The organism is Paraburkholderia acidipaludis NBRC 101816, assembly GCF_000684975.1.
GTDB classification, from domain to species: domain Bacteria; phylum Pseudomonadota; class Gammaproteobacteria; order Burkholderiales; family Burkholderiaceae; genus Paraburkholderia; species Paraburkholderia acidipaludis.
Genome location: NZ_BAXZ01000023.1, coordinates 1 through 57671, shown reverse-complemented (window position 1 = coordinate 57671; position 57671 = coordinate 1). Strand labels below are relative to the sequence as shown.

Annotated in this window: 47 protein-coding genes (1 of these 47 running past the window's edge); 23 read left to right on the top strand and 24 right to left on the bottom strand. The window is 66.2% G+C overall.

The window, feature by feature from the left end; all coding sequences use genetic code 11:
• Window positions 1-631, top strand: partial view of a helix-turn-helix transcriptional regulator gene (locus BAC01S_RS23380; RefSeq protein ID WP_027796937.1) — the 3' portion only. It extends 218 nt beyond the left edge of the window; 631 of the gene's 849 nt are visible here — the last part of the coding sequence; its start codon lies beyond the left edge, outside the window; it ends in the stop codon at window positions 629-631.
• Between the two features lie 63 nt (window positions 632-694).
• On the opposite strand, the gene BAC01S_RS23375 is transcribed toward BAC01S_RS23380, so the two are convergent.
• Window positions 695-1201 (bottom strand): universal stress protein, encoded by a 507-nt coding sequence (locus BAC01S_RS23375; protein WP_027796936.1) that lies wholly within the window; start codon window positions 1199-1201, stop codon window positions 695-697.
• A gap of 163 nt (window positions 1202-1364) precedes the next feature.
• Here BAC01S_RS23375 and BAC01S_RS23370 point away from each other — a divergent pair, with 163 nt between their 5' ends.
• Window positions 1365-2225: a class I SAM-dependent methyltransferase gene (locus tag BAC01S_RS23370; protein ID WP_027796935.1), complete on the top strand. Its 861-nt coding sequence runs from the start codon at window positions 1365-1367 to the stop codon at window positions 2223-2225.
• Between the two features lie 315 nt (window positions 2226-2540).
• Here the strand turns inward: BAC01S_RS23370 and metE are convergent, their stop codons facing one another.
• Window positions 2541-4835: a 5-methyltetrahydropteroyltriglutamate--homocysteine S-methyltransferase gene (metE, locus tag BAC01S_RS23365; protein ID WP_027796934.1), complete on the bottom strand. Its 2295-nt coding sequence runs from the start codon at window positions 4833-4835 to the stop codon at window positions 2541-2543.
• Between the two features lie 131 nt (window positions 4836-4966).
• Here metE and BAC01S_RS23360 point away from each other — a divergent pair, with 131 nt between their 5' ends.
• The 6 genes from BAC01S_RS23360 to BAC01S_RS23335 all read left to right on the top strand — a co-directional run bounded on the left by BAC01S_RS23360 (window position 4967) and on the right by BAC01S_RS23335 (window position 10281).
• Entirely contained in the window at window positions 4967-5875 is a 909-nt protein-coding gene (locus tag BAC01S_RS23360) for a LysR family transcriptional regulator (protein WP_027796933.1), read from the top strand.
• A gap of 141 nt (window positions 5876-6016) precedes the next feature.
• Window positions 6017-6667, top strand: a complete 651-nt coding sequence (locus tag BAC01S_RS23355; RefSeq protein ID WP_027796932.1) for a VC0807 family protein — start codon at window positions 6017-6019, stop codon at window positions 6665-6667.
• Window positions 6668-6756: 89 nt separating this feature from the next.
• A complete protein-coding gene (locus tag BAC01S_RS23350; RefSeq protein ID WP_027796931.1) occupies window positions 6757-7284 on the top strand; it encodes a 2,4'-dihydroxyacetophenone dioxygenase family protein in 528 nt (175 codons plus the stop codon).
• 65 nt (window positions 7285-7349) lie between these two features.
• Complete coding sequence (locus tag BAC01S_RS23345) at window positions 7350-8663, top strand: MFS transporter (RefSeq protein ID WP_027796930.1); 1314 nt, start codon at window positions 7350-7352, stop codon at window positions 8661-8663.
• A gap of 14 nt (window positions 8664-8677) precedes the next feature.
• Window positions 8678-9409: an SDR family NAD(P)-dependent oxidoreductase gene (locus tag BAC01S_RS23340; RefSeq protein ID WP_027796929.1), complete on the top strand. Its 732-nt coding sequence runs from the start codon at window positions 8678-8680 to the stop codon at window positions 9407-9409.
• A gap of 62 nt (window positions 9410-9471) precedes the next feature.
• Complete coding sequence (locus tag BAC01S_RS23335; protein ID WP_027796928.1) at window positions 9472-10281, top strand: IclR family transcriptional regulator; 810 nt, start codon at window positions 9472-9474, stop codon at window positions 10279-10281.
• A 31-nt stretch (window positions 10282-10312) separates the two neighbouring features.
• On the opposite strand, the gene BAC01S_RS23330 is transcribed toward BAC01S_RS23335, so the two are convergent.
• From BAC01S_RS23330 to BAC01S_RS23295, 8 genes are all read right to left on the bottom strand, one after another.
• Window positions 10313-10711 (bottom strand): VOC family protein, encoded by a 399-nt coding sequence (locus BAC01S_RS23330; RefSeq protein WP_027796927.1) that lies wholly within the window; start codon window positions 10709-10711, stop codon window positions 10313-10315.
• Between the two features lie 141 nt (window positions 10712-10852).
• On the bottom strand, window positions 10853-11692 hold the full coding sequence (locus tag BAC01S_RS34055; RefSeq protein ID WP_245616660.1) for a type VI secretion system Vgr family protein: 840 nt from the start codon (window positions 11690-11692) through the stop codon (window positions 10853-10855).
• A gap of 177 nt (window positions 11693-11869) precedes the next feature.
• Window positions 11870-12610: a 3-ketoacyl-ACP reductase gene (locus BAC01S_RS23320; protein ID WP_027796925.1), complete on the bottom strand. Its 741-nt coding sequence runs from the start codon at window positions 12608-12610 to the stop codon at window positions 11870-11872.
• A 158-nt stretch (window positions 12611-12768) separates the two neighbouring features.
• Window positions 12769-13656 carry a transglutaminase family protein gene (locus BAC01S_RS23315; RefSeq protein WP_027796924.1) on the bottom strand — a complete coding sequence of 296 codons (888 nt, stop codon included), beginning with the start codon at window positions 13654-13656 and terminating at the stop codon, window positions 12769-12771.
• Complete coding sequence (locus BAC01S_RS23310) at window positions 13653-16256, bottom strand: circularly permuted type 2 ATP-grasp protein (RefSeq protein ID WP_027796923.1); 2604 nt, start codon at window positions 16254-16256, stop codon at window positions 13653-13655. The genes BAC01S_RS23315 and BAC01S_RS23310 overlap by 4 nt, the downstream gene beginning before the upstream one ends.
• 50 nt (window positions 16257-16306) lie before the next feature.
• A complete protein-coding gene (locus tag BAC01S_RS23305; protein WP_027796922.1) occupies window positions 16307-19744 on the bottom strand; it encodes a transglutaminase family protein in 3438 nt (1145 codons plus the stop codon).
• A 592-nt stretch (window positions 19745-20336) separates the two neighbouring features.
• Window positions 20337-21383, bottom strand: a complete 1047-nt coding sequence (locus tag BAC01S_RS23300; RefSeq protein WP_027796921.1) for a 2-dehydropantoate 2-reductase — start codon at window positions 21381-21383, stop codon at window positions 20337-20339.
• A 45-nt stretch (window positions 21384-21428) separates the two neighbouring features.
• Window positions 21429-22196, bottom strand: a complete 768-nt coding sequence (locus BAC01S_RS23295; RefSeq protein WP_027796920.1) for a class II aldolase/adducin family protein — start codon at window positions 22194-22196, stop codon at window positions 21429-21431.
• A gap of 359 nt (window positions 22197-22555) precedes the next feature.
• On the opposite strand from BAC01S_RS23295, the gene BAC01S_RS23290 reads away from it, so the two are divergent.
• A complete protein-coding gene (locus BAC01S_RS23290) occupies window positions 22556-23110 on the top strand; it encodes a DUF4142 domain-containing protein (protein ID WP_027796919.1) in 555 nt (184 codons plus the stop codon).
• Between the two features lie 52 nt (window positions 23111-23162).
• Here BAC01S_RS23290 and BAC01S_RS33390 read toward each other — a convergent pair whose 3' ends face one another.
• Together BAC01S_RS33390 and BAC01S_RS23280 are read right to left on the bottom strand one after the other, a co-directional pair.
• Complete coding sequence (locus BAC01S_RS33390; protein WP_052408825.1) at window positions 23163-23900, bottom strand: OmpA family protein; 738 nt, start codon at window positions 23898-23900, stop codon at window positions 23163-23165.
• Window positions 23901-24190: 290 nt separating this feature from the next.
• Entirely contained in the window at window positions 24191-24883 is a 693-nt protein-coding gene (locus BAC01S_RS23280; protein ID WP_027796918.1) for an aspartyl/asparaginyl beta-hydroxylase domain-containing protein, read from the bottom strand.
• Window positions 24884-25120: 237 nt separating this feature from the next.
• Here BAC01S_RS23280 and BAC01S_RS23275 point away from each other — a divergent pair, with 237 nt between their 5' ends.
• Window positions 25121-25387 carry a hypothetical protein gene (locus tag BAC01S_RS23275; protein WP_027796917.1) on the top strand — a complete coding sequence of 89 codons (267 nt, stop codon included), beginning with the start codon at window positions 25121-25123 and terminating at the stop codon, window positions 25385-25387.
• 20 nt (window positions 25388-25407) lie between these two features.
• Here BAC01S_RS23275 and BAC01S_RS23270 read toward each other — a convergent pair whose 3' ends face one another.
• Together BAC01S_RS23270 and BAC01S_RS23265 are read right to left on the bottom strand one after the other, a co-directional pair.
• The gene (locus BAC01S_RS23270; RefSeq protein ID WP_027796916.1) at window positions 25408-26760 is read right to left on the bottom strand and encodes a sigma-54-dependent transcriptional regulator; all 1353 of its coding nucleotides are present in this window, start codon (window positions 26758-26760) and stop codon (window positions 25408-25410) included.
• A complete protein-coding gene (locus tag BAC01S_RS23265; RefSeq protein ID WP_027796915.1) occupies window positions 26745-28214 on the bottom strand; it encodes a sensor histidine kinase in 1470 nt (489 codons plus the stop codon). Before BAC01S_RS23265 ends, BAC01S_RS23270 begins: the two co-directional genes overlap by 16 nt.
• A 383-nt stretch (window positions 28215-28597) precedes the next feature.
• On the opposite strand from BAC01S_RS23265, the gene BAC01S_RS32350 reads away from it, so the two are divergent.
• The 7 genes from BAC01S_RS32350 (at window position 28598) to BAC01S_RS23230 (ending at window position 40333) form a co-directional block, all read left to right on the top strand.
• Window positions 28598-29761, top strand: a complete 1164-nt coding sequence (locus tag BAC01S_RS32350) for an efflux RND transporter periplasmic adaptor subunit (RefSeq protein ID WP_043203404.1) — start codon at window positions 28598-28600, stop codon at window positions 29759-29761.
• Between the two features lie 13 nt (window positions 29762-29774).
• Window positions 29775-32882, top strand: a complete 3108-nt coding sequence (locus tag BAC01S_RS32345) for an efflux RND transporter permease subunit (RefSeq protein ID WP_043203401.1) — start codon at window positions 29775-29777, stop codon at window positions 32880-32882.
• Window positions 32883-32888: 6 nt separating this feature from the next.
• Window positions 32889-36116 carry an efflux RND transporter permease subunit gene (locus tag BAC01S_RS23250; protein WP_027796914.1) on the top strand — a complete coding sequence of 1076 codons (3228 nt, stop codon included), beginning with the start codon at window positions 32889-32891 and terminating at the stop codon, window positions 36114-36116.
• A 2-nt stretch (window positions 36117-36118) separates the two neighbouring features.
• A complete protein-coding gene (locus tag BAC01S_RS32340) occupies window positions 36119-37669 on the top strand; it encodes an efflux transporter outer membrane subunit (protein ID WP_245616659.1) in 1551 nt (516 codons plus the stop codon).
• Between the two features lie 185 nt (window positions 37670-37854).
• Window positions 37855-38301 (top strand): helix-turn-helix transcriptional regulator, encoded by a 447-nt coding sequence (locus BAC01S_RS23240; RefSeq protein ID WP_027796913.1) that lies wholly within the window; start codon window positions 37855-37857, stop codon window positions 38299-38301.
• Window positions 38298-39626, top strand: coding sequence for a type II toxin-antitoxin system HipA family toxin (locus BAC01S_RS23235; RefSeq protein WP_027796912.1), 1329 nt, complete (start codon window positions 38298-38300; stop codon window positions 39624-39626). Before BAC01S_RS23240 ends, BAC01S_RS23235 begins: the two co-directional genes overlap by 4 nt.
• Window positions 39623-40333: a Crp/Fnr family transcriptional regulator gene (locus BAC01S_RS23230; RefSeq protein WP_027796911.1), complete on the top strand. Its 711-nt coding sequence runs from the start codon at window positions 39623-39625 to the stop codon at window positions 40331-40333. The genes BAC01S_RS23235 and BAC01S_RS23230 overlap by 4 nt, the downstream gene beginning before the upstream one ends.
• A gap of 4 nt (window positions 40334-40337) precedes the next feature.
• On the opposite strand, the gene BAC01S_RS23225 is transcribed toward BAC01S_RS23230, so the two are convergent.
• From BAC01S_RS23225 to BAC01S_RS23195, 7 genes are all read right to left on the bottom strand, one after another.
• Window positions 40338-40592: a hypothetical protein gene (locus BAC01S_RS23225; RefSeq protein WP_027796910.1), complete on the bottom strand. Its 255-nt coding sequence runs from the start codon at window positions 40590-40592 to the stop codon at window positions 40338-40340.
• A gap of 131 nt (window positions 40593-40723) precedes the next feature.
• Complete coding sequence (locus BAC01S_RS23220; RefSeq protein WP_027796909.1) at window positions 40724-42118, bottom strand: DHA2 family efflux MFS transporter permease subunit; 1395 nt, start codon at window positions 42116-42118, stop codon at window positions 40724-40726.
• A complete protein-coding gene (locus BAC01S_RS23215) occupies window positions 42115-42543 on the bottom strand; it encodes a MarR family winged helix-turn-helix transcriptional regulator (protein ID WP_027796908.1) in 429 nt (142 codons plus the stop codon). The genes BAC01S_RS23220 and BAC01S_RS23215 overlap by 4 nt, the downstream gene beginning before the upstream one ends.
• 168 nt (window positions 42544-42711) lie before the next feature.
• Window positions 42712-44559 (bottom strand): AI-2E family transporter, encoded by a 1848-nt coding sequence (locus tag BAC01S_RS32335; RefSeq protein ID WP_043203440.1) that lies wholly within the window; start codon window positions 44557-44559, stop codon window positions 42712-42714.
• Between the two features lie 59 nt (window positions 44560-44618).
• Window positions 44619-45248 carry an MlaC/ttg2D family ABC transporter substrate-binding protein gene (locus tag BAC01S_RS23205; RefSeq protein ID WP_027796907.1) on the bottom strand — a complete coding sequence of 210 codons (630 nt, stop codon included), beginning with the start codon at window positions 45246-45248 and terminating at the stop codon, window positions 44619-44621.
• A gap of 268 nt (window positions 45249-45516) precedes the next feature.
• Window positions 45517-45924 carry a VOC family protein gene (locus BAC01S_RS23200; protein ID WP_027796906.1) on the bottom strand — a complete coding sequence of 136 codons (408 nt, stop codon included), beginning with the start codon at window positions 45922-45924 and terminating at the stop codon, window positions 45517-45519.
• Window positions 45925-46156: 232 nt separating this feature from the next.
• Complete coding sequence (locus BAC01S_RS23195; protein WP_027796905.1) at window positions 46157-47602, bottom strand: sigma-54 interaction domain-containing protein; 1446 nt, start codon at window positions 47600-47602, stop codon at window positions 46157-46159.
• A 369-nt stretch (window positions 47603-47971) separates the two neighbouring features.
• Here BAC01S_RS23195 and BAC01S_RS23190 point away from each other — a divergent pair, with 369 nt between their 5' ends.
• Window positions 47972-49372, top strand: a complete 1401-nt coding sequence (locus BAC01S_RS23190; protein WP_027796904.1) for a GntP family permease — start codon at window positions 47972-47974, stop codon at window positions 49370-49372.
• A 94-nt stretch (window positions 49373-49466) separates the two neighbouring features.
• On the opposite strand, the gene BAC01S_RS23185 is transcribed toward BAC01S_RS23190, so the two are convergent.
• The 3 genes from BAC01S_RS23185 to BAC01S_RS32330 all read right to left on the bottom strand — a co-directional run bounded on the left by BAC01S_RS23185 (window position 49467) and on the right by BAC01S_RS32330 (window position 52943).
• A complete protein-coding gene (locus tag BAC01S_RS23185; protein WP_043203396.1) occupies window positions 49467-50957 on the bottom strand; it encodes an aldehyde dehydrogenase family protein in 1491 nt (496 codons plus the stop codon).
• A gap of 11 nt (window positions 50958-50968) precedes the next feature.
• Entirely contained in the window at window positions 50969-51919 is a 951-nt protein-coding gene (gene speB, locus BAC01S_RS23180) for an agmatinase (RefSeq protein ID WP_027796902.1), read from the bottom strand.
• Window positions 51920-52055: 136 nt separating this feature from the next.
• Complete coding sequence (locus BAC01S_RS32330) at window positions 52056-52943, bottom strand: helix-turn-helix transcriptional regulator (RefSeq protein WP_084168797.1); 888 nt, start codon at window positions 52941-52943, stop codon at window positions 52056-52058.
• A gap of 185 nt (window positions 52944-53128) precedes the next feature.
• Between BAC01S_RS32330 and BAC01S_RS23170 the strand changes: the two genes are divergently transcribed.
• From BAC01S_RS23170 to BAC01S_RS23150, 5 genes are all read left to right on the top strand, one after another.
• The gene (locus tag BAC01S_RS23170) at window positions 53129-53473 is read left to right on the top strand and encodes a cupin domain-containing protein (RefSeq protein WP_027796901.1); all 345 of its coding nucleotides are present in this window, start codon (window positions 53129-53131) and stop codon (window positions 53471-53473) included.
• 70 nt (window positions 53474-53543) lie between these two features.
• Entirely contained in the window at window positions 53544-54962 is a 1419-nt protein-coding gene (locus BAC01S_RS23165; RefSeq protein WP_245616663.1) for an NAD(P)/FAD-dependent oxidoreductase, read from the top strand.
• A 66-nt stretch (window positions 54963-55028) separates the two neighbouring features.
• Window positions 55029-56018 carry a LysR family transcriptional regulator gene (locus tag BAC01S_RS32325; RefSeq protein WP_084168795.1) on the top strand — a complete coding sequence of 330 codons (990 nt, stop codon included), beginning with the start codon at window positions 55029-55031 and terminating at the stop codon, window positions 56016-56018.
• 6 nt (window positions 56019-56024) lie between these two features.
• Complete coding sequence (locus BAC01S_RS23155; RefSeq protein ID WP_156954517.1) at window positions 56025-56351, top strand: hypothetical protein; 327 nt, start codon at window positions 56025-56027, stop codon at window positions 56349-56351.
• Between the two features lie 90 nt (window positions 56352-56441).
• Complete coding sequence (locus BAC01S_RS23150; protein ID WP_027796898.1) at window positions 56442-57563, top strand: polyamine ABC transporter substrate-binding protein; 1122 nt, start codon at window positions 56442-56444, stop codon at window positions 57561-57563.
• The last annotated feature ends 108 nt before the right edge of the window (window positions 57564-57671 follow it).

Here is a 57671-nt window from a genome sequence, read left to right as displayed (position 1 = left end):
CATCGCGCACGCCTTGATGCTCACGAACGCCGAGCGCGAGCATCTCTTCCTGCTGGGCCTCGGCCACCCGCCCGAAGCCCGCTATCGCAGCAACGAAGGCGTGACGCCACGGCTGCAACGCGTGCTCGATACGCTGCACCCCTGCCCGGCGTTGATCCGCACGGCGATCTGGGACGTGGTGGCCTGGAACCGGGCCGCGACGGTGATGCTGATGGACTACGGCGCGGTCGCGCCCGCGCAGCGTAACGTGCTGCGCAACATGTTCCTCAATCCGCGCGCCCGCGCCATTCAATACGACTGGGAGAGCGTGGCGCGCTTCGTGGTGGGCGCGTTTCGCGTGGACGTGGCCCGTGCAGGCGCCGCGACGGCCGTGAGCGAGCTGGTCGGTGAACTCTGCCACGCCAGCCCCGAGTTCGAGGCCATGTGGCGCGAAACAACGGTCCCCACCCCTTACGAGGGTATCAAGCACATCCGCCATCCCGTGTTCGGCCCTTTCGCGTTCGAGCATTCGGCGTTTGCCGTGGATGGGCGGCCGGACCTCACGATGGTGGTGTACAACCCCGCCACGCCGGCCGACGCCGCCAGGATCGATGCCGTGATGAACGCGGAACCCGTTGCCGAGCAATCCTGAACGAAGGGCGGTGTGCCCGAAAGACATCGGCCGCATGACGCGGCGGCCGGCGTCGTGCGCCGCTTATCTGGCGCGCACGGAAGGCACCGTGCTCCAGCGCGAGCCCGCTCGATACAAAGAGCCTGCCGCGTGCGTTCCTGAGGCGATCTGAACCGGTATTTCCGCATGGCGTCGCACCGATGCAGCAACGTCTTCGCTCAGCCAGCGCCACCACCCCGCCTTGCGTTTGCCGAGCAGAATTAGATCGACGCCTTGCGCTTCGCCGAACGCCGCGATCTGCTGGCCGACCGTCGAACCCGCGAACGGGCGCGTGAGCATATGCACTTCGGCCTGCAGCGGCTGTTCGTACAGGGTCTGCGAGACCCGTGCGACGATATCGCGTCCGTGCGCCTGCATGGCCTCGACGATCAGGCCGTAGTCGCTATCGGCGGGGCCAAGGATGCAGGGGGTCGGGTCGACCACGTGCAGCGCATAGATTCGCGCATCGTATTTTCGGGCGGTTTCGATGGCCGAAGCCAGCAAGCTATCGTCCTGACTCGTGCTGACTGCAACCAGAATCTTCGTGTACATGGCGGGTGCCTCGCAAAGTGAGAGAGTGAATCGCGAGAGCCAGGCTTTCCGCTTCGTGATCCATGGTCGTATCATCGCGAAGCCGGATTAGAGGAAAATTAGGCCGGCCGCGCACGATCGTTCGCAGCCCATCTCTCCCACCCTCGTCTCCCACGGAGCACGCATGACCGACGCCCCCCGCACCGAACCGGACAGCACCGCCATTCGCGTCGCGCTGTGGCGCGCCCTGCATGTCGAAGCCGATCCGGCGCCGCACGTGCTCGACGACACGGTTGGCCTGCGGCTCGCCGCGCCGCCCGCGGGCTGGCGCGAGCGCCCCGACATGGACCTGAACGGCACGCGCGGCTATCGCGCGTCCATCGTCGCGCGAGCGCGCTTTATCGAAGACCTTGTCGCCGACGAAGCGGCGCGCGGCGTCACGCAATACGTGGTGCTCGGGGCGGGCCTCGATACGTTCGTCCAACGCCGGCCCGAAGTCGCCGCGCGCCTCACCGTGTTCGAAGTGGACCAGCCCGGCCCGCAAGCCTGGAAGCGCGAGCGGCTCCACGCGCTGGGCTACGGCGTGCCCGGCGGGCTGCGGCTCGTGCCCGTGGATTTCGAAGCGGGCGAATCGTGGTGGACGCGGATCGTCGACGAAGGCTTCGCGACGCGGAAGCCGGCCGTCATCGCCTCGACCGGAGTTTCGATGTACCTCACGCGAGAAGCCAATCTCGCGACGCTGCGCCAGATCGCGCAACTCGCGCCCGGATCGACGCTTGCAATGACCTTCCTGCTGCCGCTCGACCTGATCGAAGACGCCGCCGAACGCGCGCAGCACGAATTCGTTTATGCGCGCGCCCGCGCGGCCGGCACGCCGTTCATCAGCTTCTTCAGTCCCGACGAGATGGTGGCGCTCGCGCGCGAAGCCGGGTTTCGCGATGCACGGCACGTGGGTACGGGCGAGCTGACACGCCGCTACTTCCAGAGCCGCGGCGATGGCCTGAAACCGGCCAGCGGCGAATCGTTCCTGCTGGCCACGACCTGACCGGTGCCGAAGCCCCGGCCGCGTCCGGCAAGCAACACCTACCCGGGATTCTACGTACTCAACTTTGCGGTGCCGCGGCCGTTAAAGCAGTCATGGAACGAGGCAGCGGAGCGAACGACTTGCCGCCGCATACCACGGACCATACCCTGTCTCATGCAGTTGTAAGTGAGAAGCCACGCAAAGCCAACCTTCGGCGCCGGAGAGGTTTCGTCCGGCGCGTTTTCTTTTTCGCACCCCGGGAAGAGCGTGGAGGTTAACCGAAACGTCCCGAGACCGGCTCGGGACGCTGAGGGGTACGGATGAACCGTGCGCCGCTTACTTCGCCTCGGCGCGCAGCGCCTTCGCGGCGGCGACCATGTTGGTCAGCGCGGGAATCACTTCCGCCCATTGACGCGTCTTCAGGCCGCAGTCCGGGTTCACCCACAGACGCTCGGCCGGAATGCGTTCGGCCGCCTTCTGCATCAGCTGCACGATGTGCGCTTCGGTCGGGATGTTCGGCGAGTGGATGTCGTACACGCCCGGCCCTATTTCGTTCGGATACTTGAAGTTGTCGAATGCGTCGAGCAGCTCCATGTCCGAGCGCGAGGTCTCGATCGTGATGACGTCCGCGTCCATGTCGGCGATCGACGCGATGATGTCGTTGAACTCCGAATAGCACATATGCGTGTGGATCTGTGTCTCGTCCTGCACGCCGTTCGCCGTGATGCGGAACGATTCCACGGCCCAGCGCAGGTACTCGGCCCACTGCGCGCGGCGCAGCGGCAGACCTTCGCGCAGCGCGGCCTCGTCGATCTGGATCACGCGCACGCCGGCCTTTTCGAGGTCGATCACTTCTTCGCGGATCGCGAGCGCGAGCTGGTAGCACGACACCGAGCGCGGCTGGTCGTCACGCACGAAGGACCAGTTCAGGATCGTCACCGGGCCCGTGAGCATGCCCTTCATCAGCTTGTTCGTGAGCGACTGCGCGTAGGTGATCCACTCGACCGTCATCGCCTTCGGACGGCTGATGTCGCCGAACAGAATAGGCGGCTTCACGCAGCGCGAGCCGTACGACTGCACCCAGCCGAACTGGCTGAACGCGTAGCCGTCGAGCTGCTCGCCGAAGTATTCGACCATGTCGTTGCGCTCGGCTTCGCCGTGCACGAGCACGTCCAGACCCAGCGCTTCCTGTTCGCGCACGCTGCGCTCGATCTCGGCGCGCATGGCGGCCTGATAACCGGCGTCGTCGAGCGTGCCGGCCTTGTACTGGCTGCGCGCCTGGCGGATTTCGCCGGTCTGCGGGAACGAGCCGATCGTCGTGGTCGGGTACGCCGGCAGGTTCAGGATCGCGGCCTGCTTCGAAGCCCGCTCCGCGTAGGCATGCTGACGATTGCCGAGGTTCGCGTCGATACGGGCCAGCGCGGCCTTCACCGCCGGGTTGTTCACGCGCGGCGAGCTGCGGCGCGCGGCGATCGCGGCGGCGTTGGCGGCCAGTGCGTCGGCAACCTTGTCGCGGCCCTGATTCAGCGCGGCGGCAAGCAGTTGCACTTCGTCGAGCTTTTGCAGCGCGAAGGCGAGCCACGAGCGGATTTCCGCGTCGAGCTTCGTTTCGCTCGCGAGATCCACGGGCACGTGCAGCAGCGAGCACGACGGCGCGATCCACAGGCGATCGCCCAGCTGCTTCGCGAGCGGCTCGAGCCATTCGAGCGCGGCGCCCAGATCCGTCTTCCAGATGTTGCGGCCGTTGATCGCGCCCACGGAGAGCACGCTTTGCGCGGGCAGTTTCTGCGCGGCGAGCGCGACTTCCTCACGGGCGTTGATCGCGTCGATATGCAGGCCGTCCACCGGCAGGCTGCACGCGAGATCGAGGTTTTCCTTCAGTTGACCGAAGTACGTGGCCAACAGCAGCTTGACGCTGCGCTCTTCGAAACCTTCGTAGGCCGTAGCAAATGCTTCGCGCCATGCCGGTTCGAGTTCGGTCACGAGAATCGGCTCGTCGATCTGCACCCACTCCACGCCCAGCGCGTTGAAATGGCTCAGCAGCGCGCGGTACACGGCCATCAGGCGCGGCAGCAGCGCGAGCTTGTCCGAGTCGTCCTTGGCCTTGCCGAGCCACAGGTAGGTCAGCGGCCCGATGATGACCGGCTTGACTTTCACGCCTTGCGTGCTGGCTTCGCGCAGTTGTTCCGAGAGGCGCGAAGTGTCGAGGTGGAACTGGGTGTCGGCCGTGAATTCGGGGACGATGTAGTGGTAGTTCGTGTCGAACCACTTCGTCATTTCGCCGGCAGCCACACCGCCGCAGCACGCGGCGTGGTCTTCGGCGCCGGCGGCCGAGCGGCCACGCGCCACGCGGAAGTAGTTGTCGAGCTTGTCGCCATGGAAGCCCTGCATGCGTTCCGGCAGGTTGCCGAGCGTGAAGCTCATGTCGAGCACCTGGTCGTAGAACGCGAAGTCGCCCACGGGCACGAGATCCAGGCCCTTCTGATTGTCCCAGTGGCGCGCGCGCAGTTCGGCGCCGTGCGCCTTCAGTTCGTCGCGCGACGATTCACCCTTCCAGTAACGTTCGAGGGCAAACTTCAGCTCGCGTTTTGCGCCAATGCGGGGGAAGCCGAGATTGTGTGTCGTGACCATGTGGGCTGCCATCCAGAGTACAGAAGTTGGGGTAGTGGCAGCGATGATAGGTTTTCTCGCTCATGAAATAAAATGGATTTATTTCATCTTTCCATTAAAATTCTTCATTCATCCAGTTCAGGTCCGCCGCCATGCTCGAACGCATTCATCTCGTCATCGTCCGCGAAGTCGCGCGCCAGGGTTCGCTCACGGCGGCGGCCGGCGCGCTGTTTCTCACGCAATCCGCGCTGAGCCATACCGTGAAGAAGATCGAGCAGCAACTCGGCACGCCCATCTGGGACCGGGACGGCCGCAGCCTGCGGCTCACCCAGGCCGGTCAGTATCTCCTGTCGCTCGCCGAACGGCTCCTGCCTCAATTCGAACACGCCGAGGAACGCATGAAGCAGTACGCCGAGGGCGAGCGCGGCACGCTGCGCATCGGCATGGAATGCCACCCGTGCTACCAGTGGCTGCTGAAAGTGGTGTCGCCCTATCTCGAACGCTGGCCCGACGTGGACGTGGACGTGAAGCAGCGCTTTCAGTTCGGCGGAATCGGCGCGCTGTTCGGTTACGACATCGACGTGCTCGTGACGCCCGATCCGCTCAAGCGCCCCGGCCTGCGCTTCGACCCCGTATTCGACTACGAGCAGGTGCTCGTGGTGGCCGAAAGCCATGCGCTCGCGAACGCCCGCTACGTGAAGCCGGAACAGTTGATGGACGAAACGCTGATCACCTATCCCGTCGAAACCGACCGGCTCGACATCTACAACCACTTCCTGCGCCCCGCGGGCGTCGCGCCGCGCCGGCACAAGACGATCGAAACCACCGACATCATGCTGCAGATGGTGGCGAGCAATCGCGGCGTGGCGGCGCTGCCGCGCTGGCTCGCCGATGAATACGCCGAACGTATGCCGGTGGTGAGCGTGAAGCTCGGCAAAGACGGCATTGCCAAGCAGATCTTTCTGGGCACGCGCGAGGCGGACGCGCCAATCGACTATCTGAAGTCGTTCGTCGAGTTCGCGCGCGGGGCGGACTGGCGGGCTTCGAGGTTAAGCGCCTGAGCCGACGATAAGCTGACGAGCTGACTATCGGCCACCCCGCCGAAAAGTAGCCTATCCTTGGCTCTGGCTCCGCATGGCCCGGTACAAAAAGCCGGCATTCAGGACCCCGACGGATCCACGGTCAGACAGCACACGCTCATCATGAATCCCTCCGCCCGGTATGTCCTCGCATTCGTCGTCAACGTCGCACTGCCCGTCGCGGCCTACTGGGCCGCGATCGGCACTTACGGGCTGGTGGGTGCGCTGATCGCATCGAGCTTGCCCGTGCTGGTGTGGATGACGATCGATCTGCTGCGATTCCGGCACTTCGACGCGCTGAGCGCAATCGTGCTCGCGGGGATCGCCCTGTCGCTGCTCGTGCTGCTTTCAGGGCCGCCGCGCTGGCTGCGGGAAGCACGCGACCCGCTGGTGAACGGCATGATCGGGCTGCTCTTTCTGCTCTCGCTGGCCTTGAGGCGCCCCCTCGTTTTCTATCTCGGACGATCGACGCTGTCTCGCCAGCGTGCCGGGCGAGAAAATGAGTTCGACGAAATGTGGCGGACCCGCCCCGCCCTTGTGAAATCGATCCGACTCATGACCGCCGTCTGGGGCATCGGCCTCGTGGGCGAAAACGTGATCCGGCTCTGGATCGCCAGCTCCATGACGAATCCCCCTGCCGATCGCCTCTCCACGATCATCCGATATACGGCCTACACGGCGCTGACGGCCTGGACGATCTTCTATCGGCGCGTGTATCTCAAACGCCAGAATGCGCCTGCGCCGGCTGAAGCGGCTGGTACCGGTTCCGCTTGACACCTGTCTCGAAACGTCTGACTATCGGCGCATCGCGCATGTCCACAATGCGACGCACATGTCCACCATATGGACAGACAGGAGACGGAATGACAGCCCCATCGAACGGCGCCGATGCCATGACGCCCTATCAGCTCCCCAACCCGCCTGAAGCCTTGCGTGAGATCGTGGTCGAATCCGCGATACCCAAGGACGAGCGCGTGTGGGTGCCGCAGGCCGAAAACGTCTGGTTCCGGCCACTGTGCCTGAACGTATCCAGCGGCTACTGGATGAATCTGCTGCGCGTGCGCAAGTCCGGCGTGCTGAGCCGCCATCGTCATCCGCAAGCCGTGCATGGCATGGTGCTCAAAGGCCGCTGGCGCTATCTCGAGCACGACTGGGTGGCCACGGAAGGCAGCTATGTGTTCGAGCCGCCGGGGGAAACGCACACGCTTTACGTGCCTGAAGACGTGGAGGAAATGATCACGTATTTTCAGGTCAACGGCGTCATGTACTACTGCGATCCGTACGGCAATCACACGGGCTACGAGGACGTCTTCACGAAGCTCGAAATGTGCCGCGAGCACTACGAACGCGTTGGGCTGGGCGCCTGTTACGTCGACCAGTTCGTCAGGTGAGCCAACAGATTGCCTCATGCGGCAGCGTCACGCAAACATCACAAAAGCATTGGCGGAGACAAGACATGCAACCGAAGACACCGCGCCTGAAGCGCATACAGTGGATTGCGCTAACCTTCCTCACCCTGGCCGGCATCGTCAATTACCTGGACCGCAGCACGCTGTCCATCGCCAATCATTCGGTCAGCGGCGAACTGGGTCTTTCGGCTTCGCAAATGGGCTTGCTGCTCTCGGCCTTTTCGTTCGCCTACGCGTTTTCGCAACTGCCGGTGGGCGCGTTGCTCGACCGCTTCGGTGCGCGCGTCATGCTCGGTCTCGGCATGCTCGTGTGGTCCTGCGCGCAGTTGTGCGGAGGCTTCGTGCGCACGCTGCCGCAATTTCTCGCGGCGCGCATTGCACTGGGCATAGGCGAGGCGCCGCAGTTTCCGGCGGGCGCCAAGGTCGTCAGCGAATGGTACGCGTTGCGCGAGCGCGGCCGGCCCACGGGCATCTTCACCACCTCCTCGACAATCGGCCCCGCACTTGCTCCGCCCATTCTCACCGTCCTGCTGCTCGAGTTCGGCTGGCGCTGGATGTTCGTCGTGATGGGCGTGCTGGGCATTGCCGTTTCGATCGGCTGGTATCTCGTCTATCGCAATCGTGCCGAAGTGACGCTCGAGGCCGGTGAAATCCAGCATCTCACCGAAGACGAGCCGCACGCGCGCGCCGAACGCCGCATGACTTCGGCGGAATGGCGCGGACTCTTCAAGTCGGCCACCACGTGGGGCATGATCTTCGGCTTCATGGGCGTGATCTACATGGTGTGGCTGTACCTGACCTGGCTGCCCGCTTATCTGGAGCACGAACGGCACCTCACCATCGCGAAGACCGGCTGGGTCGTGGCGATCCCGTATGTGTTCGGCACGCTCGGCATGCTGTCGAGCGGCTTTGTCGCCGACGGCCTGATGGCGCGCGGCATGGCGCCGATCCGCAGCCGCAAGTGGCCGATCTGCTCCGGGCTGATCGGCGCAGCCGTGTTCACGGTGCCGGCCGCCTACACGCCGACGCTCACGCTCGCCATCGTCTACCTCTCGCTCGCGATGTACTTCGTCAACATGGCGAGCGGCGCCGCATGGGCGCTCGTGAGCGTCGCGGCGCCGCGGCATCTGGTGGCCTCGCTCGGCAGCATCCAGAATTTCGGCGGCTATTTCGGCGGCTCGTTCGCGCCGTTCGTCACGGGTCTCGTGGTCGATCAGACGCATTCGTTCGTCGACGCGTTTCTGATCAGCGCGGGCGTGGCGTTCGCGGCGGCGCTCGTCTACATGTTCGTCGTGCGCGTGCCGATCACGGAGATGGCGCCGCGCGACGCCGCGCCCGAAACCCGCATGACCCACTCCTGATTGCGCCTACCGTCATGACCTTCCAGCACGATCTCTTTGCAGGCAAGACGGCCGTGGTGACCGGCGGCACGCAGGGCATCGGCGCGGGCATCGCGCGCCATCTGGCCGCGCTCGGCGCGCGCGTGATCGCGGCGAGCCTCGCGCCCACCGACGCGCAGCGCCGCGCGCTGGCCGCCGACGGCATCGAAGCGGTTTCGCTCGATGTCGCCTCGAAAGCCGAGGTCGATGCGCTGTTCGCTTCGCTGTCGTCGCTCGACATGCTCGTGAACTGCGCGGGCGTGATCCGGCGCGGCGACGAACTCGATCCCGAGGTGTTCGCGCAAGTGCTGGACGTGAACCTGACCGGCACGATGCGCGCGTGCGCCGCGGCGAGGCCGCTGCTGGCCCAACGTGGCGGCGCGATCGTCAATACCGCTTCGATGCTGAGCTTTTTCGGCGGCGGGCTCGTGCCCGGCTATAGCGCGAGCAAGGGCGGCGTGGTGCAGTTGACCAAATCGCTCGCCATCGCCTACGCGCCGGAGCGTATTCGCGTGAACGCCGTGGCGCCGGGCTGGATCGCGACGCCCCTCACCCAGGCCTTGCAGGACAACGAAGAACGTTCACGGGCCATCCTCTCGCGCACGCCGCTCGGACGCTGGGGCTCGCCCGACGATATCGGCCCTGCCGTGGCGTTCCTCTGCTCGCCGGCAGCATCGTTCATCACGGGCACCGTGCTGCCCGTGGACGGCGGTTATCTGATCGCGTGACCCTGGCGAGGCGATGCGCCTCGCCGACGCCGTCACACCACTCCACAGCCACCCGCACCACCATGCCGATTTCCGCCGCCGCAACCCTGGAAGCCGCTCGCGCCACGGGCACTGCCGCCTTTTCGAAGTTCATGGCCGTACTGCAGTTGATTGCGGACGCAACGGAGGCGCCGGGCATGCCGCAGTTGGTCGCATCGAGCGGGTTTCCGCGTCCTACGGTCTACCGCATCGTCACTGCGCTGATCGCGGAAGGGCTCGTGGTCGAGAGTGCGCGCGGCGGCACGTTCGAACTGGGGCCAAGGCTCCTGACACTCGCCAGCCGCAGTTGGGAACATTCGGATATCCGCGTCGTCGCCGAGGAGGCGCTGCGAGCGCTGCGCGACGCGACGCAGGAAACCGTGCATCTCGCCGTGCGCAGCGGCAGTGAAATGGTCTACATCGAGAAACTGGAAAGCCCGCACGCGGTGCGCATGGCTTCGCGGATCGGCACGCGCGTGACGCTGTATTCGAGTTCGGTCGGTAAAGCCTGGCTGGCCGCACTCGACGAAGCCGCGCGCGGCGCGCTGCTGGAAGGCGTGGCGTTCGTGCCGCTCACGGCCAACACGATCGTCGCGCCCGAGGCTTTGCGCGCGGAACTCGACGCAACGCGCGAGCGCGGCTACGCGCAAGACCGCGAGGAAAACGAAGCACAGATCTTCTGCTACGGATGCGCGATTCGCAGTGCGAATGGCCAGCCCGTCGCTTGTATCAGCGTGAGCATTCCGCTCTTCAGGCTCAGCGAAACGCCGCTCGAAACGTATGTGGCGCCGCTGCTCGCCGCGTGCGGCGCCGTCGCCCAAAGACTGGGGCCCGCGCCGCGATCGGTCGCTTGATGCCGGCCGGGCCGCCGAAGCCTCGCGCGCCTTACTTGCGGCGGTACTTCGCGATGGCTTCTGCGCTAACCGGCGTAAACAGATTCACGAGATTGCCGTCGGGGTCGCGAAACAGCACCGAGCGGTTGCCCCACGGCTGCGTTGTCGGAGCCTGCACGAAATCCGTGACCGCCTCTTGCAGTTTCCGGTACTCGGCGTCGACGTCGTCCACGCGAAACTCGACGATGACCGACCGGTTGCTCGCCGGCGTCGCGGCTCCGGCGCCGAACAGATCCATCGTGCGTTGGCTGCCGACTGCGAGCGTCGCGGTCGGCGTGGAGAGTTCCGCGAAATCGTCCGTGTACCAGGTGGCCGAGAGGCCGATCGCTTCGTAAAAGCGAACCAGTCGCTTGATGTCGCCGGTGATGATTCTGGTTGAAACGAAATCCATCTTGCTCTCCGTGGAATGTGGTGGGATCGGTCGCATTGCCGCTGCCCGGCTCGAACTGCAAGCGGAACCCCGCAGCGGCAACTGCCACGCATCCTACTGGACACCTGCTGCCACCGTTCTGTCAGTAGCGCTGCGCGACGCTCACGGAACCGGCATGCGGACTTGCAGACTGTCGTGCGCCTCCGTGGCGCCGCTCACGTGCTGCGATCCCGACACCGCGGGCGGAATCTGGCTCGCAGCGGGCACGGAGCCGCCCAAGGTCACGACGCCGCCCCGCGCGACGACAACCACATTGGTCGAGTCCAGCCCTTTGACACGAACCAGCGCGCGGCGCACCTGCTTTTCGAGCAGATGGCTGGCTTTGCGAATCTGCTTCGCGCTCGGCGCCTGGCTCGTCGACGCGCCGGCGGGCACAGGCTGAAGTGACTTGTTCACGGCCTGCTGGCTACCGGTATCCGCCGCTTCGGCCTTCGATGCCTGCGCCGAGGAGGCCAGCGCCTTTGCCAGCGCCAGTGCGCCCTCAAGCTGCGCCACCGTCTCCTGCATGTCGAGCGGCTTGCCCGAGGCTCCGTTGCGGGCGTAGGCCGAGACCATCACGCCCGCACCGCCACGCACCGCTGCGGCCCCATCCGTGCGCAACTCTGCACCGCTGCTACGCTGTCCGTTGCTGCGGTCAACCCTGTGACCCAGGTTCAGTTGCGACTTGCCGTGCTCGGTGGCAACCTTGATGTGTTCCTCACCCTGGCGATCGTCGAGCTGGATCGTGTTGTTCGAACGTGTATGGATGGTATTGCGCTGCGCCCATGGATACCCCATCAGAACCGGGTCCGTGTGCTTCGCCGTATGCAGGACGTGAGAGATGAACGGCCTGTCGGGATTGCTCCAGAGGAAGGCGACACCAGCGACCGTTTTCGGTTCCAGTCCGAAGTGAAAGCCTACGTTACGCGTCGCTCGGGGCGAACTGGTCGAGCTGCGGGTCACTCCATCACACCCGGCCCATGCCAATCTCGCCATCGTGACGCTGGCCAGACGCAGCGAAACACCGCTAATGCCGACGTTTCGCCATTTCGTGTTTGCGCACCTGCACGACTGAGGAAGGGGGATGACTGAAGAACATGGCGCCCGGATTGGCAACCTGCAAACCGGGCGCCTTACGGCTTAGCTCATGTGCAGGCCGCCGTTCAGCGAGAAGTCGGCGCCCGTCGAAAAGCCCGCGTCGTCCGACGAGAGCCACGCGACGATCGACGCGATTTCTTCCGGCGCTCCAAGCCGCCGTACCGGAATGCTGGCCACGATCTTCTCCAGCACCTCGGGCTTGACCGCGCGCACCATGTCCGTGCCGATATAGCCCGGCGAAACGGTGTTGACCGTCACGCCCTTGGTGGCCACTTCCTGCGCAAGCGCCATCGTGAAGCCATGAATGCCGGCCTTGGCCGTCGAGTAGTTGGTCTGGCCGAACTGGCCTTTCTGGCCGTTCACCGAAGAGATATTGACAATGCGGCCCCAGCCGCGCTCGACCATGCCGTCGATCACCTGCTTGGTGACGTTGAAGAGGCTCGTGAGGTTGGTGTCGATCACGGCGGTCCAGTCTTCGTGCGTCATCTTGCGGAACACGACGTCGCGCGTGATGCCCGCATTGTTGACCAGCACGTCGATCTCCCCAACGTCCTTCTTGACCTTCGCGAAGGCGGCGGCCGTCGAGTCCCAGTCGGCCACGTTGCCTTCCGAGGCCACGAAGTCGTAGCCCTGTGCCTTCTGATCTTCGAGCCATTTCGCGCGACGCTGCGAGTTGGGCCCGCAGCCGGCAACCACGGTGTAGCCGTCCTTGAACAGCCGCTGGCAGATTGAGGTGCCAATGCCGCCCATTCCGCCGGTTACGTAAGCAATGCGCTTCGCCATAAATCCTCCTTTCATTTTTTGGGGGGTATAAGCCAGTCGACAAAAGCCAGGGAGGATGGAAGTCAGTTTGACGACCGCGCGCGCGCCGCACGATGGGCATTAACCCGTAGGTGAAAACGCGAAAAAACGCTGGAGCGAGGCGCGCGGTGCGCCGGCGTTCAAACCGGCAGCACGCTGACTGCCACCTCCACCTGATGCTCGCCGCCGCCAAGCAGCGAGCCGCGCAGCAGCGACACGTCGCTGTAGTCGCGGCCGATGGCGAGCGTTACATGATCGAGGTCGGCAAGGACGTCGTTAGTCGGATCGAGGTCGATCCAGCCGCTTGCCGGACAGTGAACCGAAAGCCACGCATGCGAGGCGTCCGCGCCAATCAGGCGCGGCTGGCCCGGCGGCGGGTCGTTGCGCAGATACCCGCTCACGTAGCGGGCCGGCAGGCCGAGCGAGCGCAGGCAGCCGATCATCACCTGCGCGAAGTCCTGGCAGACCCCGCGCCGCATTTCGAAGGCCCGCGTAGCGGGCGTGTCGAACGCCGTGGCCGAGGTCTCGTACGCGAAGTCCGCATGAATGCGATGCATCAGGTCGATGGCGCCCTGGGCGACCGGCATGCCTTGCGGGAAACTCGGCAAGGCATAGGCGAGCAACTCGGGACTCGGGACGACGTTCGGCGATGCAAAGCAAAATTCGGACTCCGGATGAAAAGGTGTGCCCGCGCGATAACGCAGACCTTCGGCCACCTGCTCCCACGCGGGCGCCGTGGAGGCGTCGAGCATAGCCCGGCGGGGTGACAGCCTTACGACAGTTTCACTCGTCATGCATAGCGCTTCGTGCGGGGTATCGAGGGCGAAGTAAAGCACGTCATTGCCGAATGCGTCCATGCGACTCGACAAATAAGCAGGATAAGGTTCGATGCTTTCGGTATGCGAGACGATCTGCTGCCATGCGCAAGCCAGCGGGCGGATCGTCGCGAGATGCTGCGCGGTCGCCACAGTCGTGGAATAACGATAAGTCGTACTGTGGGAAACGCTGAGCGTCACGGGGCCGTTCATGCGCTCCCCTGCTGCGCGGCGCTCGCCGCATGGCTGAAGTAACGCGCGCTGATTTCGGTGGAGGCCGACATCGCGATCGCGCAAAGCCGTTCGCACACCTCGACGAGCACGGGATAGCCATTGCGCGGATCTGTCGTGCATAGCGGCTCCAGCGTGGGCAGCGTCGCCACGTCGGGCATCAACTCGCGGAACGGTCTCCGCGACGTGCCGCCCGCCGACTCCTCGATCTGCGCGAGCTTGCGGCGCAGCCGCGCATATATGCCATACAGGGCGCGCGGATTGGTCTCGTCGATGACGAGCAGGTCCAGCAGCGCCGGCACCTCCAGCCGCCCAGGGTACATCGAGCGGTAGGTGAGCGTCGAGTCGAACAACTGCAGCAGCACGTCGAAGCCCTCCGGGCTCGCGAGCAGTCCATTCGCCGCCACCGTGCGCAGGAACGTGGCCATTGCCCACAGGCGTTCGATATGGCGGCCCGCGAACAGCAGGCGCCAGGCTTCGTCGCGCGTCATGCGGTCGCCCTGCGCGCCGCTGATCGCCGAGAGCTGCGTCGCGAGACGTTCGAGCACGTCCATGAGCGCCACGCGGTCGTAGCGCTCGCCGGCGCTCGCGGGCGCAAAGCGGGCCAAGGCATCGCGAAAGTCGTTGCGCGCCGCGAGTATCGTGCGCCAGTGGTCGTTCGCAAGGCGCCCGCGCACTTCCCCGCAGGCGCGCGCCTGGCTCGCGAGGCAATAGCCGATGCCGGGCACGTTCGAGGATTCGCCGAGGCTCGCCACGAGCGCGCGTTCGAACGCATGCGGCGAGCCGCGCGCCGCCATCTCTCCCACGGGAATCAGAGAGCCCAGCGAGGCGAGCTCGACGAACGACGCGAACATCGAGTCGGCGTCGTTGCTTTCCAGCGAGCCCAGGATCAGCCGGCACAGGCGCACGCCGTTTTCCGCGCGCTCGCCATAGCGGCCCGACCAGAAGAGGTTTTCCGCCGCGCGGCTCGACACGGTGCGATGCCGGCGCGTGGCGAGGTCGCCCGGCTTCATGGGCGAAGGCAACAGCGTGAACGGCGGGCTGGGCTGTTTCGAGAGCACCCATGTATCGACGCTGCTGCCGCCAAGCTGCATCGACTCCGTGGCCTGACGTTCCGCCGCGAGGCGCGTGAAGCCGCCCGGCACCGCACGCCAGTTGCCGGCGAAATCGGCAATCGCATAGACGCGCAGCACCGAAGCGCGGCCCGTCAGCGTGCCGTCCTCATAGCGCGGTGTGCAGGAGTAAGCGAGCGGCGCCTGGATCGTGAAGGCGTCCGCGGCGCGGTCGATGCGTTCGCACCATGCCGCAAGCGGCTGGCGTCCCGCGGCCATGCCCGGCGCGCGTGCGGGCGGCGTGCCGGATTGCGGGTGCGGCTGCGATAACGGCCACGTCGGCACGACGAACGCTGCGTCGAGTTGCGCGAACGCCGCCTCGCGAGCCGCCGCTTCGCCGCACCACCAGGTAGGCACGCCCGGCAGCGAAAGCGTCTCGCCCAGCAGCGCGGCGGCAATACCGGGCATGAAGCCGTGCAGCGCGGGCGATTCGACGAAGCCCGCGCCCGGCACGTTCGACACCACCACGTTGCCCGCGCGCATCACCTGGAGCAGGCCCGGCACGCCGATGGTCGAGTCGGCGCGCAGCTCGACGGGGTCGCAGAACACGCCGTCGAGGCGGCGCAGCACGGCATGCACGCGTTCGAGACCATTGAAGGTCTTGAGATACAGCTTGTCGGCGCGCACCGTGAGATCCTTGCCCTCCACGAGCGTCACGCCCAGATAGCGTGCAAGAAACGCGTGCTCGAACCAGGTCTCGCTGAACGGGCCCGGCGTGAGCAACGCGATATGCGGCGCGGCGCCGGCGTCCTCCGCGCGCAGGGTCGTGCGCGCCGCCTCGGCCAGCGTGCCGATCAACTGCGAGTAGGCCGGCGCGAGACGCCGCACGCGCATCGAGCGAAACGCGTCCGCAAAGAGGCTCGACACGATCAGGCGGTTTTCGAGCGCGTAGCCAAGACCCGACGGTGCCTCCGTGCGATGCGACATCACGGTCCACGTGCCTTCGGGCGAGCGCGCGAGATCGACGGCGACGATCTGCAGATAGCCGCCGCCCGGCGGCAGGTAGCCCTTCACGGGCCGCAGGTAGCCCGGATGCCCGAACACGAGCGCCGGCGGCAGCAAGCCGCGCTGCAGCAACGTTTGCGCACCGTAGGTGTCGGCGACGATGGCGTCGAGCAGCCGTGCGCGCTGGATCACGCCGCGCTCGATGTGCGCCCACTCCGCGTCGTCGATCAGGAACGGCAGCAGGTCCAGCGCCCAGGGACGCGGCTCGCCCTTGTCGGCATAAACGTTGTAGCTGATGTCGTTGTCGCGCACCTGGCGCGCCACCGAGTCCCGCACCTTGTCCAGCCCCGCCGCGCCCTCCTCGCCCAGCAGCTCGAAAAACTGCCGCCATGGCTCGCGCAGCGCGCCGCTCTCGTCGCGCAGCTCGTCCCAATGCCCGGCGCGCGGCGGCAGCAGGCGCAGGCTCGATGGCGCGTGAGCGAGGGACGCCGTGGCGTCGAAGGGCAGGATCGACTGGAATGACAAGTTCGTATCGGCTCGACTATCTGACGTGCCCCGAGGTCGCGGCACGGGATTCAGGAGCGGCGCAGATCCAGCGTGAACGGAAACTCCAGGCTGCGTTCGAGCGGCTTCACCGCGATCGGTCCCGGCGTATGGCCGATCGTGAAGAAGCGCGCGCGGCGGCGGCTTTCAGCTTCGTAGGCATTCACGGGAAACGTCTGGTAATTGCGCCCGCCCGGATGTGCCACATGATACTGGCATCCGCCGACCGGGCGGCCCGTCCATGTATCCACCACGTCGATCGTGAGCGGCGCGTGCACGCCGATGGCCGGATGCAAGGCGGATGCCTGGGACCACGCACGAAAGCGCATGCCCGCCACGTATTCGCCCGCGCGGCCGGTGGGCTGCAGCGGCAGCGGCTCGCCATTGACCGTCACCACGTGGCGGCTGTCGTTCAGACCCAGCACGCGTATTTCCAGCCGCTCCACCGAGGAGTCCACATAGCGCACCGTGCCGCCCGCCGAACCCTCCTCGCCCATGACGTGCCACGGTTCCAGCGCATTGCGCACGGTGAGCGCCAGGCCGCTCGCGTGCAACTCGCCCACTAGCGGAAAGCGGAACTCGAAATGCGGCGCGAACCATTCGCGCTCGAAGGCGTAGCCCGTTTCGCGCAAGTCGGCGAGCACATCGTCGAAATCCATCTGCACGAAGGTGCCCAGCATGAAGCGGTCGTGCAGTTCGGTGCCCCAGCGCGTCAGTCGCGCCGTATACGGTGCGCTCCAGAAGTACGCCACCAGCGCGCGCAGCAGCAGTTGCTGCACGAGGCTCATGCGCGCGTGCGGCGGCATTTCGAAGCCGCGCAGCTCCAGCAGGCCGAGGCGGCCCGTGGGGCCGTCGGGCGAATAGAGCTTGTCGATGCAGAACTCGGCGCGGTGCGTGTTGCCCGTCACGTCGATGAGGATATTGCGCAGCGTGCGGTCGATGAGCCAGGGCGGCACGCGGCTGCCCGCGCCCATTTCCGCGAGCAGATCGAGCTGGCGTTGCAGTTCGCGGAACGCGATCTCCAGTTCGTAGAGCTGATCATCGCGAGCCTCGTCCACGCGCGGCGCCTGGCTCGTCGGCCCGATGAAGAGCCCCGAGAACAGATACGACAGCGAGGGATGGTTATGCCAGTACGCAATCAGGCTCGCGAGCAGGTCGGGACGGCGCAGGAACGGACTATTCTCCGGCGTCGCCCCGCCCAGCACGAGATGGTTGCCGCCGCCCGTGCCGGTGTGGCGTCCGTCGAGCATGAACTTCTCGGTGCACAGGTACGACTCGTGCGCGGCCTCGTAGAGGTATTCGGTGTGATCGACCAGTTCGTCCCAGTTCGAGGCCGGATGAATGTTCACCTCGATCACGCCAGGGTCGGGCGTCACCTGCAGCAGCTTCAGGCGCGGGTCGCGCGGCGGCGGGTAGCCCTCGATCACGACCTTCATGCCGAGATCCGCGGCGGTTGCTTCGACGGCGGCCAGAAGATCGAGGTAGTCGTCCAGCGCGGTCAGCGGCGGCATGAAGACATAGAGCAACGGGTTGCCGCTGCCGATCGATTCGTTCTCGACTTTGGGCCCCGCCGCGCGAGCCGGGTCGCGCGCCTCGACACACAGCGCCGTACGCGTGATCCACGCCGCCGACTCGCCGCGGGCGGGCATGCCGTTCGTGCCGGGGCCCAATGCCTGGGAGTGCGCACTGTCGTCTGTCTCGCTCCTGTGGCTTGCCGGGCCGCTGGCCGGCCGCCCTTCCTCGCGATACTGCGCGCGCAGCTCTGCCGCCGCGCGCAACGGCACGGCCGGCGCGAACGGATCGTGCGTGTGCTGCCACGGATAGTCGGTGGCCGAAACCCACGGCAGCGAATCGAGCGGCAGGCGGTAACCCATCGGGGAATCGCCCGGAATCAGGTACATGCGTTCGTCGCGGAAGAACCACGGCCCTGTTACCCAGCGCGGGCCCGCAAGCGCGCCTTCCTGTTCGCGCCCGAGCGGCAGCACGTAGCCTGTCACGGACGCAAGGCCTGCCTCGAACACGCGGCGCAGGCGCACGCGCTCGAGCTCGTCGTCGAGACGCGAATCGAACGGATCGACGTTCACCGGCAGCCGGCGCTCGCGCCACAGGTAGTACCACGTGTCTTCGTAGGCCGCCTGGATATGCTGCGCGTCCAGTCCGAGCTTGCCCGCGAGGTGGCCGATGAAGCGGCGCGCGTCGTCCGCCGTGCGCGGTTCGGGTTCGCGCTCGTCGGCGAACAGCGAGGGGTCGTGCCAGCACGGCTCGCCATCCGCGCGCCAGTAGAGCGACATCGCCCAGCGCGGCAACTGCTCGCCCGGATACCACTTGCCCTGCCCCACATGGAGAAAGCCGGCCGCGCCGTAGCGCGCGCGCAGCTTGTTCATCAGCGCGGCCGCATAGCCGCGCTTCGTGGGGCCGAGCGCGTCCGTGTTCCACTCGGGCGCGTCGCGGTCGCGCACCGAAACGAAGGTGGGCTCGCCGCCCATCGTGAGCCGCACGTCCATCTCGGCCAGTTGCGCGTCGATGTGATCGCCCATGTGCAGCACGGCGGCCCATTGTTCCTCGCTATACGGTTTCGTCACGCGCGGCGTTTCCAGCACGCGCGTGATCGACATGCTATGGGCGAACTCCACCTCGCACTCGTCCACGGCCCCCGAGATCGGCGCGGCGCTGCCCGGTTCCGGCGTGCACGCCACGGGAATATGGCCTTCGCCGGCCAGCAGCCCCGAGGTGGGATCGAGTCCGATCCATCCCGCGCCCGGCAGATAGACTTCGCACCATGCATGGAGATCCGTGAAATCGACTTTGGCGCCGCTCGGGCCGTCCAGCGCCTTTACGTCGGGCGCGAGCTGCAGCAGATAGCCCGAAACAAAGCGCGCGGCCAGCCCGAGCTGGCGCAGCGTTTCCACGAGCAGCCAGCCCGTGTCGCGGCACGAGCCCGAGCCGAGCGCGAGCGTTTCCTCCGGCGTCTGCACGCCGGGCTCCATGCGGATCAGATAGCGGATCTCCTGCTGCAGCCGCTGGTTCAGTTCCACGAGAAAGTCGATGGTCTTGCGCGGCGTGCGGTCGATGCGCTCGACGAAGCCCGCAAAGCGCGGCGTGGGCTCGCGCCTCACGAGGTAGGGCGCGAGCTCGCGCTGCAGGCCGGCCGGATAGACGAACGGGAACTGCTCCGCTTCCGGTTCGAGGAAGAAGTCGAACGGGTTGTAGACCGCCATTTCGGCAACCAGATCGACCGTCACCCTGAAATCCTGCGTGGGCTCCGGAAAGACGAGCCGCGCCTGCCAGTTCGCGAAGGCATCCTGCTGCCAGTTGACGAAATGCTGGGCCGGTTCGATACGCAGCGAGTACGACAGGATCGGCGTGCGGCAATGCGGAGCGGGCCGCAGCCGGACGATCTGCGGCGAGAGATGCACCAGCCGGTCGTAGCGATAGTGCGTGACATGATTCAGCGCGACGCGAATAGACACACAGGGCTCCTGATCAGATCATCGTGAACCAACGTCCTGCCGCGTGCCCGCCGCTTCTTCGAGTCGCGGCCCGGCCGGCCGAAATCGGGCAAGCTCGAAGCAATGTTGGTACCGGAATGTGACAGTTCGCGATCGACGCGAGACTCCAGGTGTACGCAGCTTCCATGCCAACCTGGGGTTGCGCGCAACGTCCATGCAATATGCGCGCGCAAGGGACATACCCCCTGCTTCACAAGGAAACGCTCGCGTTCAGTGCCGAAGAGGGAAAACGTGTGAGCTGCCGCCACGGGCAGGCGCACCGGATCGGTGCAGCGTGTGCGCGCGGCGCACCATCGAAGCACGGCGCAGACGCGAAGCGCCGCGCCGCGACCTCGCCGGGCATCGCCACACCGGACACCGCCAGCAGCCACACGAGACCGAACCCGAAACCGATCGCTTCCGTTCGTGCCCCTTGTACGCCGTCTCAGATGCGCCGCCAGCGGATTCTGGCACGGGGTCATGCACGGCATGTGGGGCAACGCACGAAAGCCCGCAGCAGCGCTAAGCCGATGCTCAGCGCAGGAGGATCATCAGTTATGCGAACGAACAGGCTTCAGGCCCGTGCCAGTTCCCCGGCACGTGTGCCTGCTGCAGCCGTGCGCAACTGCGCCAGCAGCCCGGCGCCGGACCACGATGGGCGGTTCTTCGCCTGCTCGGCCTCATGCACCAGCGCGCACAGGCGCGCGTTGACGGGCGCCTTGCGGCCCAGCCGGTCAGCCAGGCGCCGAACCTCGCCGTTGATCCAGTCGATCTCGGTCTTGCGGCCCGCCGCGAGATCGTCGGACATCGAAGAGCGCGCGAGCGGGTCGATCGTCAGCATGCGGCGGCCAAGGCGCTCGAACCAGGCATCCGGCAGGACGAGCAGCCGGGGAATCCAATGCGGCGGAAATGGCGTGAGCCGCGCAGGGCGAATGCCTGCCGCGCCCAGCAGCGAGAGCGCCTCGCGCTGCGCCATGGCAAGGCACTGCCGGTAGGCGCGCTGCCCGAGTTCCTCCTTCAGCGGCCGGTTCGCCAGCGCGTTGATCGCGTTGTTCAGGTTGAGGAGAAGCTTGGCCCACTGCACCGGCAGCATCTCGTCGTGCTGCGCGAGCGGCAGGCCTGCCCGGCTGAAATCGTCCAGAAACGGCTGCAGCGTCGGATCGCGCTGCACCTCGAGCTCACCCGCCGTGGCCTGATGAAAAGCGCCGGGGCCGCGCTCGACCACGTTGAACGGCACCATGCCCGCCAGCACAGGATGGTTCGGCAGCGCGGCGCGCAGCACATCGGCGTTGCCCACGCCGTTCTGGAAGCTGATGACCGGCACGCCGGGCCGCAGCACCGCCGCGAGTTTCGCAGCGGCTTCAGCCGTGGCGGCCGACTTCACGGTGACGAGCACGAGATCGGCCGATGCCGCCGCGGCGGCCCCGGTCGCATAGTCGACCTGATGGGGCGCTGCCTGCCAGCGCTGGCCGCTGTAATGCGTAAGACTGACGCCGTGCTTGCGCAGCAGCGTGCCCATGCGCTCGCGTCCGATAAACGCGACATCGCTCCCGCTCGCGAGCAACCGGCCGCCAAGATACACGCCGATCGAGCCGGCACCATAGATACAGATCCTTGCCATTTCCCTGCTCCAATGCAAATGCGTGCGGCCCGCGCGGCTCGACACTTACTCCGCGTAACCGGGATTCGCGCGGTCGAGGCGGCGCAGCAGCCCCGGCCAGACCAGCGCGCCCGGGTTCATGCCGCGCGTCACTTCGACAATCTGGCGTTTGATGCCGGCGAGGATGGGCTGCGGGATTTGACGTAGCGCGCCGCCGCCGGCCTGCGCGCGTACCTGGATCATGCAGGAGGCTTCGAAGAAGTACATCGCGACGAACGCCTCGGCAGCCGATTTGCCCACCGTTAGCAGTCCGTGATTTCGCAGCATCAGGTAGGTGTTGGCGCCCAGATCGGCGACGAGACGCGGCTTCTCCTCTTCGTTGAGCGCAATGCCCTCGTAGTCGTGATAGCCCAGCGAAGCCAGCACGCCCAGCGACTGCTGCGAGAGCGGCAAGAGCCCCTCTTCCTGCGCCGAGACCGCCACGCCGTTCACCGAATGCGTATGCATCACGCACAGCGCGTCCTCGCGCGCGGCATGCACGGCGCTATGGATCGTGAAACCGGCCGGGTTGATCTCGTAGGGCGAGTCCATGACCTTGCGCCCTTCCAGATCGACCTTCACGAGCGAGGACGCCGTGATCTCGTCGAACATCAGCCCGTAAGGGTTGATGAGGAAGTGATGCTCGGGGCCCGGCACGCGCGCCGAGACGTGCGTGAAGACCAGGTCGTCCCAGCCGAACAGCGCGATGAGCCGGTAGGCCGCGGCGAGATTGACCCGCGCGGTCCATTCGGCGGGGGAAACGGTCTGCTTCACGTCGGATTGCAATGCGCTCACGGTTTGTCTCCGGATCAGGGGTTGTGGTGTGGGACGTCGTTGCGTGCTTGAGTCCTTGCCGGGATGCGGCTCCGGACCGAAGCGAGCCCTCATGATCGGCATATTGGCGCGCGAAATCTGTCGGGTACGCGACAACCCCGCGCGAGGTCCGAGGTGCCTGCGATGCCGTATGCATCGTTACCAACCGTTACAGAAGCGACGCCATCGTTTCACCTGCGAGTGGGGCGAGTTCCTAGAATTCGTCAGACCGTTGGACAGCCATTCGGGTAATCCCCATCAGGCCCAACGGTGCCGCGCAACGCCGCCCTCCGCGGCCGCGCCGGTGCAGTCGATACCAACCACGCAGAATGGAGCTTTCTATGACTCGCCTCTCGCTGGCCTCGATCCTTGCCACGTCCGCGTTCGGCCTTTGCGCCGTTGCGCTCAATGCCCATGCTCAGACCTCCGCGGCGCCCGCCGCAGCCGATGCTGGGCAACTGCATGCCGCCGACAAGACCTTCATCAGCGATGGCACGCAGACCGTTGCGACCCAGCGCGATGCCGCGCGCATTGCGGACTCGCGTTCCTCCGACCGTGACGTGAAGGCCTTCGCCGAAAAGCTGGTAGCCGACTACACGAAGCTTTCCGATTCACTGCGCGCGGCGAGCCCGCGCGGCGTCGACGTGCCGGCCAACGATCCCGACACGGCCACGCTGGCCGGCATCCAGGATCTGCGTGGCGCCGATTTCGACAAGAAATATATCGAGCAAGTGGCGCTGGACGGTCAGCAGAAGACGCTTTCGGCCTTCCAGGCCGAGATCGCATCGGGCCGCGACGCGGGTCTGAAAAAAGCCGCCAGCGAGGCGTTGCCCGTGATCCAGGCAGATTACGCGCAGGCGCAGGAGCTTGCCAAGCGCAAGCATCTCGCGGGCTGATCGGTTATTCCGGCTGCGCCGGCGCCCTCGATGCGGGGGCCGGCGTTTGGTTTTATTGCGTAACCATCCCCGGCCCGGTCGGCGGCCCCGGCGGCGCATAGCGTTCGCCGGTCCGCGCGAACGTGACGATCTCGACGCGCCGGTCGGGCTGCAAACACGAAATAAGGCTATCCCGCGATTGATTGTCGGAGCAGTGCGTGATCGGATCCTGCGCGCCCAGACCGCGTGCGTCGATACGCCCGGCCGGGATGCCCTGCTGCACGAGCAGCGCCTTCACCGCATCCGCGCGACGCTGGGACAGTTCCAGGTTGTAGGCGGACGAACCCAGGCGATCCGTATAGCCTCGAACTTCGATATGACCGAAGCGCGTCGCACTGAGCTTCGCCGCGACGTCACGGATCTCGGCGCGGCCGCCGGGCAGGATGTCCGCAAGACTGCCCCGATCGAACGCGAACAAGGCATCGGCCGACAAGCGCAGCACCTGCGCGACGGGCGCGGGCGGCGTAGGCGGCTCCGCCGCACCCCGGGCAACAACGACCCAATGGCCCGGCACCCAGACATAACGGCCATACTGCCAGACCCAATAACCGCGCGCCCACATGTGCCCGACGCGCGGCGGCGGCGCCACTTCGTAGACCGGCGCCGGCGGCGCCAGCACCATCACCTGCGCCGAAGCCGGCGCGATACCGCCGAACCCCGCGGCCGCTGCGAGCGCGGCGCCTGCCGCCAGTTCGATTGCGATGCGGCGGCGCCGCTTGCCAATGTCGTCACGGGAAATAGCAGGTTTCATGTTTTATCGTGCAAAGCGTTGAATGGGGGAGCCGGCGCGAAGACGACAAAGAGACTCAGGCCGTGACCCAAGGCTAACGGCTTGCACGATGAAAAGTTTTTGCGGAGTGTAAGTAAACGTCCGTGTAAGCGTGGGCGCCGCGAACGCACGATCACCGGCCGGAGAGCGTGTTTGCCGGAACTCGCGGGCCGCTGCGGCCGCGTGCGCCAATCGCCGGGGTAATGCCGGGTAATAAAGCGGCTGTAAGCCGGATACATCGGTTAAATATGCGTTAAATCCCGCGAGCGGACCTAAACCGCAATCCTCGAACCGCGCAAATAAATCCCCAGCCGCACGAGTGCGATCACCGCCCCCGATAGAAGGCGCATGTCGCGCGGCATGCGGCGGCGGCGAATGTCGAGCAGCAGCACGACGCGCACTTCGTCGCTGGCGTTGCGCACTTCGTGCTCGAATGTGTCGTCCCACAACATGAATTCGCCGTCGTGCAGACGATGGTCGCGGCCGTCGACGGTCAGCGTCGCGGCAGGTCGCCCGTCGGCGTCGAGCGGCATCGAGAGCACGAGATAACCGCGCAGAATGCCGCGAAACGGCCCGCGATGCGGCGGAACGTGCTTGCCCGGCGCAAGAAAGGAAAACGAAGCCGAAAGCACGTCGGGCGACTGGGCCACGACGGCCGCGAGCGTGGGACAACGCGCGAGATTGCGCGCAAAGCGCACACCGTAAGCCTGCATGATGTACATGCGCCAGTCGCGTCCGTCGTTGGCCGAGATGTCGGCCTGCTCCCGCATGATTTCGTGAAAGCGCGGGATGCGGCGAAGGCTCGTCGCGACTTCGAGCGCCTCGGCGCGTATCGCCTGCCAGTTCGCCACGAAGCGTTCGGCGTCGGGGAAATGACGCGTGGCGTCGAGTACGGCCGCATCGTGCAGGCGCCGGTCGTAGATGCGCCGCATGAGTCGCGCGCCGCTGTCGTAGAGCCGGTTCATGAGCGTCGCGGCGGCGTTGGCCAGCGTGTTGGCTGCTTGAGAGTCTGGGTTAGGCATCAACGAGTCGGATGGTCGGGTTCGTCGATCTATTGTCTCGCGAACACCTGACGGAATGACTACGTTGCTTCGGGCCAACGGTCAGCCCGCCGCAAGCCTCGAAGCCATGCCTGGCGCGGGCGCGCGCCTTGCGGCGCCGCACGTGACATACTCCCGAACCTGGAAAGTACAGATATCGATATGTTTCCCGCCATTACCACCGCCGCCCTGCTGATCATCGGCTATGTCCACGCCAGCATTCCCCGCTTTACGGTGGCCGGCCGCAAGCGCTTCGTCGCGCATGCTGTGCTGCTGGCGGTCGGCCTCCTGTTCGGCGTGATCTGCGCGATGCTGGCCGGGCCGCTGGCGCCGCCGTGGGTCGTGATCGCCAGTGGCGCAGGTGTCGTGCATGTGCCCGCGTTCTGCATACTCGTGATCAAGCGCCTCAGGCATTCGGGACGAAGCTGAGAGAGCCGGGCACGCACGGCTCAGTCTTCGCCCTCACCCCCCCTGTCGTCCGCCACCTCGATGCCGTAGCGCTTGAGCTTCGCATAGAGCAGCTGGCGATTGATGTTCAGCCGCCGCGCCGCATCCGTGCGGTTATTGCCGCTATGCCTGAGCGCGCGGCGTATGAGCATCTCTTCGAGGCGCGCGAGCGCGGAAGGCAGGTCTTCGTCGGGCCAGTCGAGCACGTGATCGGCGGCGCCCGCGCGCTCGCCCTGCAGGAACACGAGATCGGTCGCGTGGATATACTCGCCGCGCACCATTACGGCCACGCGCTCCATCGCGTTCTTCAGCTCGCGCACGTTGCCGGGCCAGCCGTAGCGGATCAGATGCGCCGCGGCGTCGGCGGACAGCCGCTTGCGCGTGCCGGCGCGCGCAAGGAAATGCTCGGCGAGCGGCACGATGTCGGCAATGCGCGCCGAAAGCGGCGGCAGATGAATCGGCACCACATGCAGCCGGTAGTAGAGGTCTTCGCGGAAGCTGCCTTCGCGCACGCCTCGCATCAGGTCGCGGTGCGTCGCCGCGATCACGCGCACCTGGACGGGCACGGGCCGCCCGCCCACCGGCGTCACCACGCGCTCCTGCAGCGCGCGCAGGATCTTCGCCTGCATCGCCATGCCCATGTCGCCGATCTCGTCGAGAAAGAGCGTGCCGTGCGCGGCCTGGCAAAACGCGCCTTCGCGCTCGGCGCTCGCGCCCGTGAACGCGCCGCGCGTATGGCCGAACAGCTCGCTCTCCAGAAGATCCGCGGGAATCGCCGCGCAGTTCACCGCGACGAACGGCCCGCGATTATGCAGGCCGTGTTCGTGGATCGCGCGCGCGACGACTTCCTTGCCCGTGCCCGTTTCGCCGGTGAGCAGCACGGTGGCGTCGCTGTCGGCGAGCACGCCGATGGTCTTCTGCACCGCGCGCATCGCCTCGCTCGAGCCGATCAGCGTCTCGGGCTCCGTGCTCGCCACGAGCGGCTGCGACTCCACGATGCTCGCAAGCATGCGCTCCAGCACCTGGGCAAGGTCGTTGCGGCCAATGGGCTTGGTGAGGTGATCGAAAGCGCCGAGGCGCATGGCCTCGATCGTGTTGGACGCCGTGGCGTGCGCGGTGAGCACGGCAATCGCCGGGGCGTCCGGACGCTCGCGCAGGCGGCGCAGCACCTCCAGCCCGTCGATGCCCGGCATGCGCAGATCGAGAAACATCGCGCTCACGGGCTCGCGCTCGACGAGTTCGAGCGCCAGCGCGCCGTTCGCGGCGAGGCAGACGCTGTGGCCAAGGTCGCGCACGACTTCGGCGAGCGCGTCGCGCATGGTCTCGTCGTCGTCGACGATCAGGATGTGGGCCATGGCAATACCATTTCGAAGGTCGTTCCGTTCGTGCGCCGCACGAAGCGGGCCGTGCCGCCGTGCGCCTCCGCCACCTCGCGCACGATCGAGAGGCCGAGGCCCGTGCCGTCGGGGCGGCCTGTGACGAACGGCTCGAACAGGTGCTCCAGAATCGCGGCGGGCGGGCCCGCGCCTTCGTCCTGAACCGCCAGGACGGTGGCGTCTTGCTCGCGGCGGGCGGCCACCACGATACGGCTGCCGGAAGGCGCCGCCTCGATTGCGTTGAGGATCAGGTTGTCGAGCGCGCGCTCCAGTTGATCGGGATCGAAGCGGGCCTCGTGCAGGTCGCCCGTGCGCGTCATCGTAACCTGCTTCGCCGCGGCCCGATCCGCATGCCGCGCGAGGCACGCGTCGAGAAACGGCCCGATCGCCACCTGCTCGCGCCGCGGCTCGTCGTGCTCCGTGATGCTGAGGAGGCGCCGCACGAGGGCGTCGAGCCGCTCGATCTGCCCGAGTATCACCTGCAGCGCCTGCGGCTGCCGCTCGGGGCCGGCCGCCACGGCGCTTTCCGCCTTCAGGCGCATCGCCGCAATCGGATTGCGGATTTCGTGCGCGACGCCCGCCGCCACGCGGCCAATCGCGGCCATGCGCTCGGCCGTGGCCATCTGGCGCGCGAGGGTATCGGCACGCTGGCGCGCAGCCGAAAGCCGCCGCCCGGCCTCGTTCAGCGCGAGCACGATGCGGTCGAGCTCGCGCTCGCGCGTGGCCGGCAGCACCGGCAGTTCGGCCACGTCGTAGGCATTGAGCGCACTCTCGATCTGCGAGACGTGGCGCGACCAGGTCATCGTGAGATGCGTGAGCAGCGCTGCGGCGGCCAACACCATGACGAGCAGCACGCCAAGGCCCGCCATGAGCTGGTGATAGCTGCTGCCCGCGAAGGTCAGCGTCCAGCTCATCGTCCACGCGGTCAGATGCGGAATCGGGCCGGGCAGCGGGCACGCGGCCAGCAGCAGCGTCTGCGACTGTCCGCGGTAGCGCTTGCTCATCGTATGCTCGCCCGCCAGCGCGGCCTCGTTGATCGCGCGAATGCGCGGCATCTCGCCTTCGGGCGGGTCGGTGCGCTCCACCACGCCGGGATAGGTGGGATACGCGTAGGCGAACGAGCCCGTTTCGCCGCTCCAGACGCCGCCCTGAATGCCGGGCCGCCTGCGCAGCGAGCCGTCGAGCAGCTCGCTCAAGCGGCTGCGCACGGTGGCGTTGTCGAGCCCGGCCTTCAATTCCGGATGCGTCTCGCTATAGGTACGGTAGGCCGCCGCGATCGAGTCGCAGGCGCGGGTGTTCTCGGCCGCGGCCTGATTCAGCAGCGCATCCGCCGACTGGTGGAAGAGCCCGACCATCAGGACACCGGTTGCCAGCGCCGCGCCAACGAGGAGAACGAGCAGCAGGATCAGCCGGCCGCGTAGGGATCGGAGCATGTCGGTCCAGTTACGGTTTTCCGTGGTGGTGGAGAAGGGGCATTATCCGATGCGAAAGCCGTGCCAGGCGAGCCGACGGTCCTTGCGCGCCCGAGGGCGAAAGCCCAGGCGCGGCTTTTTCGACCGACCAGCCCCGCATTGACAAACTCGCGGCCAGCCCGCGCGTGTCGCAAATCACGACACGGCCTGTTGGGTTTCACGACAGCGGCGCGCCGTCCTATCGCGGCCATCCCCCGGAAAACCCAAGCCGCATCGTTGCGCCCTGCCTGGCATAGCCTTTGCAGAGGATGGCACGCGTTTTATCCCTCTCCGCGTGGCCAGGATCGTTCCGATCGAACCCGCATGGCGATGGCGGCGCGCTTACGGGTCCCGATCGAGGCGTTATGAATAGAAAACACATCAACTGGATAGCACTCGCTATCGCAGTGCTGCTCGTCGCCGTCGCGGCGTGGTTCTTCCTCGGCCGGCGCCCTGCCGCCAGCAATGCAGCGGCGCCGCGCGGCATTCCGGTTTCGGCCGTCGCCGTCAAGCTGGCCGACGTGCCTGTCTACATCGACGCGCTCGGCACCGTCACGCCCATCCGCACCGTGACGCTGATCACCCAGGTCAACGGCATTCTCGATTCGGTCGGCTTCCGGGAAGGCCAGCGCGTGAAGAAAGACCAGGTGATCGCGCACATCGACTCGCGCCAGCTCGAAGCCGAGCTGCAGCAGGCCCAGGGCACGCTCGTGCACGATCAGGCCACGCTCGCCAACGACCGCCTGAACCTGAAGCGCTATCAGGTGCTCATCAAGACCGGTTCGATCACGCAGCAGCAGCTCGACACGCAGGTAGCCACCGTGCAGCAGGACGAAGGCACGGTCACGGCCGACACGGGCAACGTCAAGAACCTCCAGGTGCAGGTGAGCTACTGCACGATCACTTCGCCGGTGGACGGCGTGATCGGCCTGCGCCTCGTCGATCCGGGCAATTACGTGACGACGACGAGCACGACCGGCATGGCCGTCATCACCCAGCTCGAACCGATCACCGTGATCTATGCGGTGCCGGAGGATTACCTCGGCCAGATTCACGAGGCCATGGCGCGCGGCCCCGTGAAGGTGCTGGCCTGGGACCGCGACAAGCGCAAGCTCCTCGCCACCGGCACGCTGCTCGCGCTCGACAACCAGGTCGACACGACCACCGGCACGGTCAAGGTCCGCGCCCAGTTCGACCACGCGGGCGACGCACTCTTTCCGAATCAGTTCGTGAACGCGAGCATGCAGGCCGACACGCTCGACCAGGTGCCGGTGATCCCGACCGCCGCGATCCAGCACGGCACCAACGGCGACTTCGTCTTCGTGGTGGGCGCGGGCAACAAGGCCGTGCTGCGCAACGTGAAGGCGGGCCCGGTGAGCGGCGACAACACGGCCATTCCCGACGGCAGCGTGAAGCCCGGCGAGCGCGTAGTGACCGACGGCGCCGACAAGCTCGACAACGGCTCGCTCATGCGGGTTGTCTCGTCGACGGCTGTTTCGTCACCCGCTGTTTCGTCCGCTTCGCACTGAACAGGCCGCGCCCATGAACATCTCGCGCCCGTTCATCGAGCGGCCGATCGCCACCGCGCTGCTGATGGTGGCGATTCTGCTCGCCGGCCTGCTCGGCTATCACCTGCTGCCCGTTTCGGCGCTGCCCGAGGTCGATTACCCGACGATCCAGGTCTACACGCAGTACCCGGGCGCCGCGCCCGACGTGGTGAGCTCGTCGATCACCGCCCCGCTCGAAGTGCAGCTCGGCGAAATGGCGGGCCTGAAGTCGATGAACTCGACGAGCTCGAACGGCGTTTCGGTCATCACGCTGGAATTCGACCTCACGCTCTCGCTCGACGTCGCGGAGCAGGAGGTGCAAGCCGCCATCAATGCGTCGGCGAGCTACCTGCCGGCCAACCTGCCCTACCCGCCCGTCTACAGCAAGGTCAATCCGGCCGACGCGCCGGTGCTCACACTGTCGCTCACGTCCCAAACGCTGCCGCTCACGAAGATCGAAGACCTCGCCGACACGCGCCTCGCGCAGAAGATCTCGCAGATCTCGGGCGTGGGGCTCGTGACGATCAGCGGCGGGCAGCGTCCGGCCGTGCGCGTGGAAACGAACACGGGCATGCTCAACTCGCTCGGCATGTCGCTCGACGACGTGCGCACCGCGCTCGCCGACGCCAACGTGAACCAGGCGAAGGGCAACCTGGACGGCCGCTACCAGTCGTATGCGATCGGCGCCAACGACCAGCTGCAGAGCGCCTCGGACTATACGGACCTCGTGATCGCCTACAAGAACGGCGCGCCGGTCCGCCTCTCGCAGATCGCGCACTCCATCGACGGCGCCGAAGACGTGCGCCAGGCCGCGTGGACCAACGACACGCCCTCGATCGTGCTCAACATCCAGCGCCAGCCGGGCGCGAACGTGATCGACGTGGTGGACCGCGTGCAAAAGCTGCTGCCGCAGTTGCGCGCGAGCCTGCCGGGCACGCTGAAGGTGGACGTGCTGACCGACCGCACGCAAACCATCCGCGCCTCGGTGCGCGACGTCGAGTACGAGCTCGGCATGGCCGTCGCGCTCGTGGTGATGGTGATCTTCCTCTTCCTGCGCAAGCTCGCGGCCACCCTCATTCCGGCCGTGACCGTGCCGCTCTCGCTGATCGGCACGCTCGCGGTGGCCTACGGCCTCGGCTTTTCGCTGAACAATCTCACGCTGATGTCGCTCACCGTGGCCACGGGCTTCGTGGTGGACGACGCGATCGTGATGATCGAGAACATCACGCGCTACCTCGAAATGGGCGAGACGCCGCTCAATGCGGCGCTGATCGGCGCAAAACAGATAGGATTCACGATCATTTCGCTCTCGGTCTCGCTGATCGCCGTGATGATTCCGCTGCTCTTCATGGGCGACGTGGTCGGGCGGCTCTTTCGCGAGTTCGCGCTCACGCTCGCCATTGCCATCGTGATCTCGGCGTTCGTCTCGCTCACGCTCACGCCGATGATGTGCTCGCGCATGTTCAAGCCGCACGACACCGCGCACGGCGCGGCGCACCGCGCCGACTTCTTCGACAAGATCAACACGCGCTATGTGCAGGGGCTCGGCTGGGTGCTGGAGCACCGCGTGCTCACGCTGATCTCGGTGGCCGTGACGGCGGCGCTCACCTTCGCGATCCTGTTCTTCATGCCGAAGGGCTTCTTTCCCGAGCAGGACACGGGCCTCGTCGAAGGGATCTCGCAGGCAACACCCGGCATCTCGTTCCAGTACATGGTGAAGAAGCAGGAGCAGCTCGTCGGCCAGATCCTCAAGGATCCGGCCGTGGAAAGCCTCTCTTCGTTCATCGGCATCAACCAGACGAGCCCGACGCTGAACCAGGGGACCATCCTCATCAACCTGAAAGACAAGGGCGACCGCGACAGCAGCGCCGCCGTGATCCGCCGCCTTTCGGACTCGACCGCGGGCAATGCCGGCATGCGCCTCTTCCTGCATCCCGTGCAGGATCTCACGCTCGACGACACGATCTCGACCACGAGCTACCGGGTCGGCCTCCAGGCGATCGACACGGGCGTGCTGAACGAGTGGACCGGCAAGCTGATCGCGGCGCTGCGCGCGGACCCCGCGTTCGCCGACGTGCAGAGCCAGGCCATGCAGCAGGGCAACCAGATCCAGCTGACCTTCGACCGCGACACCGCTTCGCGCCTCGGCATCACGCCCCAGGCCATCGACGACGTGCTGTACGACGCCTACGGCCAGCGCCAGGTCTCGACGATCTATACGCAGTTGAACCAGTACCACGTCGTGCTCGCGGCCAACCGCGAATCGAGCGACATGACCCATCTGCTCGACGGCCTCTACGTCGACACGTCCTCGGGCGGCGTCGCGCCGCTCGCCACGATGGCGACCATGAAGCTCGTCCCCGCGCCCGTCACGATCAACCGCCAGGGCCAGTTCCCCTATGCGGACGTTTCGTTCAACCTGGCGCCGGGCTACACGCTCGGCACGGCGCTCTCGCATCTTTCCGGCATCGAGCAGCGCATCGGCCTGCCGCCCACGGTGCAGGCGTCGCTCGAAGGCTCGGCGGCCACCTTCCAGGCCTCGCTCGCGAACGAAGCCTTTCTCGTGGCGGCCGCCATCATCGTGGTGTACCTGATGCTCGGCATTCTCTACGAGAGCTTCATCCATCCGGTGACGATCCTCTCCACGCTCCCCTCGGCCGCGCTCGGCGCGCTGGCCGCGCTCGTCATCACCGGCACGCAGTTCGACATCATCGGCCTGATCGGCATCGTGCTGCTGATCGGCATCGTGATGAAGAACGCGATCATGATGATCGACTTCGCGCTCGAACTGGAACGCAACGAAAAACTCGCGCCCGTCGAGGCGATCCGCCGCGCCGCCGAACTGCGCTTCCGGCCGATCCTGATGACCACCATGGCGTCGCTGTTCGGCGCCGTGCCGCTCGCCTTCGGCACCGGCATGGGTTCGGAGCTGCGGCATCCGCTCGGCATCGCGATCATCGGCGGCCTGATCGTGAGCCAACTGCTCACGCTCTTCTCGACGCCCGTGATGTATCTCGCGCTGCATCGCGTGGAGGACTTCTTCAGCAGGAACGCGACCGGTGCAGCCGGTGCAGACGGCACAAGCGATGCGGCGGCGGAGTAACCGGCCATGAACCTCTCAGAACCGTTCATTCGCCGGCCCGTCGCGACCACGCTCATCGCCGTGGGCATTGCCCTCTTCGGCATGCTCGCGTTCAAGCTGCTGCCCGTGGCGCCGCTGCCCGAGATCGACTTTCCGACCATCAACGTGACGGCTCACCTGCCGGGCGCCGATCCGGAGACGGTGGCGACCTCGGTGGCCACGCCGCTCGAACGCCAGTTCGGCCAGATCGCCGGCATCACGCAGATGACCTCGGTGAGCTCGCTCGGCGCCACGCGCATCACGATGCAGTTCGACCTGAACCGCGACATCGACGGCGCCGCGCGCGACGTGCAGGCCGCCATCAACGCCGCGCGCACGAACCTGCCCGCGAACCTCGACGGCAATCCGACCTATCGCAAGGTCAACCCCGCCGACGCCCCCATCCTCATCGTCAGCCTCACCTCCGACTCGGCCACGCGCGGGCAGCTCTACGACGCGGCCTCCACGGTGCTGCAGCAGAAGCTGCTGCAAACGCCGGGCGTGGGCGACGTGACCGTGGGCGGCGGCGCGCTGCCGGCCGTGCGCATCGAGCTGAACCCCGACCGCGTGAGCCACTACGGCGTGAGCCTCGAGCAGATCCGCACGGCCATTGCGAACTCCAACACCGACCTGCCGAAGGGCTCGGCGGCATTGAGCGGCGTGGCCTACACGATCGGGGCCAACGACATGCTGTACAACCCGGCCGACTACGCGCCCATCATCGTCAAGCGCGTGGGCAACGACGTCGTGCACATCTCGGACCTGGGCTACGTGCGCCAGGACGTGGAAAATCTGGAGAACTACGGACTTTCGGACGGCAAGCCGGCCGTGCTGCTGATCGTCTACAAGGAGCCGGGCGCGAACGTCATCGACACCGTGGACAACGTGAAGGCCGAGCTGCCGTTCCTCGAAGCGTCGATCCTGCCCACCATCCGGCTCAACATCCTGATGGACCGCACGGTCACGATCCGCGCTTCGCTGCTCGACGTGGAGATCACGCTGGCCGTTTCGATCCTGCTCGTCACGCTGGTGACTTTCGCCTTCTTCCGCAGCTGGCGCACGACGCTCGTGCCGGCCATCGTCGTGCCGCTCTCGCTGCTCGGCACGTTCGGCATCATGTACTTCCTCGGCTTCAGCCTGAACAACCTCTCGCTGATGGCGCTCACCATCTCGACGGGCTTCGTGGTGGACGACGCGATCGTGGTGGTCGAGAACATCATGCGCCACCTCGAACGCGGCGAGCGGCCCGTGCAGGCCGCGCTGAACGGCGCGCGCGAAGTGGGCTTCACGGTGCTCACGATCAGCGTGTCGCTCGTCGCCGTGTTCATTCCGCTCCTGCTGATGGGCGGCATTGTCGGGCGGCTGTTCCGCGAATTCTCGGTGTCGCTTTCCGCCGCGATCATGATGTCGATGCTCATCTCGCTCACGGTCACGCCCATGCTCTCCAGCGTGGCCCTGCGCGGCGCGCACGAAGGGCACCGCGAAGAGGAGTACCCCGACTCGCGCTTTCACCGCTTCTACGCGCGCACGCTCGGCTGGGTGATTCGCCATCCGCTGCTGATGGGCATGGTCACGATTGCGGTGCTGGCGCTGAACGTGATGCTCTACGTGGTCGTGCCCAAAGGCTTCTTTCCGCAGGAGGACACGGGGCGGCTGATCGGCTCCATCCAGGCCTCGCAGAGCATCTCGTACCGGCTCATGCAGCAGAAGTTCACGGCCATCTCGAAGCAGGTGCTCGCCAATCCGAACGTGCAGGCCGTGGGCGGCTTCATCGGCGGCACCAACGCGATCAACTCGGCAATCCTGTTCGTCACGCTCAAGCCGCTCGGCGTGCGCCACGCCACGGCCGACGAGGTCATCGCGCAGATCCGCCGCACGCTGGGCGACGTTCCGGGCGCGCGGCTCTATCTGCAGTCGGCTCAGGACATCACGGTGGGCGGCCGGCAAAGCGCGGCGCAATACCAGTACACGCTCACCGCCGACGACCAGGACGACCTCGACAAGTGGGTGCCGAAGGTGGTCGCGCTGATGCACAAGATCCCGATTCTCCAGGACGTCAACACGGACCAGCAGGACAACAGCATGCAGGCGACCGTGAACGTGAACCGCGATGCGGCGGGACGCCTCGGCGTGAACTTCGACTCGATCGACAACGCGCTCTACGACGCGTTCGGCCAGCGCCAGGTCTCGACGATCTACAAGTCGGCCAACCAGTACCACGTGGTGATGGAACTCGCGCCCGAGTACTGGACCGACCCTGCCGCGCTCAAAGGCATTTACGTGCCGGCCGGCGCGCCGAGCGCGGGCGGCGCCGGCTCGGGCGGCAGCGGCAGCCCGGCGGGCGCGAGCGTCATGACCTCGGCCAGCGAGACCGCCGCGCTCGCCGCGGCGGCTTCGGCTGCCGCCGCGGCCGGCCCCGCCAGCACCACCGTCACGCCCTCCACGGCCGTGCTTGCGAGCGGCGAGCCGCTCGTGCCGCTTGCCGCGATGGCGCGCTTCTCGATCGACCGCACGGCAATCTCGATCAACCACCAGGGCGTTTTCCCGGCCGTCACGGCGTCGTTCAACCTCGCGCCCGGCGCCTCGATCGGCCAGGCCACGCGCGAGGTCGACGACGCCGTCTCCCAGTTGCGCATGCCCGCCAGCATCACCGGCAACTTCGCGGGCACGGCGCAGGTGTTCCAGCAGTCGGTGTCGAGCGAGCCGCTCCTGATCGTGGCCGCGCTGCTCTCCGTGTACATCGTGCTCGGCATGCTCTACGAGAACCTGATGCACCCGCTCACGATTCTCTCCACGCTGCCCTCGGCCGGCGTGGGTGCACTGATCGCGCTGCTCGCCACGCATACGGAGCTCTCGATCATCGCGCTCGTCGGCGTGATCCTGCTGATCGGCATCGTGAAGAAGAACGCGATCATGATGATCGACTTCGCCATTACCGAAGAGCGCGAGCACAAGCTGCCCGCCGAAGAGGCCATCACGCGCGCGTGCCTGATCCGCTTCCGCCCGATCATGATGACGACGAGCGCCGCGATACTCGGCGCGCTGCCGCTCGTGTTCGGCTCGGGCTACGGGTCGGAATTCCGCAAGCCGCTCGGCATCTCGATCATCGGCGGCCTCATCTTCAGCCAGATGCTCACGCTCTATACGACGCCCGTCATCTATCTGTGGCTCGACCGGGCCTATCAACGCTTGCGTCGCCGCAAGAAGGAAGCATGACCATGACTACGCCGTCATTCTTCGCGCAGTCTTTTTCCCCGCGTCCCGCGCGTCCCATGCGGCGCCGCTGCGCGGCCGCGCTCGCGCTCCTGTGGCTCGCGGGCTGCGCCGTCGGCCCGGACTACCATAAGCCCGCGACCGAGATCCCGGCCACCTTCAAGGAAGGTGTGAACTGGCAGCGCGCCGAGGCGAATCCGCAGGCGTCGCTCTCGAGCAGTTGGTGGACCGTTTATAACGACCCGAAGCTGACCCAGCTCGTCGAGCGGTCGCTCAAGGCCAACCAGTCGATCGTCGCGGCCGAGGCCGCCTACCGGCTCGCGCAGGCCACCGTCGACGCCAGCGTGGCGAGCCTCTTCCCGGTGGTCACGGCGGGGCTCTCGGGCGCGCGCAGCGGCACGGGCCCAGGTGCCGCCACGAGCGGCGTGAGCCCGACGACGGGCAGCACGATCGTGGGCGTGCACAACACCGTGAGCGCAAACGTCGCCGCGAGCTGGGAACCCGACCTGTGGGGACAGATACGCCGCGAGATCGAATCGAGCAAGGCCAGCGCGCAGGCCTCGGACGCCCAGCTCGCGGGCGAGCGCCTCTCGATCGCCGCGAGCGTCGTGGACGACTACTTCGCGCTGCGCCAGGCCGATATCGACATCGCCTCGCTCAAGGCGCAGCGGGACATCGAGGCGCGCCTGCTCGACATCACGCGGTCGGCCTATTCCCAGGGCACGGCTTCGAACGACGACGTGCTCGCCGCGCAGGACGCGCTCGAACTCGTGGTGGCCGAACTGCAAACCACCGAGACCTCGCGCGAGCAGGACGAGCACGCCATTGCCATGCTGATCGGCGTGCCGCCCGCGAGCTTCACGCTCGCGCCGCAGCAGGATTACGCGTTCGGCACGCCGACGGTGCCGCTCTCGCTGCCGTCGCAGCTGCTGGAGCGGCGGCCCGACGTGGTGAGCGCCGAGCGCTCGGCAGAGGCGGCCAACGCGAAAATCGGCGTGGCCGAAGCCGCGTTTTTCCCGGTGCTGGACCTGAGCGCGCAGGGCGGCTTCGAGCACAACACGTTCGCGCATCTGTTCTCGCTGCCAAGCCGCGTGTGGACGCTCGGCCCGGACCTCGCCGCGACGATCTTCGACGGCGGCGCGCGCACGGCCGCCGTGCACGAAGCACAGGCGAGCTACGACGAGGCGGTGGCCAACTACCGGCAGGCCGTGCTGGGCGCGTTCCAGAACGTCGAGGACAGCCTGTCCTCGTGGAACCATCTCGCACAGCAGGAAACGGCCTACGCGAACATCTACCAGCGCAATCAGGCGCTGTTCGTGAGCGTTGAGGCGCAGATGAGCGCCGGCACGGCCAGCGAGGCAGGCCTGCTGACACAGCGGCTTACGCTGCTGCAGGCCGAACAGAACCTGAAGGATACGCAGGCGCAGCTGGTGCAAAGCAGCGTGGCGCTGATCAAGAATCTGGGCGGCGGCTGGCAGTGGGATGCGCACCGGGGCGCGGCCGTGGCGGCCGACAGCCCCCGCGACGACGCGCGCGAGGCGCAACAGGTGCAATAGCCTTACGGTCGGAGCGCCGCGAACGGATGCGGGTGCCCCGCCCGGCAACGCCGGCCGGAAATCGGCAATCCGGCTTTACAGCCTAAACCCTGTATTTTCAATTTACAGTTCATACGTTGTATTTTGAATTTACAGCCTGCAGGCTGTATCATCCGGATAGCGATCCCCGCGCCCTGGAGATCCCCGTGGACTATCCGATCAAGACCCTCAGCCAGTTGCGCCCGATCCTCGTGGGCTTCCGCAAGGAGGCCGGCCTCACCCAGGAGGCCATCGCCCGGCGTCTCGGCATCTCGCAGCAGAGCTACGCCGCCTTCGAAGCGAATCCGGAAACGGCAAGCGTCGAGCGGCTCTTTCGCGTGCTGAGGCAGTTCGACGTCGCGTTCAAGCTCGGCGCGCCTGAACCATCCGAATCCTCCGAACCATTCGCGCCATCGCTCGGTCCCGCCGCGCCGCCTGCCCGCATGCAGGCTCGCGCCGGCCGGAAAGAGGCCGGCGCCGCATCGCAGCCCAACGCCGCCAGCCGGCCCGCACCCGCGAAAACGGCGTCGTCCGCCTCGCGCAAGCGCCGCAACCCGCCGGCTGCCGGCAGCGGCGCGCAACACCCGCCCGGCAAGAAACGGGAGGACTGGTGAGCACGCGCCGCCCGGCGAACCGCCTCGACCTGTGGATGAACGGACTGCCGGTCGGGTACTGGGAAAACGTCCGCGGCGCCGAGCGTCTCGTGTATCTGGACAGCTGGATCGGCGACGAGCAGGGCCGCCCGCTCTCCCTCTCGCTGCCCTTCACGCCCGGCAATCAGCCCTACCGGGGCCGGATCGTCTCCGACTACTTCGACAACCTGCTGCCGGACAGCGACCGGATCCGCAGGCGGATCGCCGTCCGCTACCGGACCAGCGGGACCTCCCCTTTCGAACTGCTCGCGGCGCTGGGGCGCGACTGCGTGGGCGCGCTGCAGATACTCCCCGCCGGAGAAGAGCCCACGGGGCTCACGCGCATCAAGGGGCGTCCGCTCGGCGAGTCCGACATTGCGGCGCTCCTCAAGGAAACCACGGCTACCCCGCACGCGGGCGAGCACGAATCCGCGGACAACCTGCGCCTCTCCATTGCCGGCGCCCAGGAAAAGACCGCGCTGCTTCGCCACGGCGGTCAATGGCTGCTGCCCGAGGGCAGCACGCCCACCACCCACATCCTGAAGCTGCCGCTCGGCCTCGTGGGCAACATGCGCGCCGACATGCGCACGTCGGTGGAAAACGAATGGCTGTGCTCGAAGATCATTGCCGCCTTCGGCCTGCCCGTCGCGCATTGCGACATCGCCCGTTTCGACGACGCCAAGGCGCTCGTGGTCGAGCGATTCGACCGGCGCATGGCAAGCGACAGCCGCTGGATCGTCAGGCTTCCTCAGGAAGACATGTGTCAGGCAACGGGCACGCCCGGGCTCGACAAGTACGAGGCCGACGGCGGCCCCGGCATCGACGGAGTGATGGCGGTGCTCGCCGGGTCCGCGCGCGCAGAGGACGACCGCCGCAACTTCTTCCTCTCGCAGATCGTATTCTGGCTGCTCGCGGCAACCGACGGCCACGCCAAGAATTTCAGCATCGCCCTGCTCTCGGGCGGGCGGTATGCCTCGACGCCGCTCTACGACATTCTTTCGGCCCACCCCATTGTGGGACGCGGCCGCAACCATATCGCTCCGCAGCGCGTCAGTCTCGCGATGGCGGTGCGCGGGCGGAACCGCCACTACCGCATCGACGAGATCGCTCCCCGGCACTGGATCGCCCAAGGACAGCGAGTGGGGTTCGCCGCCGCGGAAATCGAGCAGATGATCGCGCGCGTGGCGACGGACGCGCCCCGCGTCATCGAAGCCGCTTCGGCACAAATTCCGGCCGATTTTCCCGAGGATATCGCCGAGGCGATCTTTTCGGGCATGCGCAGGCTCGCGGCGAGGCTTCATCAATGAACGCGCCGCAACGCTACCGCCCGCAACTGGAAACGACCGGCTGGTTCCACGGCCTGCCGGCCGAGCTCAAGGACTGGCTGATCGCCCACGGCTCGCTCATGGCGCTCGACAAGGGGCAACGGCTCTATCGCTACGGCGACCGCTCGAACGGGCTCTATGCGGTGCTGGATGGCGGGCTGGCCATCGGCACCGTCGGGGCGGACGGCAAGGAGGCACTTCTCGCCGTGCTCGGCCCGACGGCCTGGATCGGCGAAGTTTCGCTGTTCGACGGCTTGCCGCGTCCGCACGACGCCACGGCCGCCGGCCGCACCCTGCTGATGCACGTGCCCGAAGCGGCGCTGCTCACCCTGCTGGAAACGACGCCCGCGTATTGGCGCAACTTCGCACTGCTGATGGCGCAGCGGTTGCGCCTCTCGTTCGCGAACACCGAGGACATGACGCTGCTGCCCGCCGCGCAGCGGCTCGCGAGACGGCTGCTCTCCATCGCCGGCGGCTACGGCGGCCTGCACGAGCGCGGCGAACGCATCCGGCTTTCGCAGGAGCGTCTCGCCTCGATGGTGTCGCTGTCGCGGCAAACCACCAACCAGTTGCTCAAGAAACTGGAGAGTCGGGGCATCGTGGCCCTGAAGTCCGGGGAGATCGCGATCCTCGATTTCGCGCGGCTTGGCGCCGCAAGCCGCGGCGAAGGCGATTCCACTACCGCGTAGCCGCTCAAAGGCCCGCGGCGAAACGGTCGAGCGCGGCGACTTCGCTCGCGCGAGGCCAGGCTGCATCGAGCCGGCCCACGGCCTCCAGCAGCATGCGGCCCGCTCTCGTCAGCGACAGGCGAAGGTCGTCGCCCGAGCGCGATTCGAACGAAACCAGACGGCGCTCGAGCAGGGTGCCGAGTTCGGTGCGATTCATGTCGATCTGGTCCGGCGAATGACGGACCAGCATCAGCGTGGCAAATTCGTGCGGGCTCAACATCGGGTCGTCTCCCAGTAACAGTCATGCCGCAACCAAGGGGCACAGGGCCGCGTATGATCGGGGAGAAATGTGACGAACGCATGAATGTCACAAAAATTTCGTGTTACGGCCCGCGATGCTCGATCCTCTTCTCAGGCCTGCGCCGCGCGCCGGATTCGCCCCGGTAATAGCAGTGCCGCACCGAATGCCAGCAGATGCAGAACGGCGAGCACCACGAAAACCGGAAGGTAGGACTCCGAACGCAGGCCGCCCGAGTGCTGCGTCGCCAGCGAGACGACCACGGCCAACAAGGTGGTCGCGACCGGGCCGCCCAGCCGTTGCGCGATATTCAATGCCGTGTTCGCCACGGGAATCCGCGCTTTGGGAATCGAGGCATACGCGGCCGATATGGCCGGTATGCTGATCGTGCCCTGTCCCACCCCCGCCGCGAACAGGCCGATCACGGCCCACACCGCCGAAAAACCATGCCCGGCCATCCACACGAACGCGACCGTGCCGAGCAGAGCCAGCAACGCGCCGCTCGCCGCGACCGCACGGCCGCCGAATCTGTCGCTCAGGAATCCGATTGCGGGAAACGAGCACATCATGCCCACGCCCGTCACGGCAACGAGCCATCCCGCCTGCGAGGCAACCAGCCCGCAGCCCGCTATCAGGTACAGCGGCACGGCAAGCTGACGGCCATACAGGATGGCGTTGGCAAAGAACTGCGTGAACGCCGCAATGGAGAAAATCCGGTCCGCGAAGACCCGCACGTCGATCAGCGCCGTGCCGCCCTTGCGCGTCGAATGCCACAGGAATCCCGCCAGCAGCGCCGCACCGGCGAACAGGATCTGTAATCCTTCGGGATGCGAAGCATTCTGCAAGCCATAAATGAGCGCGACGAGGCCCGGCGAGATCAGCGCGAAGCCCGCGAAATCGAACGGACGCTTCTGCAAGGCGCCGCTATCGCCGGGGAGCAGCGACGCCGCCAGCACGACGCCCAGCAGGCCGACCGGCACGTTCAGATAGAAGAGCCAGGACCATGTGGCCCGCGCCAGGATGGCGCCGGCCACGACCGGACCCACAATGGGCGCGAGCAGTATGGGCAGGCTCGTGTAGCCCATGACGCGCGCCATGTTTTTCCCCGCCGCCCGCGCGATCATCATCTGCGTCATGGGCGCCAGAATGCCGCCGATGAGCCCCTGGAATACCCGCGCTCCGATCAGTTCCCCGACGGTTCGCGATGCGCCGCACAGCACCGACGCCACGGTAAACATCGAAAAGCAGATCATGTAGAGCCGCTTTGCGCCAATGCGATCGACCAGCCAGCCGTTGAGCGGCAGCATGAGCGTCATGGCCAGCAGATAGCCGCTCACGATCCACTGCACGGTTGCAACGGGCGAGTCGAAAACGCGGGCGATGGTGGAGAGCGAGACGTTGACGACCGTCGAATCGAGCTGCGCCATGAACGGCCCGATCGTGGCGACCATCGCCACCTTCCAGACCGCCCAGTCGACTTCGCCGGCCCGCTTGCCTGCCCCGCTCACGACCCGGCTATCCGGCGCATGATCGCGGCGGCCTTGAAGAGCGTCTCGCGCTCGTCCGCAGTGAGTTCCGCGATCGCCTCCGAAAGCCATACCTGCTTGGCCTCGCGAGTCTTCTTGCGCAACTGCAGGCCTTTCGGTGTCAGCTCGATCAGCATCTGGCGGCCATCGGTCTCGTGCGGCGTGCGCCCGACTAGACCCAATTCTTCCAGGGCCGCGATGGTCGTTCCCATCGACTGCGGCCTCATGCCCTCGGCGCGCGCCAGCGCCGCCGTCGTGGCCGGGCCTTCGTTGGCAAGGCGCGACATGACGACGGCCTCCGTCATGGAGAGTTCGTCCGCATGCGCTTCGCTGCGGGTACGCCGCACGACCAGACCGATCGTTTGCATGAGCTCGAGAGCGGCCTCGTCGAATGCCTTGGTACGCATGATTTCCGGAACGGTTTGGCAAGGGATGCATGAAAGCATGCCGCAAACCAGTCAAACTTGCAAGTTTACCTTGCAAGTTTGACTGGTTTTGGTCTCGCGGTGATGCCGCAGTGATGCCGCAGTGATACCGCAGTGATACTTTTGTCAGCGCACTCTGGCCGCCCCGGCCTAGCTCACCTGCCCCACCGCGCATTCCTCCACGAGATCGCGCAATGTCGCCGCGAGGCGCGCCCCCGGATCGTCGACGATGACGGGTCCCTCCTCGCGCCGCAGCGTGCCCACGCCCACAAGAATCTGCGCACGCGCAGTCCGCTCGCGCAGCCGTCGCACAAGGTTGCGCAGATAGGGCGGCGCCTCCGGCGTGTCGAGCGACACCACGCAGATTACGGGCGTGGCGTCCGGATCCACCATGCCCGCGCGCGTGCTGCGCACCTGCTCGTAGCTCGTCGTCACGCATGGCACGCCGCGCCGCGCGAGCAGTTGCGAGACGATGGCCGCGACGACGTCGTCGAACGCCCCGCGGCCCGGCACGCACAGCACGGGGTGGCCCTCGCCACGCGCCGGCGCGGCGCTTTCGATGCCCGGCCCTTCCGGCGGAAAATGGCGCGAGTCGTCCACGGATTCGAGGTCCTCGACAATATCAAGCAGTGCCTGGTTGATCCGCGCCAACTGCTCGGCAGGCAGCACGCCGCGCAATGCGTCGTTGCGCGCGAAACGCAGCCCCTCGAACACGACCTGCTCGTAGTAGTCGATCAGCGGCATCTCCGTGAGCAGCCGGTCCGCCTGCAGCAGCGCCTCGTGCGGGTCGTCGGCGAGCAGACGCTGATAGCAGGTCTGCGCCGGCGTGAGCGCGGGCTGGTCGCCCAGCAGGATGGTCAGGAAGTTGAGCCGGTCCACGTAGCGGCCGAGCGTGACGATGCATAGCGTGAGCGGCGTGGAAAGCACGAGCCCGACGGGGCCCCAGAGCCACGTCCAGAAGATCGCCGCCACCACCACCGCCAGCGGCGAGAGCCCCGAGCGGCGCCCGTAGAGCATCGGCTCCGCGAACTGCCCGGCCACCACGTCGACGACGATGAAAAGGATCAGCGTCGACACGGCCATCGTCCATTGCGGCTGGATGGCGGCGGCCAGGATAGTGGCAAGTACCGCCGCGATCCAGATGCCGATATACGGCACGAAGCGCAACAGCGCGGCCATGGCCGCGAACAGCAAGGCGCCCGGCACGCCGATGCCCGCGAGCCCGATGGCAATGACCGCCCCCACCGAAACGTTCACGCCCAGTTGCGCGACGAAGTAGCGCGACAGACGCTGGGAGGCGTCGTTGATGGCCGTCGTGGTGCGATGCAGATCCTCCGAGCCGAACACGCTGATCAGCCGGTCGCGCAGATCCTCGCGCTGCAGCAGGATGAAGATCGTCACCACCAGCACGATGAAGCCGGTTTCGAGCGGCCCGATGACAGGCGACAGCGCCCGCTGCGCGAGTTGCAACGGCGTAGGCGCGGGCGTGTGAACCTCGACGGGCATCGGCACCGCGGGCGCGTTGCGCGCGGCCCGGCCGCGCGGCGGCGGCGGCGCGGGCGGCGGCGTGGGCGTGATGCGCTGCAGTGCGGCCGCGGTGCGCGTCATGAGGCTGTCGGCGCGGCCCACGGTCTTTTCGTGGACCGTTTCCACTTTCTGTTCGATCGCCTCCTGGTATTGCGGGAGATCGGCGGCAAGCTGGACGATCTGCGCGGTGATCAGCGCGCCGGTGCCGGCGAGGGCGAGCACCGTGGCGAGCACCGCGAGGAAGATCGACAGGAATTGCCCGAGATGCAGGCGGCGCAGCGCCGTCACGAGCGGCGCGAGCAGGAAGCTCAACAGGACCGAAAGCGTGATGGGTATCAGCACTTCCCGCCCGAAATACAGCCCGCAAACCACGACCACGCCGGTGATCACGGACGCGAGGCCGTGCAGCGTGGGCGAGCTGGGCGGAAAAACACGGTTGCGCCGGCCATGCGGCGGCAAGGGAAAATTCATGTCGTAGCGAGGCGATTTCATGGGGCGGCCCGGCGGACCGTCTGCGGGATCATGGAGGCTCATGACTTGCCCGGGGAAAGTTCCTGGTTGCGCGAGGCGAGGAACTGGATCAGGCCGTCGATGCCGCCTTCCTGGATCTTCTCGCTGAACTGCTGCCGGTAGGTCTGGATGAGCCACGCACCCAGCACGTTCAGGTCGTAGAGCCGCCAGCCCTGGGGGGTCTTGTACAGCCGGTAGTCGATCTCGACGGGCTTGCCGCTCGTTTGCGCCAGTGTGCGCACGACGGCGTCGGTGTCGCCGGGCGCGGTGCGCATCGGCAGATATTCGATCTGCTGGTCGGGCGTGAGTTGCGCGAGCGCGCCCGAATACAGGTGGATCAGCAGCAACTGGAACTGCGTGACGAGTTGCTCCTGCTGCTCCGGGGTGGCCGTGCGCCAGTAGTGCCCCATCGAAAGCCGCGTGGTGCGGCGGAAGTCCACGTAGGGCAGGATATCGCGGTCCACGATGCTGCGGATGCGGGCGATGTCGTCCGGGGCGATCGCCTGTGTCCGCACCTCGTCCAGCACTTGCTGGGTCGCGGTCTTGATGAGCGCCTGCGGATCGGACTGGTCGACGGCGCTCTCGGCCAGCACCGGCGCGGCGGGCGCCAGCGAGACCAGCAGCACGAAAACGAGGAATAGCCTTTTCATTGAAATCTCGCAGGTGGGGCCGCGCAGTCGGGCCCGAATCGCGCGGACCATGCCGATCAGTCTATCGGTTCGGGGCGAGGAAGGTCGGAATGCTGGTGGGCCGGCGCGGCACGACCTTCAATCTTGCACTGAAACAGCGCTTCAAAGCAAATCGCGTACCAGCGCATGGCAGTACCTGCAAGTCTACAGGGCCCAACCGGGACCGGGCCGCCGGATCCCCACCCCTGCCGGCCCGGCTATGCTTTTGTAAAAACTTCAGCCCCGGATATCACTCCTCGAACGTGCCGCGATATTCCGGCGCGGCGTCCCGTCTCGTGTTGATCTCGAACATCACGCCGCCCGGCGCCCGGCAGAAGAAGCGCGAACCGCGTCCATTGTTGAACACCCCGGTCTCCATCTCCACGCCCTCTCCCCTGAATCGTTCGTACAACTGTTGAACTGCTTCGAAGCTCGGCAGCTCGAACCCGGCATGGAAGGCGCGAGGCCATACGGGCGCATCGCCTTCCGTGTGGTCGATCACCACGTCGAAGCCCGGGCGCTTGAGGATATATGAACGCTCCCATGTTCCCGAGATCGTGAAGCCCAGGTAGCGTTCGAAGAAGGCGGCCGTGGCAACCGTATCGGCCGAAGGAAAGCTCAAGTGATTGAGCTTCATGCTCTTGATGTAATCAGTCATCGTCGTTCTCACGTAATACGGCAAAGGCCCCATGCCCTGGCCAATCGACGACATCAGAATATAAGTAAAAGCTCGCATTCCTCAACTCGCATTGCAAGCCTGGCAGCCAGCCGGCCAACCTCAATCAGGACAAGGGTTTCGGCGTGCCAATCATCTCCCGGAGCGCAGGTTGCTCGTTTTCGCGCAGCGGCGGGCGCCGCCCGCGAGCAGGGTTTAGCCCGGCCGAGCGCGATCAGATTTCAATGCCGAGCGCGACGATACGCCGGTAGAGTGTTGCGCGCGCCATGCCGATTCGCGCGGCGGCCTGCGCCACATGGCCGTCTGCCGCACGCAGGGCATCGGCCAGGAAGCGCCGCTCGAACTCGCGCATCGCGTCGCTGTAGTTCGACGCTTCGATGCCTCCGCTCGCGCCATGCGTGGCTTCGGTCCCACCGCCGCCCTGCGCGCCCCCATCGCCGATGAAGCTCGCAAGCGAACGGCCATCAATGCGCTCGCTTTCCGAAAACAGCACGGCACGCTCCAGCGTATTGCGCAGTTCGCGCACGTTGCCAGGCCATGCATACGAACACAGCAGCGCCAGCGCGTCGCGCTCCAGTTCGAGGCGCCCCGCGCCGGTCTCCACGGTGAGCTTGTCGAGGATCGCGCAAGCAATGGCCTCGATGTCGATCAGGCGCTCGCGCAGCGGCGGCACGCGGATCGTCAGCACGTTGAGGCGGTAATAGAGGTCCGCGCGAAACTTGCCCTGCGCCACGAGCGCGGGCAGGTCGGCCGAAGTCGCGGCGATGATGCGCACGTCGGCGCGAACGATGCGGTTCGAGCCGAGCGGCTCGAACTCCTGCTCCTGCAGCACGCGCAGCAGCTTGCCCTGCAGCGCGAACGGCATGTCGCCGATTTCGTCGAGAAAGAGCGTGCCGCCGCTCGCCAGCTCGAACTTGCCGATGCGCCCCTTGCGGTCGGCGCCCGTATATGCACCCGCTTCGGCGCCGAAGAATTCCAGCTCCAGCAGGGTGTCGGGAATGGCCGCGACGTTGACCGTCACGAGCGGCCCGTCGGCACGCCCCGAGGCGCCATGGATCGCGTGGGCCAGCAGTTCCTTGCCGGTGCCCGTCTCGCCCAGCAGCAGGACCGGAGAGGCGAGGCGCGCGGCGCGCCGCGCCTGCCGCTTGACCTCCAGGCTGACCGCGCTCGTGCCAATGAGGCTCGAAAAGCTGTACTTGGGGCGGCGCACCTGCGCGAGCGAGTGCCGCGTGCTGATCAGCTCGGCGCGCAGGCGCGCGTACTGGCTCACGAGCGGCGACAGCCCCTTGATCTCGTTGAACAGGACGAAACCCACCGCGCCGATCGTCTCGCCGTCGTCGCCCTTGATCGGCAGGCGCGTGACGACGATAGAGTCGCGATCGGTTTCGAGAATGTCGAGCAGGATCGGCTCGCCGGTCTGCACGACCTCGCGCATCATGCTGTTCGGAATGACGGTCTCGCAGTCGAGGCCGATGACGGCCTGCGGATCGTCGAAACCGAAACGCGCAGCGTAATGCCGGTTGATCCAGACGACCCGCGCATTGCGGTCGACGATCACGGTCCCTTCGCTGAAATTTTCGAGTGTCTTGAAGAGCGACTGCATCGCCAGCCGTCTCACGTGGTCGTAGTCGGCGAGCAGCGCGGGAGGTTTAAGTTCCATCCGGTATTCCGTGGGGTGCGGGCCTGGCTCAGGCCTTGATTCTCATTTCCGGGACGCATTATCCCAGAAGCGAGATCGCAGCGCAGGCAAGCACACAAAGGCATGCGCGTGCTGCCGGCAATGGTGGTCGGCTACGATTTGCTCTCGCGCCTCAATTCGCATCTCAAATTTGGGACGCTGAGGCGCCACGCGAAGCTGCCGAGGCGGTTCAGCACCCCGCCGGAACCCGGCGACACACCGCTGACCCGCCAGCAGCAAGGCTGTTCTTCAACTGGCATACTTCGTGCGTAAAGCCGGCGTCGCGCACAACCGCCGCGCGATCGCACGATGCGCAGACCACGCGCGCACAAACAAACCCCTGGAGACAAGATGTCCTTTGTAATTGTGATCGCCGCCCTGGCGTTCCTGATGCTGGTGGCCTACCGCGGCTACAGCGTCATTCTCTTCGCCCCCATCGCCGCGATGGGCGCCGTTCTGCTGACCGATCCCGCCGCCGTCGCGCCCGTCTTTTCGGGCATCTTCATGGACAAGATGGTCGGCTTCGTGAAGCTCTACTTCCCGGTGTTCCTGCTCGGCGCCGTCTTCGGCAAGGTCATCGAACTCTCGGGCTTTTCCGAGGCGATCGTTGCGGCCGCAATCCGGTACATCGGCCGCTCGCGCGCCAATGCCGTGATCGTTGCCGTGTGCGCGCTGCTGACCTACGGCGGCGTGTCGCTTTTCGTCGTGGTGTTCGCCGTCTACCCGTTCGCGGCCGAACTCTATCGCCAGAGCAACATTCCGAAGCGGCTGATGCCCGGCGCGATCGCGCTCGGCGCCTTTACGTTCACGATGGACTCGCTGCCCGGCACGCCGCAGATCCAGAACATCATCCCCACCACGTTCTTCAAGACCACCGCCTGGGCCGCGCCCGTGCTCGGCACCATCGGCTCGCTCTTCATCATCGTGGTGGGTCTCGCCTATCTCGAGTGGCGCCGCCGTGCGGCCATGGCGAAGGGCGAAGGCTACGGCACCTCGCTCGTGAACGAGCCGGAGCACGTGCAGACGGCCAATCTGCCGAATCCCGTGCTCGCCATCGCACCGCTCGTGCTCGTGGGCGTGGCCAACTTCGTGCTCACCAAGCTCATTCCGCAGTGGTACGGCGCAAGCTACACCGTCTCGCCCGACGTGCTGCCGGGCGTCCACACGCCCGTGAGCGTGCCCGTGAAGAGCGTGGTCGCAATCTGGGCCGTGGAAGGTGCGCTGCTGCTCGGCGTCCTGCTCGTCATCGTGACGGCGTTCGGCCGCGTGAAGGAGCGCTTTGCGGCCGGCACCAGGACCGCCGTGGCAGGCGCGCTGCTCGCCACGCTCAATACGGCTTCCGAATATGGCTTCGGCGGCGTGATCGCGGCGCTGCCGGGCTTTCTCGTGGTCGCCAACGCGCTCAAGGCCATTCCGAATCCGCTCGTCAACGCGGCCGTTTCGGTATCGGCGCTCGCGGGCATCACCGGATCGGCGTCGGGCGGCATGAGCATCGCGCTCGCCGCCATGTCGGACACTTTCATCAAGACCGCGCAGACCATGCACATTCCGCTGGAAGTGCTGCACCGCGTGGTGGCCATGGCCAGCGGCGGCATGGATACGCTCCCGCACAACGGCGCCGTCATCACGCTGCTCGCCGTGACGGGGCTCACGCACCGCGAGTCGTATCGTGACATCTTCGCAGTCACGATCATCAAGACGCTTGCCGTTTTCTTCGTGATCGCCGTGTACTACGCGACCGGGCTCGTTTGAGGGGTGTGATTCGTGTGCCGGTCCCCGTCATGGCGGGACCGGCACACGCGACACATGGCGCACCGCGTAACGCACCGATGTGCAATCCTGAACTTCAGGATACCGAGACCTGAATGGCGTGCCGCAGCTCCTGGAAGCTGCGCAAGCCCGCAAGACCCAATTCGCGCCCTATGCCGCTCAGGCCAAATCCGCCCCACGACACCTGCGGATAGATGAGCTGCGGCGTATTCACCCACACGAGCCCCACGCGCACGGCGCGCCGATAGCGTTGCGCCATGGCTTCGCTACGCGTGACGACCGTGGCCACCAGCCCATAGCGCGTGTCGTTGGCGAGCGCAATGGCATCGGCATCGGTGCGAAACGACTTGACGCACGCAACGGGGCCGAAAATCTCTTCGGTCCACAGAACGTTGTCGGCCGCCGGTTCGGCAATCACCACGGGCGCCATGAAAAAGCCGTCGTCGGCATCCTCCCTGTCTTGCCCGCGGAATGCGACCTGCGCGCCGCCGCGGATGCCGGCCTCGACGAGCGACTGAACGCGCGCGCGCTGCGCCGCCGAAATGAGCGGCCCCATTCCCGCCCCCTGGGTTCCAGGCGGCGCGACCACGAGCGCGGTCACAGCCGTTTCGAATGCCGCCATGAACTTGCGGTACAGACTGTCGTGCACGAGAATGCGCGCGGTGGCCGAGCACATCTGCCCGGCGTTCGCGAACGCGCCGCCTACCGCGAGCGAGACAGCCAGATCGACATCGGCATCCTCGCGCACGATCAATGCAGACTTGCCGCCCAGTTCGAGCGTCACGCGCTTCATGTCCTCCGCTGCGGCGCGCATCACATGCTTGCCGGCGGCCGTGCTGCCGGTGAACGAAATCTTGTCGATGAGCGGGTGCCGCGTAAGCAGCGCGCCCACCTCGGCGCCGCCGTTCACGACATTGAGCACGCCCCCGGGCACGCCGGCTTCGGCGAGCAGGTCCACGAGCGCGTGTTCCGTGGGCGAGGTCAGCTCCGACGGCTTGAGCACGACCGCGCAGCCGGCCGCGAGCGCGGGAGCCAGCTTCCACGCCGTCGTCACCATCGGAAAGTTCCACGGTACGATCAGCGCGGCCACGCCGACGGGATCGTGAAAGCGCTCCGCCGCCACCTCGGCGCCCGGGAGCGGCACCGGCTCGGCGTGGAACGCGGCAGCTTGCGTACACAGTTCGGCGTACCAGGCAAAAGTCGCCGCTACGTCGCTCACGTCGGTCGAGGCCTCCGCGGGAGGCTTGCCGCTCACGCGCATCTGCAGCACGGCCAGTTCGTCGCGCCGGGCCTCGACCAGATCGGCGACCTTGTGCAGGATTGCACCGCGCTGCGCCGGCGTGGTGTCACGCCAGCCGACGAAGGCCTCGCTCGCCGCGCGCACGGCTTCGTCGATCTGCGCGGCGAGCGCGCTCTCCTGCCAGCCTATCGTGGCGCCGGTGGAAGCGTTGCAGATCGCGCTGCGGCCCTCGGTGCCGCTCGCATGCACGGCACGCCCGGCAATACGGGCGGCAGGCAGCACGGGCAACTCGCCGGCGCCGCCGTCAAACCATTCTGTCCTGTTCATCGTGTGCGCCCTCAACGATAGTGAACGCCCGGCATCACGCAGAGCATCTCGTAGGCGAGATTCGCGCCCACGAGCACTGTCGTGCCAGCCTGGTCGTAGGGCGGCGAGACTTCCACGAGATCCGCGCCGACGACATTGAGCCCCTTCATGCCGCGCAAGATCTCCAGACCTTGCTGCACGGTCAGGCCGGCTACCTCGGGCGTGCCCGTACCCGGCGCGAAGGCGGGATCGAGCCCGTCGATGTCGAAGCTCAGATAAACGGGTGTGTCGCCCACGCGCGCGCGCACCTCTTCCATGAGCGGTACCAGCGAACGGTTCCAGCAGGCCTCGGCCTGCACTACCGTGAAGCCTTGCGCGCGGCACCAGTCGAAGTCGTCGGCGTGATAGCCGGTGCCGCGCAGACCGATTTGCGTGACCTTGTCGCATTGCAGCAGCCCGTCTTCCACGGCGCGGCGAAACGGCGTGCCGTGAGCGATCTTCTCGCCGAACATCGTGTCGTTGACGTCGGCGTGCGCGTCCACGTGCACGACGGCGACCTTGCCGTACTTCTTGTGCAGCGCACGCAGGATCGGCCACGCGATCGTGTGGTCGCCGCCGAGCGTGATGGGGCGGCAGCCGTTGGCGACAATGCGATCGTAAGCGGCTTCGATCAGGCGAATCGAGTCCTTGAGGTCATAGGGATTGGTGGCGACGTCGCCGATATCGGCCACCTGCAGCGAATCGAACGGCGCCGCGCGCGTCGCCATGTTGTATGGACGCAGCAATACGGACTCCGTACGGATCTGGCGCGGGCCGAAACGGGCGCCGGGACGGTTCGAGGTGCCGATATCGAGCGGCACGCCAACGAAGCAGGCATCGAGCCCTTCGGTGGTGGCGGCGTGCGGCAGCCGCATCATCGTGGCGATACCGCCAAAGCGCGGCATGTCGTTGCCGCCGAGCGGCTGGTTGAATTCGCGCGTCATGGCGACTGTCTCCTCATCGGTGAAAACGATCGAGCCGATGATAAGTGGAGAACGTGCGCGCAAAAATTCGAAAGACGCGGTGTTTACATCGAAGTTATCGATGTAAACACCGCGTCTTTTCCGCGAAAGCGCGGGATTACCCTGAGATCGTGTCGGGCTGGGTGTGGCCCGCGGTAGCGCGAATGCCGCCCTGCTCGCAGGCGGCAGTCACCCGCGCCACGAGTTCGCGCTTGTTGCCGACACCGAGTTTCGCAAACGCACGCTTCGCATAGGACTCCACCGAAGCGTGCCGCACGCCGAGGATTTCCGCGGTTTCGGGCAAGGTCTTGCCGGAGATGAAGTGCTTGCAAGCCTCGTATTCGCGTTTCGACAGACGAATGCCGCCGGCTGCGACCATGGCGTCGAAGCGGGTTAGGGGAACGTCGGTCGATTTTCTCTGCGCAACGAGCCGTGCCGCCGTGGTGGACGCGTGCAACTCCAGCGCGGGAAAGAGAAAGTCGCTCACGCAACGAAACTGCCGCATCTCTTCCAGCGAAAAGGACGGGCGGTCCAGCGACCGCTCGAGCGCAATCGAAAGCTGGGCAAAGCGCGTGCCGCGGGCCAGCACGCATTCGTGCCCGATCGAAACATCGTCGTAAATGCGCTTGCGGAATTCGCCTGGCGGAATCGCTTCGATGTCGCGCACCACAAGCAAGGTGCCAATCTTGCCGCGTATGCCCGCGAAAAGGGGATCGTTAGCCTGGAAGCGCTCGTAGTAGAGCGTCATGACCTCCGAAATCTCCGTGTCGGCCCTTTCGATACCGCTGCTGCCGATCCATTCGCAGCGATACCCCGACGGCATCGTATCGTCCACGCGCGAGCGCTCCACGTGCGCGACGTCGATCGGAATCACGCTGTTGAGAAACCTGGCCAATTGGGGCACGAAGTCAGGTGTCCCGATGACCTCGACCATATCGCCCATCGACTTGAACGTGACGGGAAGCGGGTCGGTGTTTTTACTGGAGGGGGAAGTATTTAGCAGCATGCCGTTCTACCTGTGGCAGTTGCCGCCAGTATAGCAGCGCCTTTTGCGCGGTTGGACCGCCGCGCCGAAAGCGGGGGCCCCCCGCGATAAAAGCAAGTTTGCCCCCCCCGAATCCGGGGCATACCGGGCAAGCCGGAATCGATAACTTCCTGCTTACCTTATCGACGGTTGAGCGAGACATAAAAATGAGCAAGCTGATTCAAGACATCGTGTTGCTGGGCGCGGGTGAAGGCGAATTCACCAGGCTGGAATTCGGCATGGACGAAATCGACTGGCGCGGCGCGGCGGGCGAAAGCCGCAACTACGTGGCCGGCTGGTGGGAAGGCAAGGTCGGTTCCGTCGACTTCCCCGAAACGGCGGCCGACGAAGCGGTCTGGCTGACCGAGGGCCGCATTGCACTGACCGATGTTGCCGGCAACCGCAAGGAATTCCGCGCCGGCCAGGGCTACCTGCTGCCCGCCGGCTTCGCGGGCCGCTGGGAAACGCTCGAAGACGCCAAGAAGTTCTACGTCGTGCTCGAACGCGCGTAACGTCGCGCCGCGGCGCGCCACTATCAGAAAGATCATGAGTGAAATCATGGAGAGGAGAACGGCGGCGAAGATGGCCGCCCGGGACCGGCACGCGCCGGTGACGCCGGACGTCGAAGCCGCGCTTGCGAACGCGAAGCTCTCCCCGTATTGGCTCGACAATCCCGCGGCACCCTCCGCCGAACCGGAACTGAGCGGCGAAACGAAGGCGGACCTGCTCATCATCGGCGGCGGCTTCACGGGCCTGTGGGCAGCGGTGCAAGCGAAAGAGTTGATGCCCGAACTGGACGTCGTGGTGATCGAGGCGAACCTCGTGGCGCACGGCGCCTCGGGGCGCGCCGGCGGCATCATCTCCACTTCGGTGATGCATGGCCTGCCCAACGCGGTACGCGTGTTTCCCAACGACATCGACCAGCTCGAACAGTTCGGCCAGCATAACCTCGACGGCTTCGAGGCCACGCTCAAGCGCTACGGCATCGATGCGGACATCGAATGGAACGGCGAAATGACCGTGGCCGTCGATCCCGATCATCTGGGCCATCTGCGCGCCGACTACGAGCTTCACAAGAGCCACGGACACGACGTGGTGCTGCTCGGCCGCGAAGCAACCCGGGAGCAGCTCGACTCGCCGCTCTTCGCCGGCGCGCTGTGGTCGCGCAATCGCAGCGGCATCGTGCACCCCGCGAAGCTCGCATGGGGGCTCAAGCGCGCGGCGCTCTCGCTGGGCGTTCGCCTTTACGAGCACACGCCGCTCGTGACGGTCGCCGACGAGGGCAGCACGGTGTACGTGAGGACGCCTGAAGGCGGCGTGCGCGCCCCGCGCGTGCTGTTCGGCAGCGGCACGGCGAAAGTCGGCGTGCCCGATATCAACCGCCGCGTGATGCAGGTGCGCGACCATGTGCTGGCCACGGAGCCGCTCACCGACGAGCAGCTCGCGCGCATCGGCTGGACGAATCGCCAGGGCATCTACGACACGCGCACCCAGCTCAACTATTTCCGCCTGACCCGCACCAACAGCATCATCTTCGGCGGACTCGTGAGCTATCACTTCGACGGCAATCCGGATCCGCAGCAGGATCGCCAGCGCGAAACGTATGCGCGGCTCGCGCAGGCGTTCTACAAGACGTTTCCGCAGCTCGCCGACGTGCGCTTTTCGCATGCGTGGGGCGGGCCGATCGATTATTGCTCGCGCGGTTCGGTCTTCGCGAAGCGCTACCTGGACGGCAAGGGCGTGTTCGTCGCGGGCTACACGGGCTTCGGCGTGGCCGCAAGCCGGTTCGGCGCCTTCATGGGCCTGAACATCCTCTTCGATCGCAGTAGTCCCGAACGCAAGCTCGATATCGCCAACCAGAGTCCGACGTGGATTCCGCCAGAGCCGTTCCGCTGGATAGGCGCCAAGATCACCTTCCACGCGTTCGACGGCGCGGATGCGGAAGGCGGCTGGAAGCGCGCATGGATCAACGGGCTGAAGTCCATGGGCTTTCCGATGTAAGCGACCGACGGCCTGCGCGCCGCGGTCGAGCGGTGCCAGGCAGTCCGAATTGCAGGATGCATCACGATGTTTTCGAATACCTCCGACCTCGATTTGCGACTGATCCGTGTGTTCCTGGCAGTCGTGGACGCCCGCGGCATCACGGCGGCCGAAGCGTCGCTCGGCGTGCGTCAGTCGACGATCAGCACGCAGCTCTCCGTGCTCGAAGCGCGGGTGGGCTTCAAGCTTTGCGAACGGGGACGCGGCGGCTTTCGGCTGACCTCGAAGGGCGAGCGCTTTGCCGCGACGGCTCGCGAGCTGATGAGCGCCACGAGCGAATTCGTGGCGCGCGTGCGCGAGATCGACCGCAAGCTGGTGGGCACGCTGTCGATCGGCCTGATCGGCCATGCGCCGCTCGTCGAGAACACGCGGGTGGCCGAAGCCATAGGCGCATTCCAGCAGCGCGACCAGGCGGTGAGCATTTCGATGAAGGTGAAGTCGCCTCAGGAGCTGGAGGAAGGGCTCATCAATCGCCAGTTGGATCTCGCTATCGGCTACTTCTGGCATCGTGCGCCCGGGCTCGTCTACCAACCGCTCTTCACCGAAAGACAGGTCATTTACTGCGGTCGCGGGCATCCGCTCTTTCACGCGCAAGCGCCGATCACCGCGGACGACCTGAGGAGCCGCAATTGGGTATGGCGCAGCTACCCGATACCGGAGGAACAAACGGGGTTCACGGAGCGCCGCGTGACGGCGCACGCGGACAGCATCGAGGCAGCGACGATCCTGATCATGTCGGGCGGCTACGTCGGCTACCTCCCTGCCCATCACGCGGCCCCGTTCGAGCAAAGAGGGCTCATCCGGGCACTCGGCAAGGCGGAGTTCAGCTTCGACGTGCCGCTGCATCTCGTCATGAGGCGTAGCGCGGCGGCAAGGCCGATTGTCGACGCGTTTGTCGAAGATCTGCTCGACGTGTATGGACAAAGCACCGATGCCCGCCATCGGCCCGATCGGGTGGTCGCGAGGTCGATCACGATAGCGAGCGCCGACGAGGACGAGCCGGTGTTGAGCGGGTAGCAGCGGGTGGCGGCAGCATCAGGCCTGGCGAAAGCAGCCCCAATGAAAAAATTCCACGCCGCGCCGCACATCATGTGCAGGCAGGGCATTCCACAGGAGTGGGAGACAATGGTTGCAAGCAATTTCGTGCAAGTCGAGACATTCGGCTTCGCACCTCTTCGCGATCTCTCGCATCACGCGCGATCGATCGCCCTCTTCGATCTGCTGTTCGGCGAGATCGACACGTTTTCCAGCTCGGTGCCCGGCTGCTATCCGGCGCCGGTGCGGTTGTCCGCGTTCACGATCGCGCTACGAAAGCGATCGTCACGACCCTCGCCTTCATTCACGGCCTGAACGGCCAATTCTTTTTGTTACGCCGTTTGCTGTGCGGTTTGCTCAACGGGCGGCGGCGGCGCCCGATCATTACCTTCAGGAAATACCAGCATGAGCTTTTGCCCTCTTCGTCGCGCGACCACTGTGGCCGCAGCCACCCTGTTTGCGGGCCTTTCTGTCGCCGCGAGCCAGCCTGCTGAGGCGGCCGACGGCGTCTTGAACGTCTATAACTGGTCCGACTACATTGCGAAGGACACGATCCCCGACTTCGAAAAGCAAACGGGTATCAAGGTCAAATACGACAACTACGACAGCGACGACACGCTGCAGGCCAAGCTGCTTGCGGGCAACTCGGGCTACGACATCGTCGTGCCCTCGTCGAACTACATGGCCAAGCAGATCCAGGCCGGCGTCTACCAGAAGCTCGACAAATCGCAGATTCCGAATCTGAAGAACCTGAACCCGACGCTCATGAAGATGATTGCCGATAGCGACCCGGGCAATCAGTACGGTGTGCCCTGGGCCTACGGTATCGACGGTGTCGCCTATAACGAGCAGGCCGTCAAGAAAGTGCTCGGCGACAAGGCGCCCGTGGACAGCTGGGCCCTCGTGTTCGATCCGCAATATCTCTCGAAGCTGAAGGGCTGCGGCGTCTCGTTCCTCGACCAGCCCGCCGACGTGTTCGCGGCGACCCTGCAATACCTGCACAAGGACCCGAACAGCACGAACCCGGCCGACTATCAGGCGGCGTTCGAAGTCCTGAAGAAAGTTCGCCCGTACATCACGCAGTTCAATTCGTCGGGCTACATCAACGACCTCGCCAACAACGACGTCTGCGTGGCCGTGGCGTACTCGGGCGACGTCGGCATCGCGCGCCGCCGCGCCGAGGAATCGAAGCGTCCGTACACCATCCGTTTCTCGAACGTGAAGGAAGGCGGCGTGCTGTGGTTCGACATGATGGCCGTGCCGAAGGACGCCCCGCATCCGCAAGCCGCGATGAAGTGGATCAACTACATCGAAGATCCGAAGGTCAACGCGCAGATCACGAACGAAGTGTTCTATCCCACGGCCGACGCCGCCGCTCGTCCGTTCGTGACGCCGGCCGTCGCCCAAGACGCGAGCCTCTACCCGTCCGAAGAGGACATCAAGAAGATGACCCTGCTGAAGTCGCTGCCGATCGAGATCCAGCGCCTTGAAAACCGTTTGTGGGCCCAGCTCAAGACGGGCCACTGACTATCTGAAGCAGAGACAAAGGAGACACTGCGATCATGAAATCGACGCCTTCAGTCAACGCCCGTCAGGCCGCGCCCGCGCCGGCCGCCGCGTCGCGGGACGCGTTCG

Excerpts from the sequence above, each read along its gene's own strand:
- BAC01S_RS23375 (WP_027796936.1), bottom strand. The coding sequence starts at position 1,201 with ATGTACACGAAGATTCTGGTTGCAGTCAGCACGAGTCAGGACGATAGC.
- BAC01S_RS23370 (WP_027796935.1), top strand. The coding sequence starts at position 1,365 with ATGACCGACGCCCCCCGCACCGAACCGGACAGCACCGCCATTCGCGTC.
- metE (WP_027796934.1), bottom strand. The coding sequence starts at position 4,835 with ATGGTCACGACACACAATCTCGGCTTCCCCCGCATTGGCGCAAAACGC.
- BAC01S_RS23360 (WP_027796933.1), top strand. The coding sequence starts at position 4,967 with ATGCTCGAACGCATTCATCTCGTCATCGTCCGCGAAGTCGCGCGCCAG.
- BAC01S_RS23355 (WP_027796932.1), top strand. The coding sequence starts at position 6,017 with ATGAATCCCTCCGCCCGGTATGTCCTCGCATTCGTCGTCAACGTCGCA.
- BAC01S_RS23350 (WP_027796931.1), top strand. The coding sequence starts at position 6,757 with ATGACAGCCCCATCGAACGGCGCCGATGCCATGACGCCCTATCAGCTC.
- BAC01S_RS23345 (WP_027796930.1), top strand. The coding sequence starts at position 7,350 with ATGCAACCGAAGACACCGCGCCTGAAGCGCATACAGTGGATTGCGCTA.
- BAC01S_RS23340 (WP_027796929.1), top strand. The coding sequence starts at position 8,678 with ATGACCTTCCAGCACGATCTCTTTGCAGGCAAGACGGCCGTGGTGACC.
- BAC01S_RS23335 (WP_027796928.1), top strand. The coding sequence starts at position 9,472 with ATGCCGATTTCCGCCGCCGCAACCCTGGAAGCCGCTCGCGCCACGGGC.
- BAC01S_RS23330 (WP_027796927.1), bottom strand. The coding sequence starts at position 10,711 with ATGGATTTCGTTTCAACCAGAATCATCACCGGCGACATCAAGCGACTG.
- BAC01S_RS23320 (WP_027796925.1), bottom strand. The coding sequence starts at position 12,610 with ATGGCGAAGCGCATTGCTTACGTAACCGGCGGAATGGGCGGCATTGGC.
- BAC01S_RS23315 (WP_027796924.1), bottom strand. The coding sequence starts at position 13,656 with ATGAACGGCCCCGTGACGCTCAGCGTTTCCCACAGTACGACTTATCGT.
- BAC01S_RS23300 (WP_027796921.1), bottom strand. The coding sequence starts at position 21,383 with ATGGCAAGGATCTGTATCTATGGTGCCGGCTCGATCGGCGTGTATCTT.
- BAC01S_RS23290 (WP_027796919.1), top strand. The coding sequence starts at position 22,556 with ATGACTCGCCTCTCGCTGGCCTCGATCCTTGCCACGTCCGCGTTCGGC.
- BAC01S_RS33390 (WP_052408825.1), bottom strand. The coding sequence starts at position 23,900 with ATGAAACCTGCTATTTCCCGTGACGACATTGGCAAGCGGCGCCGCCGC.
- BAC01S_RS23280 (WP_027796918.1), bottom strand. The coding sequence starts at position 24,883 with ATGAACCGGCTCTACGACAGCGGCGCGCGACTCATGCGGCGCATCTAC.
- BAC01S_RS23275 (WP_027796917.1), top strand. The coding sequence starts at position 25,121 with ATGTTTCCCGCCATTACCACCGCCGCCCTGCTGATCATCGGCTATGTC.
- BAC01S_RS23270 (WP_027796916.1), bottom strand. The coding sequence starts at position 26,760 with ATGGCCCACATCCTGATCGTCGACGACGACGAGACCATGCGCGACGCG.
- BAC01S_RS23265 (WP_027796915.1), bottom strand. The coding sequence starts at position 28,214 with ATGCTCCGATCCCTACGCGGCCGGCTGATCCTGCTGCTCGTTCTCCTC.
- BAC01S_RS32350 (WP_043203404.1), top strand. The coding sequence starts at position 28,598 with ATGAATAGAAAACACATCAACTGGATAGCACTCGCTATCGCAGTGCTG.
- BAC01S_RS32345 (WP_043203401.1), top strand. The coding sequence starts at position 29,775 with ATGAACATCTCGCGCCCGTTCATCGAGCGGCCGATCGCCACCGCGCTG.
- BAC01S_RS23250 (WP_027796914.1), top strand. The coding sequence starts at position 32,889 with ATGAACCTCTCAGAACCGTTCATTCGCCGGCCCGTCGCGACCACGCTC.
- BAC01S_RS32340 (WP_245616659.1), top strand. The coding sequence starts at position 36,119 with ATGACTACGCCGTCATTCTTCGCGCAGTCTTTTTCCCCGCGTCCCGCG.
- BAC01S_RS23230 (WP_027796911.1), top strand. The coding sequence starts at position 39,623 with ATGAACGCGCCGCAACGCTACCGCCCGCAACTGGAAACGACCGGCTGG.
- BAC01S_RS23225 (WP_027796910.1), bottom strand. The coding sequence starts at position 40,592 with ATGTTGAGCCCGCACGAATTTGCCACGCTGATGCTGGTCCGTCATTCG.
- BAC01S_RS23215 (WP_027796908.1), bottom strand. The coding sequence starts at position 42,543 with ATGCGTACCAAGGCATTCGACGAGGCCGCTCTCGAGCTCATGCAAACG.
- BAC01S_RS32335 (WP_043203440.1), bottom strand. The coding sequence starts at position 44,559 with ATGAATTTTCCCTTGCCGCCGCATGGCCGGCGCAACCGTGTTTTTCCG.
- BAC01S_RS23205 (WP_027796907.1), bottom strand. The coding sequence starts at position 45,248 with ATGAAAAGGCTATTCCTCGTTTTCGTGCTGCTGGTCTCGCTGGCGCCC.
- BAC01S_RS23200 (WP_027796906.1), bottom strand. The coding sequence starts at position 45,924 with ATGACTGATTACATCAAGAGCATGAAGCTCAATCACTTGAGCTTTCCT.
- BAC01S_RS23195 (WP_027796905.1), bottom strand. The coding sequence starts at position 47,602 with ATGGAACTTAAACCTCCCGCGCTGCTCGCCGACTACGACCACGTGAGA.
- BAC01S_RS23190 (WP_027796904.1), top strand. The coding sequence starts at position 47,972 with ATGTCCTTTGTAATTGTGATCGCCGCCCTGGCGTTCCTGATGCTGGTG.
- BAC01S_RS23185 (WP_043203396.1), bottom strand. The coding sequence starts at position 50,957 with ATGAACAGGACAGAATGGTTTGACGGCGGCGCCGGCGAGTTGCCCGTG.
- speB (WP_027796902.1), bottom strand. The coding sequence starts at position 51,919 with ATGACGCGCGAATTCAACCAGCCGCTCGGCGGCAACGACATGCCGCGC.
- BAC01S_RS32330 (WP_084168797.1), bottom strand. The coding sequence starts at position 52,943 with ATGCTGCTAAATACTTCCCCCTCCAGTAAAAACACCGACCCGCTTCCC.
- BAC01S_RS23170 (WP_027796901.1), top strand. The coding sequence starts at position 53,129 with ATGAGCAAGCTGATTCAAGACATCGTGTTGCTGGGCGCGGGTGAAGGC.
- BAC01S_RS23165 (WP_245616663.1), top strand. The coding sequence starts at position 53,544 with ATGGCCGCCCGGGACCGGCACGCGCCGGTGACGCCGGACGTCGAAGCC.
- BAC01S_RS32325 (WP_084168795.1), top strand. The coding sequence starts at position 55,029 with ATGTTTTCGAATACCTCCGACCTCGATTTGCGACTGATCCGTGTGTTC.
- BAC01S_RS23150 (WP_027796898.1), top strand. The coding sequence starts at position 56,442 with ATGAGCTTTTGCCCTCTTCGTCGCGCGACCACTGTGGCCGCAGCCACC.